Source organism: Psychromonas sp. SA13A (genome assembly GCF_011378715.1).
Classification (GTDB): Bacteria; Pseudomonadota; Gammaproteobacteria; order Enterobacterales; family Psychromonadaceae; genus Psychromonas.
In genome coordinates, this window is sequence record NZ_WTKU01000010.1 from 1 (window position 1) to 57,671 (window position 57,671).

52 protein-coding genes (1 of these 52 running past the window's edge) are annotated in these 57,671 nt (G+C 36.8%); 20 read left to right on the forward strand and 32 right to left on the reverse strand.

Features of this window, described 5'->3' with window-relative positions; genetic code table 11:
- Window positions 1-15: 15 nt before the first annotated feature.
- The 5 genes from rpsM to rplQ are packed head-to-tail and all read left to right on the forward strand — an operon-like array spanning window position 16 to window position 2,855.
- Complete coding sequence (gene rpsM / locus GQR44_RS10585) at window positions 16-372, forward strand: 30S ribosomal protein S13 (protein WP_028868863.1); 357 nt, start codon at window positions 16-18, stop codon at window positions 370-372.
- A gap of 11 nt (window positions 373-383) precedes the next feature.
- The gene (gene rpsK, locus GQR44_RS10590) at window positions 384-773 is read left to right on the forward strand and encodes a 30S ribosomal protein S11 (RefSeq protein WP_019613697.1); all 390 of its coding nucleotides are present in this window, start codon (window positions 384-386) and stop codon (window positions 771-773) included.
- A gap of 33 nt (window positions 774-806) precedes the next feature.
- Window positions 807-1,427: a 30S ribosomal protein S4 gene (rpsD, locus tag GQR44_RS10595; RefSeq protein ID WP_028869289.1), complete on the forward strand. Its 621-nt coding sequence runs from the start codon at window positions 807-809 to the stop codon at window positions 1,425-1,427.
- A gap of 25 nt (window positions 1,428-1,452) precedes the next feature.
- Entirely contained in the window at window positions 1,453-2,439 is a 987-nt protein-coding gene (gene rpoA / locus GQR44_RS10600; protein ID WP_025565960.1) for a DNA-directed RNA polymerase subunit alpha, read from the forward strand.
- A 35-nt stretch (window positions 2,440-2,474) separates the two neighbouring features.
- Entirely contained in the window at window positions 2,475-2,855 is a 381-nt protein-coding gene (gene rplQ, locus GQR44_RS10605; protein ID WP_028869287.1) for a 50S ribosomal protein L17, read from the forward strand.
- A 108-nt stretch (window positions 2,856-2,963) separates the two neighbouring features.
- Here the strand turns inward: rplQ and dcm are convergent, their stop codons facing one another.
- The 10 genes from dcm to GQR44_RS10655 all read right to left on the reverse strand — a co-directional run bounded on the left by dcm (window position 2,964) and on the right by GQR44_RS10655 (window position 19,574).
- Window positions 2,964-4,505, reverse strand: a complete 1,542-nt coding sequence (gene dcm / locus GQR44_RS10610) for a DNA (cytosine-5-)-methyltransferase (protein ID WP_166371787.1) — start codon at window positions 4,503-4,505, stop codon at window positions 2,964-2,966.
- A 473-nt stretch (window positions 4,506-4,978) separates the two neighbouring features.
- The gene (locus tag GQR44_RS20045; RefSeq protein WP_166371788.1) at window positions 4,979-6,853 is read right to left on the reverse strand and encodes an AIPR family protein; all 1,875 of its coding nucleotides are present in this window, start codon (window positions 6,851-6,853) and stop codon (window positions 4,979-4,981) included.
- On the reverse strand, window positions 6,843-7,802 hold the full coding sequence (locus GQR44_RS10620) for a PD-(D/E)XK motif protein (protein ID WP_166371789.1): 960 nt from the start codon (window positions 7,800-7,802) through the stop codon (window positions 6,843-6,845). Before GQR44_RS10620 ends, GQR44_RS20045 begins: the two co-directional genes overlap by 11 nt.
- A 7-nt stretch (window positions 7,803-7,809) precedes the next feature.
- Window positions 7,810-10,944 (reverse strand): Z1 domain-containing protein, encoded by a 3,135-nt coding sequence (locus GQR44_RS10625; protein ID WP_166371790.1) that lies wholly within the window; start codon window positions 10,942-10,944, stop codon window positions 7,810-7,812.
- The gene (locus GQR44_RS10630) at window positions 10,941-12,464 is read right to left on the reverse strand and encodes an ATP-binding protein (protein WP_166371791.1); all 1,524 of its coding nucleotides are present in this window, start codon (window positions 12,462-12,464) and stop codon (window positions 10,941-10,943) included. The genes GQR44_RS10625 and GQR44_RS10630 overlap by 4 nt, the downstream gene beginning before the upstream one ends.
- Before the next feature lie 2 nt (window positions 12,465-12,466).
- On the reverse strand, window positions 12,467-14,221 hold the full coding sequence (locus GQR44_RS10635; RefSeq protein ID WP_166371792.1) for a methyltransferase domain-containing protein: 1,755 nt from the start codon (window positions 14,219-14,221) through the stop codon (window positions 12,467-12,469).
- A 364-nt stretch (window positions 14,222-14,585) separates the two neighbouring features.
- Entirely contained in the window at window positions 14,586-16,622 is a 2,037-nt protein-coding gene (locus GQR44_RS10640) for a DUF3488 and transglutaminase-like domain-containing protein (protein ID WP_166371793.1), read from the reverse strand.
- A complete protein-coding gene (locus tag GQR44_RS10645; protein ID WP_166371794.1) occupies window positions 16,615-17,583 on the reverse strand; it encodes a DUF58 domain-containing protein in 969 nt (322 codons plus the stop codon). The genes GQR44_RS10640 and GQR44_RS10645 overlap by 8 nt, the downstream gene beginning before the upstream one ends.
- Entirely contained in the window at window positions 17,580-18,491 is a 912-nt protein-coding gene (locus GQR44_RS10650) for a MoxR family ATPase (RefSeq protein ID WP_166371795.1), read from the reverse strand. Before GQR44_RS10650 ends, GQR44_RS10645 begins: the two co-directional genes overlap by 4 nt.
- A 189-nt stretch (window positions 18,492-18,680) precedes the next feature.
- On the reverse strand, window positions 18,681-19,574 hold the full coding sequence (locus tag GQR44_RS10655) for a LysR family transcriptional regulator (RefSeq protein WP_205963041.1): 894 nt from the start codon (window positions 19,572-19,574) through the stop codon (window positions 18,681-18,683).
- A 129-nt stretch (window positions 19,575-19,703) separates the two neighbouring features.
- Between GQR44_RS10655 and GQR44_RS10660 the strand changes: the two genes are divergently transcribed.
- Both GQR44_RS10660 and GQR44_RS10665 read left to right on the forward strand, forming a co-directional pair.
- The gene (locus tag GQR44_RS10660) at window positions 19,704-20,534 is read left to right on the forward strand and encodes a CmcJ/NvfI family oxidoreductase (protein WP_166371797.1); all 831 of its coding nucleotides are present in this window, start codon (window positions 19,704-19,706) and stop codon (window positions 20,532-20,534) included.
- Window positions 20,535-20,656: 122 nt separating this feature from the next.
- A complete protein-coding gene (locus tag GQR44_RS10665; protein ID WP_166371798.1) occupies window positions 20,657-21,784 on the forward strand; it encodes an alkene reductase in 1,128 nt (375 codons plus the stop codon).
- 267 nt (window positions 21,785-22,051) lie between these two features.
- Here GQR44_RS10665 and GQR44_RS10670 read toward each other — a convergent pair whose 3' ends face one another.
- The 6 genes from GQR44_RS10670 to GQR44_RS10695 form a co-directional block, all read right to left on the reverse strand.
- Entirely contained in the window at window positions 22,052-22,450 is a 399-nt protein-coding gene (locus tag GQR44_RS10670) for a hypothetical protein (RefSeq protein WP_166371799.1), read from the reverse strand.
- A gap of 1,759 nt (window positions 22,451-24,209) precedes the next feature.
- On the reverse strand, window positions 24,210-25,496 hold the full coding sequence (locus tag GQR44_RS10675) for a hypothetical protein (protein WP_346774342.1): 1,287 nt from the start codon (window positions 25,494-25,496) through the stop codon (window positions 24,210-24,212).
- Window positions 25,493-27,832: an EAL domain-containing protein gene (locus GQR44_RS10680; protein WP_166371800.1), complete on the reverse strand. Its 2,340-nt coding sequence runs from the start codon at window positions 27,830-27,832 to the stop codon at window positions 25,493-25,495. Before GQR44_RS10680 ends, GQR44_RS10675 begins: the two co-directional genes overlap by 4 nt.
- A 26-nt stretch (window positions 27,833-27,858) precedes the next feature.
- Entirely contained in the window at window positions 27,859-28,578 is a 720-nt protein-coding gene (locus tag GQR44_RS10685; RefSeq protein ID WP_166371801.1) for a hypothetical protein, read from the reverse strand.
- A 420-nt stretch (window positions 28,579-28,998) separates the two neighbouring features.
- Complete coding sequence (locus tag GQR44_RS10690) at window positions 28,999-29,736, reverse strand: SDR family oxidoreductase (RefSeq protein WP_166371802.1); 738 nt, start codon at window positions 29,734-29,736, stop codon at window positions 28,999-29,001.
- A gap of 109 nt (window positions 29,737-29,845) precedes the next feature.
- Entirely contained in the window at window positions 29,846-30,433 is a 588-nt protein-coding gene (locus GQR44_RS10695) for a hypothetical protein (RefSeq protein ID WP_166371803.1), read from the reverse strand.
- Window positions 30,434-30,877: 444 nt separating this feature from the next.
- Here GQR44_RS10695 and purU point away from each other — a divergent pair, with 444 nt between their 5' ends.
- On the forward strand, window positions 30,878-31,747 hold the full coding sequence (purU, locus tag GQR44_RS10700; RefSeq protein WP_299659830.1) for a formyltetrahydrofolate deformylase: 870 nt from the start codon (window positions 30,878-30,880) through the stop codon (window positions 31,745-31,747).
- Window positions 31,748-32,103: 356 nt separating this feature from the next.
- Here the strand turns inward: purU and GQR44_RS10705 are convergent, their stop codons facing one another.
- Window positions 32,104-32,346, reverse strand: coding sequence for a hypothetical protein (locus GQR44_RS10705; protein ID WP_166371805.1), 243 nt, complete (start codon window positions 32,344-32,346; stop codon window positions 32,104-32,106).
- Window positions 32,347-32,688: 342 nt separating this feature from the next.
- Window positions 32,689-33,132 (reverse strand): hypothetical protein, encoded by a 444-nt coding sequence (locus tag GQR44_RS10710; RefSeq protein ID WP_166371806.1) that lies wholly within the window; start codon window positions 33,130-33,132, stop codon window positions 32,689-32,691.
- 69 nt (window positions 33,133-33,201) lie between these two features.
- Between GQR44_RS10710 and GQR44_RS10715 the strand changes: the two genes are divergently transcribed.
- Together GQR44_RS10715 and GQR44_RS10720 are read left to right on the forward strand one after the other, a co-directional pair.
- The gene (locus GQR44_RS10715) at window positions 33,202-33,726 is read left to right on the forward strand and encodes a hypothetical protein (protein ID WP_166371807.1); all 525 of its coding nucleotides are present in this window, start codon (window positions 33,202-33,204) and stop codon (window positions 33,724-33,726) included.
- A 152-nt stretch (window positions 33,727-33,878) separates the two neighbouring features.
- Window positions 33,879-34,319 carry a WD40 repeat domain-containing protein gene (locus GQR44_RS10720; protein WP_166371808.1) on the forward strand — a complete coding sequence of 147 codons (441 nt, stop codon included), beginning with the start codon at window positions 33,879-33,881 and terminating at the stop codon, window positions 34,317-34,319.
- Between the two features lie 259 nt (window positions 34,320-34,578).
- On the opposite strand, the gene GQR44_RS10725 is transcribed toward GQR44_RS10720, so the two are convergent.
- The 9 genes from GQR44_RS10725 to GQR44_RS10765 form a co-directional block, all read right to left on the reverse strand.
- Complete coding sequence (locus GQR44_RS10725; protein ID WP_166371809.1) at window positions 34,579-35,706, reverse strand: serine/threonine-protein kinase; 1,128 nt, start codon at window positions 35,704-35,706, stop codon at window positions 34,579-34,581.
- Window positions 35,703-36,290, reverse strand: coding sequence for an ECF-type sigma factor (locus GQR44_RS10730; protein WP_166371810.1), 588 nt, complete (start codon window positions 36,288-36,290; stop codon window positions 35,703-35,705). Before GQR44_RS10730 ends, GQR44_RS10725 begins: the two co-directional genes overlap by 4 nt.
- A gap of 83 nt (window positions 36,291-36,373) precedes the next feature.
- Window positions 36,374-37,066 carry a metallophosphoesterase gene (locus tag GQR44_RS10735; RefSeq protein ID WP_166371811.1) on the reverse strand — a complete coding sequence of 231 codons (693 nt, stop codon included), beginning with the start codon at window positions 37,064-37,066 and terminating at the stop codon, window positions 36,374-36,376.
- A gap of 64 nt (window positions 37,067-37,130) precedes the next feature.
- Entirely contained in the window at window positions 37,131-37,703 is a 573-nt protein-coding gene (locus GQR44_RS10740) for a hypothetical protein (RefSeq protein ID WP_166371812.1), read from the reverse strand.
- A 195-nt stretch (window positions 37,704-37,898) separates the two neighbouring features.
- Window positions 37,899-38,219 carry a hypothetical protein gene (locus GQR44_RS10745; protein WP_166371813.1) on the reverse strand — a complete coding sequence of 107 codons (321 nt, stop codon included), beginning with the start codon at window positions 38,217-38,219 and terminating at the stop codon, window positions 37,899-37,901.
- A 790-nt stretch (window positions 38,220-39,009) separates the two neighbouring features.
- Window positions 39,010-40,128: a hypothetical protein gene (locus GQR44_RS10750; RefSeq protein WP_166371814.1), complete on the reverse strand. Its 1,119-nt coding sequence runs from the start codon at window positions 40,126-40,128 to the stop codon at window positions 39,010-39,012.
- A gap of 4 nt (window positions 40,129-40,132) precedes the next feature.
- Window positions 40,133-40,357, reverse strand: coding sequence for a hypothetical protein (locus GQR44_RS10755; RefSeq protein WP_166371815.1), 225 nt, complete (start codon window positions 40,355-40,357; stop codon window positions 40,133-40,135).
- Between the two features lie 119 nt (window positions 40,358-40,476).
- Entirely contained in the window at window positions 40,477-40,884 is a 408-nt protein-coding gene (locus GQR44_RS10760; RefSeq protein ID WP_166371816.1) for a tetratricopeptide repeat protein, read from the reverse strand.
- A gap of 456 nt (window positions 40,885-41,340) precedes the next feature.
- Window positions 41,341-42,213, reverse strand: coding sequence for a hypothetical protein (locus tag GQR44_RS10765; RefSeq protein WP_166371817.1), 873 nt, complete (start codon window positions 42,211-42,213; stop codon window positions 41,341-41,343).
- A 902-nt stretch (window positions 42,214-43,115) separates the two neighbouring features.
- Between GQR44_RS10765 and vapB the strand changes: the two genes are divergently transcribed.
- The 3 genes from vapB (at window position 43,116) to GQR44_RS10785 (ending at window position 44,800) form a co-directional block, all read left to right on the forward strand.
- Window positions 43,116-43,331 carry a type II toxin-antitoxin system VapB family antitoxin gene (gene vapB / locus GQR44_RS10770; RefSeq protein WP_166371818.1) on the forward strand — a complete coding sequence of 72 codons (216 nt, stop codon included), beginning with the start codon at window positions 43,116-43,118 and terminating at the stop codon, window positions 43,329-43,331.
- A gap of 724 nt (window positions 43,332-44,055) precedes the next feature.
- Entirely contained in the window at window positions 44,056-44,337 is a 282-nt protein-coding gene (locus GQR44_RS10780) for a hypothetical protein (RefSeq protein WP_166371819.1), read from the forward strand.
- Between the two features lies 1 nt (window position 44,338).
- Window positions 44,339-44,800, forward strand: coding sequence for a DUF3596 domain-containing protein (locus GQR44_RS10785; RefSeq protein WP_166371820.1), 462 nt, complete (start codon window positions 44,339-44,341; stop codon window positions 44,798-44,800).
- On the opposite strand, the gene GQR44_RS10790 is transcribed toward GQR44_RS10785, so the two are convergent.
- Window positions 44,784-45,809, reverse strand: coding sequence for an IS630 family transposase (locus GQR44_RS10790; RefSeq protein ID WP_166371821.1), 1,026 nt, complete (start codon window positions 45,807-45,809; stop codon window positions 44,784-44,786). The two genes, GQR44_RS10785 and GQR44_RS10790, sit on opposite strands and share 17 nt — an antisense overlap.
- A 70-nt stretch (window positions 45,810-45,879) precedes the next feature.
- Between GQR44_RS10790 and GQR44_RS10795 the strand changes: the two genes are divergently transcribed.
- A complete protein-coding gene (locus GQR44_RS10795) occupies window positions 45,880-46,185 on the forward strand; it encodes a hypothetical protein (RefSeq protein WP_166371822.1) in 306 nt (101 codons plus the stop codon).
- A gap of 17 nt (window positions 46,186-46,202) precedes the next feature.
- The gene (locus GQR44_RS10800) at window positions 46,203-46,640 is read left to right on the forward strand and encodes a hypothetical protein (RefSeq protein WP_166371823.1); all 438 of its coding nucleotides are present in this window, start codon (window positions 46,203-46,205) and stop codon (window positions 46,638-46,640) included.
- Between the two features lie 150 nt (window positions 46,641-46,790).
- Here the strand turns inward: GQR44_RS10800 and GQR44_RS10805 are convergent, their stop codons facing one another.
- The 3 genes from GQR44_RS10805 to apt are packed head-to-tail and all read right to left on the reverse strand — an operon-like array spanning window position 46,791 to window position 50,330.
- Entirely contained in the window at window positions 46,791-47,120 is a 330-nt protein-coding gene (locus tag GQR44_RS10805) for a YbaB/EbfC family nucleoid-associated protein (RefSeq protein ID WP_028869849.1), read from the reverse strand.
- A 39-nt stretch (window positions 47,121-47,159) separates the two neighbouring features.
- Window positions 47,160-49,781: a DNA polymerase III subunit gamma/tau gene (gene dnaX, locus GQR44_RS20050; protein ID WP_166371824.1), complete on the reverse strand. Its 2,622-nt coding sequence runs from the start codon at window positions 49,779-49,781 to the stop codon at window positions 47,160-47,162.
- Between the two features lie 3 nt (window positions 49,782-49,784).
- Window positions 49,785-50,330: an adenine phosphoribosyltransferase gene (gene apt / locus GQR44_RS10815; RefSeq protein ID WP_166371825.1), complete on the reverse strand. Its 546-nt coding sequence runs from the start codon at window positions 50,328-50,330 to the stop codon at window positions 49,785-49,787.
- A gap of 846 nt (window positions 50,331-51,176) precedes the next feature.
- On the opposite strand from apt, the gene GQR44_RS10820 reads away from it, so the two are divergent.
- The 3 genes from GQR44_RS10820 (at window position 51,177) to GQR44_RS10830 (ending at window position 54,363) form a co-directional block, all read left to right on the forward strand.
- Window positions 51,177-52,130, forward strand: a complete 954-nt coding sequence (locus tag GQR44_RS10820; protein WP_166371826.1) for a tRNA-dihydrouridine synthase — start codon at window positions 51,177-51,179, stop codon at window positions 52,128-52,130.
- A gap of 278 nt (window positions 52,131-52,408) precedes the next feature.
- Window positions 52,409-53,410, forward strand: a complete 1,002-nt coding sequence (locus GQR44_RS10825; protein WP_166371827.1) for a response regulator — start codon at window positions 52,409-52,411, stop codon at window positions 53,408-53,410.
- Window positions 53,407-54,363: a diguanylate cyclase gene (locus GQR44_RS10830; RefSeq protein ID WP_166371828.1), complete on the forward strand. Its 957-nt coding sequence runs from the start codon at window positions 53,407-53,409 to the stop codon at window positions 54,361-54,363. Before GQR44_RS10825 ends, GQR44_RS10830 begins: the two co-directional genes overlap by 4 nt.
- 119 nt (window positions 54,364-54,482) lie before the next feature.
- Here GQR44_RS10830 and GQR44_RS10835 read toward each other — a convergent pair whose 3' ends face one another.
- Entirely contained in the window at window positions 54,483-55,391 is a 909-nt protein-coding gene (locus GQR44_RS10835; protein ID WP_166371829.1) for an AraC family transcriptional regulator, read from the reverse strand.
- Window positions 55,392-55,559: 168 nt separating this feature from the next.
- Here GQR44_RS10835 and GQR44_RS10840 point away from each other — a divergent pair, with 168 nt between their 5' ends.
- Both GQR44_RS10840 and GQR44_RS10845 read left to right on the forward strand, forming a co-directional pair.
- Window positions 55,560-57,341, forward strand: coding sequence for a solute:sodium symporter family transporter (locus GQR44_RS10840; RefSeq protein ID WP_166371830.1), 1,782 nt, complete (start codon window positions 55,560-55,562; stop codon window positions 57,339-57,341).
- Window positions 57,342-57,405: 64 nt separating this feature from the next.
- Window positions 57,406-57,671: the 5' end (the start) of a sulfatase-like hydrolase/transferase gene (locus GQR44_RS10845; protein ID WP_166371831.1), read on the forward strand. It continues 1,261 nt past the right edge of the window; 266 of the gene's 1,527 nt are visible here — the first part of the coding sequence; the start codon lies at window positions 57,406-57,408; its stop codon lies off the right edge, out of view.

Below are 57,671 nucleotides of genomic sequence, written 5' to 3' on the forward strand. Positions count from 1 at the left end.
TTTAAGGAGTGCATAGTGGCCCGTATCGCTGGCATTAACGTTCCTGATCATAAGCATGCAGTTATCGCATTAACTGCTATTTTCGGCATTGGCAAGACTCGTTCACAGATTATCTGTGCAGAGTCAGGCATTGCAGAATCTACTAAGCTTAAAGATCTGGATGAAACACAAATCGAAGCTCTTCGTACAGAAGTAGCTAAATTCGCCGTTGAAGGTGATTTACGTCGTGAAGTATCTATGAGCATCAAGCGTCTAATGGACCTTGGTTGTTACCGTGGACTTCGTCATCGTCGCAGCTTGCCAGTACGTGGTCAGCGTTCTAAAACGAATGCTCGTACCCGTAAAGGTCCGCGTAAAGCAATTAAGAAATAGGGTAAGAGATCATGGCTAAAACACCAACTCGTGCTCGCAAGCGCGTTAAAAAGCAAGTTGCTGATGGTATGGCACATATCCATGCTTCTTTCAACAACACAATCGTAACTATTACAGACCGTCAAGGTAATGCTCTTTCTTGGGCTACTGCAGGTGGTTCTGGTTTCCGTGGTTCTCGTAAATCTACTCCGTTCGCTGCGCAGGTTGCTGCTGAACGTGCTGCTGAAGCAGCAAAAGAGTATGGCCTTAAAAACGTAGAAGTTTTTGTAAATGGACCAGGACCTGGTCGTGAATCTTCGATTCGCGCACTAAACGCGGCGGGTTTCCGTGTAACTAATATTACTGACGTTACACCGATCCCACATAATGGTTGTCGTCCACCAAAGAAACGTCGCGTTTAATCGCAACTTTCTAAGGTAATTGGAGAAAGAACAATGGCAAGATATTTAGGTCCTAAGCTTAAGCTTAGCCGTCGTGAAGGAACTGATTTATTCTTAAAATCAGGTGTCCGCGCGATCGATTCTAAGTGTAAAATCGAAAACGCACCAGGTGTACACGGTGCGCGTAAACCACGTCTATCAGACTACGGTTTACAATTACGTGAAAAGCAAAAAGTACGTCGTATGTACGGTGTATTAGAAAAGCAATTCCGTAACTACTATAAAGAAGCTGCTCGTTTACAGGGCAACACTGGCGAAAACTTACTTCAACTTCTTGAAGGTCGTTTAGACAATGTTGTATACCGTATGGGCTTTGGCGCAACACGTGCTGAATCACGTCAACTAGTTAGCCATAAAGCTATTCTAGTGAACGGTAAAGTTGTAAATATCCCTTCATTTAACGTTAAACCTAGCGATGTTATCGCAATTCGTGAAAAAGCTAAAAAGCAATCACGTATTGGCGCTGCATTAGAAATCGCTGGTCAACGTGAAGCCCTTGCTTGGGTTGAAGTTGATACAACGAAGATGGAAGGCGAGTTTAAACGTCAACCTGAACGTTCAGATTTATCTGCTGAGATTAACGAACAGTTAATCATCGAACTTTACTCTAAGTAAAGTTAACTGTTAAGAGAGGGCACAAATGCAGGGTTCTGTAATTGATTTTCTAAAACCAAGATTAGTTGATATCGAACAAATTTCAACAACTAGAGCAAAAGTGGTTCTTGAGCCGCTTGAACGTGGTTTTGGCCACACTTTAGGTAATGCGCTTCGTCGTATTTTGTTATCGTCTATGCCTGGCACAGCGGTAACAGAAGTCGAGATTGATGGTGTACAACATGAGTACAGCACCAAAGAAGGCGTACAAGAAGATATCCTAGAGATCCTTCTTAACCTTAAAGGTCTAGCTGTTAAACTTGAAGGTAAAAATGAAGTTTTAGTTAGTTTAACTAAATCTGGCGCTGGTCCTGTTACTGCAGGCGACATCATTCATGATGGTGATGTAGAGATAGTCAACCCAGAACATGTGATCTGTAATTTAACGGGCAATGCTGAAATCAGCATGCGTATTAAAATTGAATCAGGTCGCGGTTATGTTCCAGCTTCATCACGTATTCATAGCGAAGAAGATGAGCGTCCAATTGGTCGTCTATTAGTAGATGCGACTTTCAGTCCTGTTGAGCGTATTGCTTACAGTGTTGAATCAGCTCGTGTTGAACAACGTACCGATCTAGACAAACTTGTTATCGATATGGAAACTGATGGTACTTTAGAGCCTGAAGAAGCAATTCGTCGTGCAGCTACAATTTTAGCTGAGCAATTAGACGCATTTGTTGATTTACGCACTACTTACGAAGTACCAGTAGTTGATGCAAAACCTGAGTTTGATCCAATTCTTTTACGCCCAGTAGATGATTTAGAACTAACTGTTCGTTCTGCTAATTGTTTGAAAGCAGAGTCGATTCACTATATCGGTGATCTAGTACAACGTACTGAAGTTGAGCTACTTAAAACACCTAACTTAGGTAAGAAGTCTCTAACTGAAATCAAAGATGTACTTGCTTCACGTGGACTGTCACTAGGTATGCGCCTAGAAAACTGGCCACCAGCAAGTTTAATTGAAGATTAGTCTAAAACCGATTTACGAATAATAAGGATTAGGTTATGCGCCATCGTCAAAGTGGACGTCAACTTAACCGAAACAGCAGCCACCGTCAGGCTATGTTTCGTAATATGGCAATTTCTATTGCTACGCACGAAGTTATTAAAACTACCGTGCCTAAAGCAAAAGAATTGCGTCGTGTAATTGAGCCATTAATTACACTAGCTAAAACGGATAGTGTTGCTAACCGTCGTCTAGCTTTTGCTCGTCTTCGTGATGATGCAGTAGTGGCAAAATTATTTAATGAACTAGGTCCTCGCTACGCGACTCGTCCTGGTGGTTACACTAGTATCATTAAATGTGGTTTCCGTACTGGCGATAAAGCTCCAATGGCTTACATCCAGTTTGTAGACCGTCCAGTTGTAGCGGACGAAGAAGCGTAAGTTTCTTTATAGTTACATGAAAAAAGCCGAACTTATGTTCGGCTTTTTTGTGTCTTTCAAATGACCGCTCCTAAATTTTTAAAAATAGAAAATGTCAGTAAAACCTATCTATAACTTACAAAGTAACTTAAGTACAACACTTCCAATTTGCTGAGCCAAAAAAGGCGGTACTGCATTGCCTACTTGTACATATTGTTGTGTTCTATTTCCTTCAAAAATATAGTTATCAGGAAATGTTTGCAATCTAGCAGCCTCTCGAACAGTTAAGCTCCGGCATTGTTTAGGATCATAATGAACGAAATAATGACCATCTTTTGATATATGGCTCGTGATAGTTGTAGCATATTTATTAGCAGATTGAACACGAAAACGGTCAGCATGGGTACCCGTTTTCCAGTTTTTATGTGCGGGCGCCAAAGCATTTGGGAAATCTTTCGACTTTGGGGATACCCCATTATTTAATTTTGCATATGCAGAACAAAATGCATAACGCAACAAATCGCCTTCCATGTGACCTCGAGTTTCATGGTTTAAAACACAACCTAACTTCTTATCTATCAACCAGCTTTTTAATGGTTCAGGGATTTCAGTCTTCTCTATGTTTGAGTGTTGTGAGCTTTTTCTACTAAGCTCGCTTAAAGGTGCTAAATCTAAATTAGAGACCTGTTCACTAGAATAATTTTTAACTAATATAGTTTTCAATTGCTTAGCTTGCTTAGCAATGACTTTAGTCCAAGCAGCTGTATCGTCAAGTTGTTTAGAGAATCCACTTCTAAGAGGTGGTAAATCACTAAGAATACTCTTTACAGTAACTGAGCCATCGGTTGGTTTGATGGTATCAGGAACAATATTTATATCCTCTCTAACCCCTATCAAAATAACTCGATGACGAGCTTGAGGAATACCATAACGTTCAGCACGAATAAGAAAATCAGCAGAATCTTTATACTGTGGATTGTTTTTATTTTCAGCATCAACGACAAGAGAATATATTTTATAATTGGGTACATTCTTGATGTTTGTAACTCGCCCTGGTTTTCTTAAGTCCTTAAGAATCTGAGGAAACATGATTTTGCCATTCAATTTAGCAGAAAGGATGCCCCTAACATTTTCCATTATAAAAACGTTTGGTTGAGCAATAGAGAGAACTTTTAAATACTCCATGTATAAAAAGTTTCGGTGATCTTTTTCTGCTTTATAGTCTTGAATACCTGCATTTCGAGATCTACCTGCTAAAGAGTATGCTTGGCAAGGAGGACCACCAATAAGCACCTTAGGTCCTTGGTGTTTTTTTATAAGCTGATGAATACGTTTGTGTATAAGTTCGTTATCATCTCCTAAAGCTCTTGGCTCTTGAAGAGTTTCTTCAATAGCTTCTTTAGCTTCTTTAGGATGTTTATCAAAAAGTTCCGCTCTAGAAATATCACCTCTAACATATTGGTAATAGTTAGCTAAGCCACCTTTGCATTCTTTTATTTTACGATAGAGTGCTCTTGTCGTTAGCGTTTTATGAGCAGACGGCTCTTTTTCGACAGAGACGCCAATTTGAAAAGGTTTATTACCATTATCATCTACACATGAGGATATGCCTTCACCCAACCCACCGGGTCCAGCAAACAAATCGATTACAAGAACTTCACCAGTTTCCACTATTAATCTACTATCAATAAAAATGACTGGCAATCATACCAGGCTTATTGTTATGGGCAACAAGTTTATAACTGCTTTAAGTTATTTAATTCAATTGGGGTTAAATTAGAGGATTTTTCATCAATAGTTTTTGGGGGAAATATAGAATAGCCCCGAAATAACATAACTAGTCATATATGAAAAGATTGGCATTACTGCATTCAATCTAATCTAATTCAAATACGAATATACACTTTTCCAGGAAATTTTTTTCAAAAAGCGTTAACAATTCAATATATAAAAATTTGAAAATACTGTCCTCTTTTTCTACTAATTCAAGTTATGCACTTATAATCTGAATCCAAGATACTTATTACAGCTAATAAAGCTCTAAATATATTAGTGTAAACAACAATTATTAACTGAAAATTACTTTTGTAAATACCATTCTAAGTAATTGTTGTTTTACTCTGGTTATTTTAAATTTGAAGAGTTTATTTTTTAGTGTATTTAAATATGATTTCTTGATTATTTACTTTAGAGTAAAACTCACCTATCTCTTTCGAATTAACGACACTCTCCCATAACTCTAATTTTTTTGAGTACTCCCCAAGGTCATCACTTTTTGAGTACTTCTTTATCAAGTCATTAATCAAATTGAGCAAGGTCCCAAAAAAGCTATCTAAATCATCGGGTAATGCTTGAAGATTCCAAATAGAACTAAAGTCAAAATTATTTTCAGAAAATTGACTGTACAAAGTCGCTATTGCGTAAGGAACAGTTGCAGCTCTTATTTGTCCTATAGCATAAGGGCCTTGACCATAAATTTTCTCAAGCCTCCTAAACATAATTATTTTCGCTATCAGCTCCTCATAAAATTCACGATCAATTGTGAGAGAAGAGGTTGACTCATTTCCATTCAACGATTCCATTAGTTGTCTGAATATCTTTTCACCGCCTTTCTTAACTAAGTACGGAGATGCCCCCCAAGAACAATAACATTTAGCAAGTTGCTCTTTAGAGAACCTCATAGCAGGAGGAAAGTCTTTTTTAATTTGAGTAGCCTTTGAGCCAGCTAATTTGACCTTAGTATTAAAATCGCCCTTAACTCGATCAAAGAACCATTTTCTTCTTGTCGGTGTAGTAACACTTTCACTTAATTGCTTTATTGCTACCAACTGTGGGCTTCTCGAACGAATATCTACATTCGACACCCTAGATTGAGTATTAGAAAACCGACTAATTTTTGAAACAAGATCGTCTAAGTCATTAGGCTTATTTTGATTTATGACATTTATTTTTGCCATAACCATAACTTTACTAATATCAATACCTTCTTTGCGCGAGAAATAAATTGAAGCAGTCGTCTGGCCACCATTAACTATTTGCAAATCAGTAAGTGATTCAATCACTATCCTTCCTTTATCTTTTTTATCGGTAGTAAGTTTAATATCAGATGCAGTAATAGTTAAACCATTATTGTAAGCAATAAACTTTTCAGGCTCTTCTCGAATAGTATCTCTTATCCCTTTATTTGCTCCTTTAAACTGAAGAAAAGAACGAACATTCTTTTCTAACATACGAGTACTGTAATGCATATAGAGATCAGCCAATATTTCTGCATCAAAAACACAAAGATATGAAGAAAAGTGATCTTGTTTTGAAGCTGGTATTACCTCAATAGTCCTATTAAATGTTTTCTTAAACTCAATATGTAGAGGCCTTACTCCGCCTCTAGAGTCCTCAGTTTCTTTGATGAAGTTTAAATCTATCAGGTTAAATAAAATTAAAAATTCTTTCTCAATTTTGTCCTCACCATTATTAACTTTTACAGTATATTTATTTTCGGGAAAATACATTCTTTTGGTTTCAACTTTATTTCCTTTCCAAGATACAGTAGCTGTTAGGGATATGAGAAATATTTCAATAACATCAAAATCTTTAATTCCATCAGTACTCGCTATTTTATTCGAGAGTCCTTTAGCTGGATCAGAATCTTGCATATTATCATTTAATTTTTTAGTAATACTGCGCTGAAAAAACCGAAGGCCGCGTTTAAACTGACTTTCATAAATAGATCGATTAGAGTTCAATAACTCATTAGTATCCTTTTCATAGATAGTTCTATCATCAATTATGTATAATTGTAATCGCTCCCCTGATTCATTAACTGTATAACCACTAAGTTTAATGTTTTCTTTTTCATCAACGAAATAACACTCAGTAATGTCATCTGAATCAGTCATTTTTTCTTGAAAAGTGTATCCAGCTATTTCAGACAACAATTTCGAATCACTATGAAAATCATCCTCATCTTTGCAATCATTTAGCAAGTTATCTCTAACTTGAAATAATTCATCAACTAACACAGTAACTCCTTTCTATTTCAAACTCAGATATTTGTTCTAAATTTAAATTATATTTTAATTTGGATATTGCTTTTGGAAGCTCTTTAGAAGTTAGCTTCGGAAAGTTATCTATTTGGGTATTAAATTGTCTATCTGAAATGACTGTAAATTTAAAGTTATTATAAATAGAAACATTTTGTGAGGTTAACTCAAGCTCAGAAAGAGCTTTATAAAACAAAGAATAATCACCATGGAAATCTACAATACTCTGCCGTATTTTTTCAACTTTATTCTTTAATGTTTGTCCTGTTAAATAATCATCATTTAGTGATATTACTGAAATTATCAATCCTTTATCAGGGTGATTTTCAAGCTGCTGTTCGCTTGTAATAGATATCGTATTCTTAGAAGATTGTATTGCTTTAACTTCAATATCTACTGTACTAAATGCAAAATCATGAGGTTCTTTATATGGCCCCCTCCATGATGATAAAAGAGTGTCAATGTTATCGACATTATTTTTAATAAGTTGATGTAGTACATGCAATTCACCAAATAGCCCTTGTACTTCATTTTTCGTCATTTTTGAGTGATTATTATCTTCAAAGAATTCACTCCATTTTAAGAAGGTAGTTATAAATAACTGAACAATTATTTTATCTTCATTTTTATCGTGAATTTCCTTATAAATAGAATGAATTAAATCATCAAATAAATTTGAAAACATTAAGTCTTTTAAAGTTAATACGATCGCATTTTGTGATTTAACAAACTTTAGAGACAGATGTAATTTATCAATTTCTTTTATGTCAGCACTAAATCTTTTCGATAAATATAAAATTAGACATCTTTGTTTTTTGTTAGTAATTCCATAATCTAACTCAGGTAAGCATGAAGTGGAAATTCTCTTTCCTGACACGAATGAATGCCCATCATTGTCAATATTCTCCCAGCTTAGTAAATAATCCATCCTTTGCCTACTCCATTAAGAAATCGATATCATTTTCATCTTCACCACCGCCAATATCTACATTTTCAATATCTTTAAATTGAGCGAATGTATTACCAATATCTTTTGATATTTTTGGTATTCCTATGGCATAACCAATTAAAGGAACTCCTTCAGTTAGAGTACTTTTCAAATCACTCAACTTTGAAATATTTTCTTTACCTTTATCTTTTGCTTTATTCGCGGTAAATATTTTTTGACTATCTATGAGGTAAATAACAAGTAATCCTTCATTTTCACTCATTGCATTGCGATAAACCTTTTCAGAAAAGCCCTTGCGCTTAATGCTTGCCTTTTTTTGTTCTAGAAGTTCTTGAGTCCAGCTAGGGTTTTCACTTTTCCAATGATCTAATTTGTCATTAATAAATTTTGTTTCTGCTTCATCTATTTGAGTTATAGAAAGCCGTAACTTCATGTCATTTTTACTAATTATATTTCTAGTTGCACCACCAGCGACAAATACATGCTCATTTTCAAATGAATCTCTATACTGTGTGGCTTGAGATGAAGGACCGGACCTAACGTTAGTACTAAGGTTTTCATCTAAACCGAAAGCTTTTGTTAAAACATCATGCCCCTCTCCACCAGTCTTTATTGCCACTGTCCACTTATTTAACTGTGCGTTTTTTTGTCCATTACATTTTTTAATAAAGTCTATTTCACTTTTGAAATATTCCTCTTCTGAGGTTTCATCAATATTAAAAGAGTTTTTCATTCTTAAAACGTCAAAGACTATCGTTGGCGAAGCATTGAGTGTTACATATTCAAGTTTATTAGACTTAGGGTTTCTTTTATATTCAAATGAATCTTGATACTTGTTAATAAATTGCGTCAAATCCCCCCAAGCTGAATTAAGTCGTTTATTTTCAATTTTAAATTGAGTAGTTTGAATTAAGTGATCGGAATATGACCATTTCACATCTTTAGAGTTTTTCAACATACTAGGTCGTGTTATTTTTATAACTTTAGGGTTATTCAGCACTCTCAAGCCATAATCATATGGTTTTACATGTGGATCTCTATTCATATCAATGAAACGTTGCTCTAAATCTTCCACAATAAGTGATGTTTGATTAAATTTATCCAAGCATTTTGCCGTAGTAAAAAGCTTACAACAATCAATGTAGCCCGGCCTATAACCAAACCATCGGCCCATTTGTAGTAATGTATCAGCGTAATTAGTTTCTCTTAAAAAGTAATTGATCGTTAATCCTTCTAAAGTAAACCCCCTAGAAAGACGATTTCCACCAACTGCAATGTATTTTTTTTCAATGCCTGACTTCTTACTAGGGTAAACTAATTTATCACCTGTTTCGCTATTGATAGCTTTCACTTCTATATCACTAACGGCTTTAAACAATAAACCTTTAATCTCTTCAAAAGTCCTAACTGATAAGTAGTTATCTATATATTCGGAAGGCAGTTCGGATTTAATATTTTCTATAATATATGCGTAGTATTGGTCCCATTTATTCTCAAAAGTTGAATATATAGTTTCTGCTGAGTGCTTATTTTCAATTTCTAATCTTGCTTTTATATTTTTAATGTATTTATCAAGTAACTCCTTAGTTCTCCCTTGCCAACTAGTAAACAACGACACATGGATTAGCATAGTATTATGTGGTTGATAGAATGGTGAATAAACTAGCTCTTTCCTTCTGGAAGCTCTAATAGCACAAGAGATAATAAAACACATAACTGCATCTTCTAAACTCTGGGGTAGTTTTTGGGGGTAATCATCAGTTTTCTGGGCAGATCTAGTGCCTTTACCTTTTGAAGAGGTAGGTAGTTCAGTTTCTTTATCAAATCTAGTAGGAAAGTCATCAAGGTGATCATTTACTGGCTTAGGTAAAAGAGATATGACCTTATTCTCCTCACTATGCTGAGTTGCAAAAAAGTTCTTTGCTCCAAGGTACTGATTGGATGGAGTCAATAACTCAATAAAATCATCTGGGAATAAATTTCCGACAACAGGAAATTCATATTCAACTTTTCGATTAGTAAATTTAAAGTTATCTTCTGGTTCTTCATTTCTGTCTTGAAGTACATTAGCAAATGGCGTTGCTGTATAGCCTAAATATACCTTTTTATTAAACATGCACAGAATAGCTCTAATACGGGCATTCACTTCAGTTGCAAACTTAGCGCCTTTGGAACCATAATTATTTAAAGAGGCATTATCTGCTTCATCGTCAATAATTAATAAGGGAATATCCAGTTTCCCACTACCTCCTTCGGCTATATTTTTATCAAGGAATATTAATAAATTGGCCAACACAGCAGTATTTTTTTTACATACTAAAACATTAGTTTGTTGATTTAAATTGAACCTAGCATCTCTCATATTTACATCAAAATCGCTATCGACAGAAGTAGGTACGTTTATTTGTTTGACTTCGGGATGATCTTCTTCATCACCAAAGGTTTTCACTTTAGCTACACCAAGCCTCTTTCCATTTTCGTAGAACCCTACTACATCCTCATGAAGTCTACGTTGCGTTTGCACACGTAAATCTTCCATAATCCCAGATAAAACAATTATTAAACGATATCCCATATCAATGGCGCTATTAAGAACTCCATTAAAGTTTTCCGTTTTACCTGATTGCACATTACCTACAACAAGTCCTTTTCTAAAAAAACTCTCTTCTTTCGGATTACCGAATTTTTTTATTATCTTTAAGCTAGAACTAGCTGTACTATTAACTTCTCCTTCGGTTCTTCCTTTATCTTTCAAATAGGTTAAATATCTTGTTCTATAAGTCGTATTATCCTCTTTAAACCACCCAAACTTTTCTTGTACTTCATTTGTCACCCATGAATCGTTCTTATCATCTTCGATCATGTAGCTTTTATTTATATCTCTATAATTTCTATGTTTGAATTGATTTAGTGCGTGTGGATATATTTCATCGAAAGATCCCTGAGATAAAGGCGGGTAATCGTGTAACTCAATAGATAGTTCTGTCCTTTGTTCAATATTCATCTTTAGATCAGATGAATCAAAAAAAGCGCGATCTACAGAGCCTTTTTTGTTCTTGTATTCTTTATAAGGCTTATTAAACAGGTTACATATTAGTTCAACATACTCTCTTTGATTCATTTCAATTCCTTCTGTATAGATTCTGGTAAATTAGTTAATGATATTCCAAGCTTTTTAATTATATGAGCTTCTATATACGCATTATCTAAACCCAAGTCTTTTAACTGATAAATAGAATCTCTGAGGTTTTCCCAAAATTCATCATCATATTCATGTGCCGTAGCATTAAAGTTTTTATCTATAGTAAATTTATTTACATTTAAATATCTTTGCACCATAGCTAACAATATTTTAAATTGTGAATTTAAACCCTTTGGTAATTCTTCAATAATGCTCTTCAATAATGGAAACGTTGTATTGAACTCTATTTTTGCGCCTTTATTTGTTGCTAACTTTGAAAATAAATCGGTATTATTCTTTTGCTTCGAAGAAGAGAAAATTCGAAGTCCTCTATTATGGAACTCTCTTTCGGCTTCTCTTTTTAATTCAACAATATATTTCGAAAATGCGACTTTAAGTTCATGAGGGATAATTACTTGTGATTTAGCAACATTCAAATGTAGTAAGTGATCAGCATTATTTCCTATATCAACTTTTAACCTAGCAAGCTGAAGTTTTGTTGTTCTTCTAATAATATTATTCCAGTCCCCAAAATAAATTAGCCTATTGGCTCTATATACATAAATCCCTTCCATTTCAATTAGTCCCTTGTTTCTTGGAGTCCACAAAGAGTGACTTTTTGATTCATCAATAGCTCTGACGGGTAACACAAATCCTTCTAACTTTATAATATCGTCATTACCAAAAGGTTTTTGTTTAAACTTAATACTTCTAAAGTCAGTCTCTTGGTTTGGGAATGGGTCGAATGGAATTAATCGGCTGTTATTCACCCTTATCCTTAGAGGGTCGATTTTCCTCTGCATAAAACGATGAAAAATAATAGAAAGGTGCTGAATTACATCTTCTGAAATTTCTTTAACTAATAGATTTTTTCTATTTTTTTCTGATAAGTAATCTTCAAATTTATATAAACCTTTCCAGATTATTAAAGTCTTTGCCTGAAAACCTAGTACTGGTTCATTAAAATCTTGTGCTAATTTATTATATTGAGATATATAAGAGTTTATTTCCTCATTATCATTAATTTTTATCTGCCACTTTCCTTGTTTTAAAACTTCCAAATCCCAAGTTCTAGCCTTAAATGGAAGATTATAGTCATCGGTAGATATTACTGTGAAGTTACGAGTTTGAGAGAAGGAAGCTGTCTTCATCCCAAGTCCAAATCTGCCCATGTCAGATTTATTTCTTTCAACATCAATCGATTGACTTGGAAACTTCATAGCATTTGAAAGAGTTGTCTCATTCATTCCATCACCATTATCAGCAATATATACAGAAAACGGTTCTTTATCTGTATCAATGATGACATCAACATGTGATGCTCCTGACGAAATAGAATTATCAATCAAATCGGCCAGAGCTGTAGATAATTTATAGCCTTGCTCTGAAATAGATTTAATTAAAAACTCAGGGTTAGGAGTAGCATTTTCAAAAGTACTTTCATTGAGGGTATCATTCATTTTTAGCTCCATTCTCTTAACTGTTGCATTTCTTTGAGGCGGCCTCGTTGATGCAATAGCGCTTCAAATAATTCATCTACAGAATTATTAGTGGCAGTTAATCCAGGTAAGGCGATATTGGCTTCTGCAAAAAAGCGGTGCTGACTGTTTGAGGGAGCGTTATTGTTTATGGATTGTTGATCAGTTAGCCAAGCATCTTGCCACCAATCAGTAATGCGTTGTTTAGCGTTTTTCATTTTAGTTTCAGTTGGCAAGCGATCACTTTTTTGTCCATTGGCTTTGACATCTGATGGTAATAAATTCCATAGGTCATTATTAGGCCAACGAGAAAATGGCATACAGTGATCGATCGCATATTGTTTATGTAGACTTTTACCTGTCCATACACAGTTATGTTGAGTGCCTTGTTGTTGCTTGAGGCTTTCAAAACGATTGCGCACTTCTGTCGTATTTCGCTTGGCTTCTAACCAATTTAAGGCATTAAATAATGTGTGTTGTTGTTCAGGTGCTTGGTATTGTTGGTTGCCTTGATAACTTGCCATGGTTTTCACCCACTCAGAAATAAGTACAGGTTCAATCCAGCAAGCATAACGACTGAACGCTATCCATAAATGCTCAGGTAGTGAAAACTCGCCCCATTCGTTCAATGTAGTGAGATCTAAAAAGAGATTATCTTTTGCTCGTACCGTTTTACTTCCTACTTCAAATACACTTTTTTTACTATTTGCGTAAGTGATGTATTTGCAGGGCATATTTTTAATATTAGTCACACTGGCTGATAGCATCTTAAACATCGCTTTTGCATTATCACCTGTGAACAAGTTACCAATTCGATAATCAGACGCTTGAAGGTTTGTTAATTGATGCCAACCGTCCGCTTTCATAAAGCCCATATTGATGTTTTTATTAGGGCTTTGAAACAACTGATGTTTGTCTATTAAGTCTTTGTATTGATGCGCCCAATATAAAGCCACCAGCCCAACAGGTAGGATAACGCGACTGTCTTCACGGCGTATCACTGCACCAGGGTGTCCATCTGCAATACGCAATAACACCCGCATCAACGCTAATTTATGTGTTGCTGATTTACCGTCATTTAACGCGACATGACGAATAAAAGGGAATGCACCACTACCATCATCGGGTAATTGCAATACCACCGTTTGCCAACTAACCGCTTCTCTTTCGAGAACATCTTTATGATTTTCAGTGACTAATAACGGAAATAAACCCACCTTTTTACTGCGCTGTAATAATCGGTCGCTACGCACCTCAAACATCTTACGCTCATCACCGCTTGGGCCATGGCGCAATGAGATAACGAGTTTACCGCCGGGTTTTAGTAGGTTAGCGAGTTTGCGTAATGAGCGTGATCGCTGTGAGTCAGGAATATGCATCCATACTGCACTAAGTAGAATTAAGTCAAAGCAGACTTCTTGTTTGGTAACGGCATTTAAATCGGGGAGTGAATCTTGCAACCAACGAACGTTCAAGCCTTGCGTTTGTTGTTTGCCTAAATGGGCGAGGGTTAATGCAGGTTCAATCGCGGTGATTGAGACATTATTGCTTGCCCCCTGCTCTGCCATGTATTTGCTATCGCGGCCTGCACCCGCACCTAAGTCTAAAATACGTGCATCTTTTTTATTTAATACCGGTGTTAAATAATGGAGCCACGACTGGTGTACTTGTTCGAACGTTTTAGATAAATACAACTCAGCTAATTGCTCTGCATTTTTATCGTAAAAGCTTTCAGACATCGATTTACCTAATTTAAATTGATTTTATGTTTGGCATTTAGGTACAACTTATACCTAAGAAGCAAAATAGAATACGTTAATAGAGTGACCTATCTTGTTTAAAAGCTTTAATATCCAAAAAGGAAATAGATTGATGAAACGCACTTTAATTCAAATAGATAAGTCACATACATTTTATTAGTTTTATCACAAAAAAGTAACATTGAAAACGCTAACAAGCTGAATAAATTAACAATAATTCAAAAAAGTAATTCACATCTCTTTTACTTTGAATTTATGCGCTAAAAATAAACAAACTACTTAAACTCGCGTGCTTTTGGCTTTTCTTCTTTTGAACTCAGTTTTTATGAAAATAAGGTAGGTTTTAAAACTGCTTACTTATTTTTTTCTGCAATTCATTCAATTCTACTAACAACCTTTTACGTTGTGTTGCGGATAAGTTCGGTTTGAATTTGATTTGGTTATACAGCTTGGCAAAGTCAATTAACAGCTGTGGTTCTGCTGTTGTTAATTGACTGAGTGCGTGGCAATAGTCGGCAATAGTTTGGCCCTTTTCTCTTATTAGGTGCTGTTGTGCGCTTTTTTGATAGAGTTTGTTAAATAGGCGATCTTCACTGGGTACTTTTTCAGTTTGCCATGGTTTAAATACCCAGAGTATTAATATACTGGCCGCTGATAATAGTAATAATAAAATCAATATCGATAGGTTTAACCAAGGCAATCCTTTGAGTAAGTTTTGTAATAATTTAAATTGCTTTTCATTATCATAATTTATCACCCACACTGCCCACAGGTAATCGGCTTTGGCAAAGGCGCTTCTTAGTTGATTAAGGAACGGATTCGCTTGCCAGCGGTGTATTGATAAATATTGTCCCGATAAAAACTCACTTTGGTCGTCCAACCCTTGCATGATGCCCTGCTCTACTCGCTCAGGTGCGACATAAGCTGTGGGATCAACACGCTGCCATTGTTGATTTTTCCATATCTCAACCCATGCATGGGCGTCGTACTGACGGACACTTAAGAATTCGCTATCGCTGTCCAATTCCCCGCCTAAATATCCGGTAACCATACGTGCAGGCACATTTAATGCTCTGGCAACATACAAATAGGTACTGGCATAATGCACGCAGAACCCTGCCTGTGAAGTAAACAGAAAGTCATCAATTTGCTGTTCGCCTAATAGTGCTGGCTTTAGCGTATAACGAAAGTTTTCTTGGTTAAATTTTGCTAATAATTGCTCTAAGATGCTGTAGCTATCTAACCCTGATGCTTGTTGTGTGGCTATCCAAGCTTTTGTTTTTGGGTTGCCGCCTGTGGGTAATTGCAGAGACTGTTTAAGGGATTGTGGTGACTGTGATATTTGATCAACTTGATTAAATTGATCGATGGTAAAGGCTTGACGTTTGAACACTGGCTTTAGCGTACGCAAGCTATAGTCACTTAATAAAACACGCCCAGCTGTTGCCTTTGCAAAATCTAAGCTTGGCAAATAATGTTTGTAATGTGGCTCGATGATTATCTGATAGCTATTTTCTTTAGTCGCTACTGACTGCGTACTCGAGCGAGTATTTTTACTCTGATATTGTAAACTGCCGCGATTAAATATCGGCCCTTTCCCTATTTTCACCTGTTGTTCTTGGTACTTAAGCTGTGAGCTTTGGGTCCAAGTTTTGCCATCAAACTGATCTAAGGTGAGGACGCGCCAATAACGTGTTGCAGCAGCGGGTATTTTGCCATCAAAACTGGCTCTAAAGGCAAGTTCAGAAGATTGACTTAACTCAGCAATACTACCAGGGCTGACGCTATCGCTTAACCCTGTAGTTGCTTTGTTTTGAAGTGGCATTTTCCACATTGAAGGGAGTCTGGGTAATACGACGAATAATACAACGGCCAAGGGGACACTGAGTAACACCGCTTTGCTCAATAACTTAAATTGTTGATAATTTGCTAAGGCTTTGGCGTGAAGTGATAACAGAATAGTTAATAACAAAAGTGTACTAACCATGGCGATTCCGGCCATCAGTATACTTTGATTAAACACTAGAAACAGCGCGACTAAAACAAACCCAGTATTGACAAAAAAGTGCACATCTCGCACTGATTTAAGCTCAAGAAATTTTAAGCTAAAGCCTAAGACAACAAGGTGTACTAGGATGCTTAGCATGCCCTGTTGGTAGACCAAAGCAATTACCAATGCACTGCAAATAAGAGTGAAAATATTGGTTATTAGTTTGTTTAATAACGCGACACGCCCAGTAAAAACAGCCACTCGCCATAACGCACACAAGAGACCAAAAATGATCATCACACTGTGTAATTGGTCCGTTAATAACACCATGATCAAGGCATAACTTAATAGGATAAGCGATAAGCTTTGGCGGGTTAAGAACTCAAGCATTGTTTAGTCCGTATAGGGCAATGGCGCGTAAGCAAGTGGTTTGATGGCTAGCACCAGTATCAACTTTTATCACTACTTGCCCAAGGTCTAGCCCATAACGAACGCCCTGTTGTTGGTAGTTGATCACTTGGTAAGTGAGCATTGCTAGTTTATCTTCTAGACTGACGCCTTTTAAAGCGGATAACGATAGGTAAACATCGCCACCTATTTCTTGCTCAAACTGTTTAGTAAAAAAGCCTTTACCTTGTGCAACTTGTTTCCAAGCTATCGACTTTAAAGATTCGCCCTGTTGAAATGGTTTTAAGTGATTAAACGTATCAAAGCCAACTTTCTTTTGATGTCCACCTATTGCGGTCTCTTTTCCGCTTAAGGTGATGCTCTGTAATTTATTCTCCAGGGGTGCAGGATAGAGCAAGCAAGAAAATCCAAAGTCTAAATAAGTCCACACTTTAAATAGGCCAAAGGGATAATAAGATTGAACCGTTACTCGTCCCGGTTTAAACCAGCCGCGTTGCGTACTTTTAGCAAAGAGTTGAACACTTTGTTGGTCGACCACGCTGTTAATATTTGAGGTGCTGTTTTTAAAGAAATATTGTATTTGTTGTGCGTCACCTTTTTTAGCATTGACGCGTAAACGAAAGATGGATGCTTGGTCGGTAAATTGATCATCGCTAGCAACAGCAGTTAGGTTTAAGCCAGATAAGTTTTGATAGCTAAATAACAAGCAAGTAACCATAAAACTCAATAGGAAGAAGACGAGCAATAAAATTAAGTTATTTTGATAGTTGGTGCCAATCAGAAACATGACTAAGCAAGTCGCTAATAACATGCCGCCAAAACGTGATGGAAAAATAAATGTATTGCTACGATTGAGGGTAATTTGCTCCACCGCCGGCATACGTTTGCTAAGCCATCGCTCAAAGTATTTTGCTTTTAATGCCTTCAACTTATGAACGATCATGATTGTAGCGGATCAACACTATTGAGTAGGGTTTGACTTAAGGCTTGGCTACCTTGCTTGACGCCGTGTACTCCGTTTAATCGATGATCGGTCACCGATGCAAAAACGGCTTGTATATCTTCAGGCACTACGTAATCTCGTTGCTCGATAAAGGCCATGGCTTTCGCGGCATTTAATAAGGATTTTGAACAACGCGGTGACAGTGCATTAGCATACTCGGCGGCATATCGGCTTTCATTTACTAAGCGAATGAGATAGTTGAGTAAAGCATCACTCGCTTGTACTTTTTTTACCGCCGCTTGCATGGTTTGTAATTGCTGACTATCGATGATCGCGTTAATTGATGTTGCTGCAGTTTGCTCTTTAAGCATCGCTAATTCGGCATCTTTATTTGGGAAACCTAGCTCGATGCGCATCATAAAGCGGTCTAATTGTGACTCTGGTAGCGGAAACGTTCCAGCTTGATCTTGTGGGTTTTGTGTGGCGATTACAAAAAATGGCTGACCTAATGAATAGCTGTGTTTATCAATGGATACTTTGCGCTCTTCCATCGCCTCTAACAATGCACTTTGCGTTTTAGGGCTGGCTCGGTTTATTTCATCGGCTAATAATACTTGTGTAAAAACAGGTCCTTGATGAAAACTAAACTGTTGACGTTGTTTGTCAAAAATCGACACACCTAAAATATCAGCGGGCAGCATGTCACTGGTAAATTGTACGCGTTGATAGTCTAACCCTAATGTTTTAGCTAACGCGCCAGCCAGTGTTGTTTTGCCCATGCCGGGTAAATCTTCAATGAGCAAGTGGCCATCGGCAAGTAAACAGACTAAAGCTAATTTAGTTTGCTGCTCTTTACCTAATAAAACGGCATTTAATTGTTCTAATATTTTGGCGATTTTATTATGCATTGTCAGTTATTTCCTCACTGATTAAACTACCTCTTTAATGATAGTTTAAATTAACTCACAACACACGTTTGTTATCGTCTTGCGTTACATAATACTGAGACTGCACTTTGTTTATGCCCCTTAAAAAGTGAAAGTACGCTTCGGCATACTCATTAAACGAGCTGATAAAGTGGTTTTAATGCTAGTCACTCATTGGCAAAAATTCTCTTTTAATAGACTTAATAACCATTTATGCAGTGGGTTATTCTCCGAGCGAGCATGCCAAGCGGCAATAACATTAAAACTAGGTGGCTGCTCCGTAATATTCAGTGCGACGACTTTAGGGTGTGGTAATAACCGAGAAGGTAAAAAACCAATGGCATTTGCGGCTTCAATAATATCCGGTGCGGACGAAAAACTGGGGACAGACATGATCACATTACGCTTAAGCCCTTTACTTTCAAACCACGCATCATGAGAACCTTTTAGGTTAGCTCTCGACGGTGAAACAATCACTTGTGGCATGGAGGCGATCTCTTTCAATGTGTATTGTTTATTTTTGTGGGCAGAATTGGCCCCTGCTACGCACACATGGTGCTCTTTAAATAGCAACATATTGGGATAATCAGCTGGAATAAATTCAGGGAAGGTAATGACGAGATCAAGTTCACCAGTGACCATTAATTGATGCAAGTTATCTGACTCGAAGTCTCTGATCACGACTTTTAATTGTGGCGCTTGGTTGGTTATTATTTTTATTATCCTTGGGAACACTGTCACTAATGCATAATCTGAGGTACTGATTTTTAACGTCCCCGTTAAGCTCGATGGGTTAAAATTTTCAGGCGCAATCAGGTTGTCGATATCAGATAATATTTGATTTAATTTGTGTTCCATATTTTCAGCGACTTGTGTCGGGATAACGCCGTTACTGGTTCTAATAAACATTTCATCATTAAAAGTGTTTCTGAGTTTTTTTAATTGTTCACTAATAGCCTGTTGCGTTAACCCCATTAATTGAGCCACTTTTGAAACATTTCGGTGTTGTAATAACAGCTGCAAAATGCGTAATTGTTTAATGTCCAGTCGATTGATACCACTCAAATTTGTATCCCTAACAAGCACTACTTGTTTTAAATTGTAATTGTTACAGCTTAGCATACCCTCATTGAAGTTTTGAAGCGCCAAATGCGCTGTGGTTAAAGCAATATGAGTATTAAACAGGAGTGCACAATGTCAGTACATACACCATCTAACAACGCCGTTTCTGTGCAGGGAAAGATTAATTACGTGTATGCCGATAGCGACCATACTTTTAATGTCACTGCATCGGATAAAAGCCCTGAAACATTAGCGAACAAGATTGATACACATAGTTTAGCAATTGTAGATGCGCGTCGCTTAGTACCTGCACCAAGCATACAAGAGCACGGTTTTACACTACATAGCAATGCTTATACGATTGATGACTATTTTGACCAAGCGTGTCTCGTTACTCAATTATACCCGCAGGTAACTGACCATTTGCTGAGCATCACTGGAGCTGTAAAAGGCATTGTTTTTGACCATACTATTCGTTCAGTTGAAGATAATGTCCAGCAAACAGAAAAACGCTCTCCAGTTAAAACCGTTCATAATGATTACACTGCGCAATCCGCCCAACAACGGCTACACCTTGAACTTGAAAAGCAAGGACTTGCAGAGCATGACTTTAGCCGTTATCAATTTATAAACACTTGGATACCTTTAGTTGAACAAGTAGTTGATAGCCCATTAGCTTTTGCCGATGTGCGTACTTTTTCAACAAAAGATGTCCATACCATGAAGGTCACTTATCCCGATAGAGTCGGCGAAATAGAAGCATTTAGCTTCAATAATCACCACCAATGGTATTTTTATCCCAATATGACCGCGCAAGAGCAACTTAATTTTAAGGTGTTCGATAGCGATCAACAGGTAATCGTTAAGGGTGTTCCTCACTCTGCTTTTACCCTGTCAAATTATGACCAAACCGCGCCTAAGCGGATCAGTATCGAAGTAAGAAGTATTGTGCTATTTGAATAGCCCGCTTCTTTTTGCTTTATTTTTTTGAATAAAAATCAGTAATGGCCGTCAGAAATTAGCTTAACCGACGCGATTATTTTTCACTTTTATTCGTTTTTATCTCTCTCTTTTCGGAGTTCTTTATGACAGTTTCACCTCTTTTTAGCGAAGTATCTTTAGGTGCCTACACCTTAAAAAACCGTATTGCTTTGCCTCCTTTAACACGCTCAAGAAGCTCACAACCAGGTAATATTCCAAATGATTTAATGGTTGAGTATTATTCACAACGCAGTGGTGCTGGTTTTATGGTGACCGAAGGAACGCAAATTGAGCCAAGAGGCCAAGGGTATGCGTGGACACCGGGCATTCACAGCGAACAACAAATAGCAGGGTGGAAAAAAGTCACTCAAGCGGTACATCAAAACAACGGTATTATCTTTTGTCAGCTTTGGCATGTAGGTAGAGTGTCGCATTCCACTTTACAACCTAATCAATCGGCACCCGTTGCTCCTTCAGATATGAAATCGGATACCGTTAAAGTCTTCATTGAAACGGCACCAGGTGTTGGCGCTTTGGCAGATCCAAGCCAACCTCGTGCTTTATCCACCACTGAAGTTGAAGCCTTAGTGGGTATGTACAAGCAAGCTGCCATTAATGCAAAAGAAGCAGGATTTGATGGGGTTGAGCTACATTGCGCCAATGGTTATTTAGTAAATCAATTCATCTCTGAGCATACCAATAATAGAACCGATAAATACGGTGGCAGTTTAGAGAATCGTTTGCGTTTTTTAAAAGAGATCACAAATGCCGTCACAGAGGTCATGGGCGCAGATAAAGTAGGCGTTCGCTTTGCTCCGCTATTTGAAAGTACTGCAGAAGAACGTGTTTATCTTGGCTTAGTAGAGAGCGATCCGCATACCACTTATATTGAAGCGATTAAGATACTCAATGACATCGGCATTGCTTATTTATCGCTCGCAGAAGCAGATTGGGATAATGCGCCAGATTTACCTGAAACATTTTATCAAGATGCGAGAAAGCATTTTACGGGCGCTATTATGTACGCTGGTAAATACACAATTGAGAAAGCGTTAAACATGCTGAGTGAAAATAAAGGGGATATATTTGGTTTTGGTCGCCCATTTATAGCGAATCCAGACCTTCCTGAGCGTATTAAAAACAACTGGTCTTATAACCCTGTTGATGCCGCGTCGTTGTATGGTGGAACAGATAAAGGCTATACTGACTACCCTTTTTATAAGGCATCATAGATGATTGTTCGCGCTATTTTCTATTGTTAAATGAGGTGGTTAGCTCTCGTTATTGACTGGTTAGCTATTGTGTATTTGCCGTCATTTATCGCTATTAAAATGCTAACCATTTAGCCTATGAACCTGTCTTTACGTTAAAGGTTCATGGGCGTTCAGTCTTAACTGTTATTAAGTGTTAGTGGTAGTTATTGCGTGTTAATAGTAGTTTATGGGTGTTATTAGATTTTAATTGCAGTCTTGTATATTGATAGAAGTCATGAGTACCTGTTATTTTTTATTGCTATTGACCAAGCGTTGGTAAGCGACAATCATCAATAATTCTAACAATGAGTAATGGATCAGCTTATGCTCATACCAGTATTGAAGATCTCTTTGTAAGCTACCATAGGTGGCTTTACCTCCGTTAAATTCTCCAGGAAAAGCGCAATGTTGTTGGGCGTATTGTGCTTTTTCATTTAGGCTCTCTAGAAATTTTTCAGCACTGTTTGCTTTAATGTTTAACGCGATACTTTGGTAGTCAGCAATGGCAATACAGGAGGCTTGAACATCGTATCCATTGAGGTCGTTTTGTTCTTTGTGATATTTTTGTTTACACATGGTTTTTACTTTGTTGCGCACAATGTTCAGTTTTAATTTTTCAGTTAGTGTGTCTGGTTTAGTTTTCATTCTGATTATCCTTAGCGGTCATCGAATTGAGACTTAACATACATAGATGGGAAAATTTAATATTTAATTGTGCTGACTTTTTTGGTTTAGTCAATTTAGTATTTTAGCTGGCGTGGCTGTTGGATATTTAGCTTGAGTTTGGTTTAGGTTTGGCTCGTCTGCCCTCGACATGACGGATTGGTATTTAGGTTGAGTTTGGTTTAGGTTTGGCTCGTCTGCGCTCGTCGGGTCAGTTTGATATTTATTAACTGTGGTTTCGCCCTATCGGCGACACGCCTTTCTTTTATCAGAAAAGAAAGGCGGCAAAGAAACTGACACCGAGGCGTTTTCTTATCCAATCTAAACTGTCATTTTAAACGCACCATGTCAGGATGGCCGTCCATGGCCATTCTGACATTATCGCAAACGTCCTGTTTGCGATTGCTAAAATGTCAGTTTAGCTTGGGAAAACTTTACGCTGGGGTTGTTCGTCCACAATGGGTGATGGCTTTGTTGTAGCTATATTAAACTAAATATTGATGACCATTTCTGATTTAAAATGAAAGACTATCAATGAATGCTTGAGTTATAGCTCGTCTACGCTCGTCAGATCAGTTTTATCATTATTAGCATTGGTTTCGCCCTATCGGCGACACGTCTTTCTTTTATCAGAAAAGAAAGGCGGCAAAGAAACTGACAGCGAGGCGTTTTCTGATCCAATCTAAACTGTCATTTTAAACGCACCATGTCAGGATGGCCGTCCATGGCCATTCTGACATTATCGCAAACGTCCTGTTTGCGATTGCTAAAATGTCAGTTTAGCTTGGGAAAACTTTACGCTGAGATTGTTCGTCCACAATGGGTGATGGTTTTGTTGTTGCTGTATTGGACTAAAGGTTGGTGATCCTTTTTTATTAAAAATCAAAGGCGAGCAATAAATGCTTTGAGTTATGTGGCTCGTCTATGCTCGTCGGGGCAACTTGATTGTTAATAGCAGTGGTTTCGCCCTGTCGGCGACATTACTTTCTTTTATCAGAAAAGAAAGTATGCAAAGAAACTGACACCGAGGCGTTTTCTGATCCAATCTAAACCAGCATTTTAAACGCATCATATCAGGATGGCCGTCCGTGGTCATTCTGACATTATCGCAAACGTCCTGTTTGCGATTGCTAAAATGTCAGTTTAGCTTGGGAAAACTTTACGCTGGGGTTGTTCGTCCACAATGGGTGATGGCTTTGTTGTAGCTATATTAAACTAAATATTGGTGATCATTTCTGATTTAAAATGAAAGGCTATCAATGAATGCTTGAGTTATAGCTCGTCTACGCTCGTCGGGGCAACTTGATTGTTAATAGCAGTGGTTTCGCCCTGTCGGCGACACGTCTTTCTTTTATCAGAAAAGAAAGGCGGCAAAGAAACTGACACCGAGGCGTTTTCTGATCCAATCTAAAGCGTCATTTTAAACGCACCATGTCAGGATGGCCGTCCGTGGCCATTCTGACATTATCGCAAACGTCCTGTTTGCGATTGCTAAAATGTCGATTTAGCTTAGGAAAACTTTACGGTGGTGATTTTGCAGCCACGGTGTTCAATGTGGTTTGCCGCTTGAAATTGATCATTCAACTGATTGCTCATACGGATAAAACACTTTGTCTTAAGGTCGCTTTGTCATCATGTTAGCCTGGGAAAACTTTACGGTGGTGATATTGCAGCCACGTTGATCGATGTAGTTTGTAAGTTGAAATGAATTAACTCGCCGCTATGTTTCTGCAAATCAAGCTTATAAAAAATAACGGGTTGCAAACTGCCATTGTGTTTCTACTAAATCGACAGGTTGTACACTATAAGAGCGCGCTGGCCGGTGGCTGTCAATCACAGTGAATTCTGCAGATAAAAACCACTGCTTACTCAATCGGTAACTATGATTAAATGTTAATGCTTGGCCATCTTCGTTGTTATCGTCACCCTCTGTTTTATCATTATCAGTCACAGAGAAGTCCTCAACTCTGAGTGTACTTTTATGCTTTTTATTGGCGACTAAAGCCTGCCAATTATAATGTAAAGCAACAAAACCACTGGCATAGTCATTATTAACCACATCTTCTTTTTCTTTACTTTGCATCAAGGTATCGCCAGACAAGTACTGCGCGGTTAAGGATAAATTATCACTCAAACGCCAGCGTGCTTCTAAGTGATAAAAACGTGTTCGCCACCCATACTGACCATCGACTACTTTATAGGGGATGGCCCTATTATCATAATAACCTGCTGATATTGATCCTTTTCCTCTTAGTTTCCACTCGCCTCGCGTATGGTATCCAACACGGTTATCAAGCTCTAAAAAAGGATCTGATTTATGCGCTTGCCCTGCTAAATTTTTTCCATCTTCACGAGCAGGAAACCACGGAAAAGTACGTTGTTCATTCCAAAGAGTTTGCCTGTTACTTATTGCCCAACCATGCCAAGCTAATAAAGCCCCTGCTGGATCGTTATTGATAAAGGCTGTTGCTGAAAAGGACAGATCATATTTATCGTTATTTATTCTACCTAACCGCGTTACTTTTATTTCAGTGCCGACTACTCGAATTTCTTCACCAATCCAGGTATTTAATGTTGAGGAGTCTAAGGTATCTTTACTTGCCCACGCATAGGCATTATTTTCAAGTGAGATTTCAGGGTAGAAAAGACCAACTTTAGTTTGTAGGCGATAACCGGCACTATTGGGTATAGAGCGGTATTTTAAGTAGATCTCAGTCAACCCTAAGGCTGACTTTTCTCCATCACCTGTTGCTTCTGGATAAGCATTAAAGACGCCATGAGCACTTAGGCCATTATCCCATGATACAGATAAATCTGCTCCTATTTGTGCAGCTGAAAAATGTACTCCATCACCTAGCCCTAATTTACCTTGCCCACCCGTTAGATAGCCTTGACCGGAGGAGTTAATGTGGTTAACTCTAAAGTCTAAGATGCCATGAGCATTATATTCCGCAGCAATAACTACCTGCATAGGAAGGCAAGCAACAAGCAATAATAGATGTAAAGACTTAATACCCGTATTAATCACGTACTTCCCTTAATTTCTTTAATGTTTAAGTGAGTTAATAACCAGGGTGTTAAGTCGATTGCTGGTTTAGGCCTGCTGATGTAATAACCCTGTGCTAATTCACAGCCATTATCTGATAACCAATTTAATGCAAACTCATCTTCTATGCCTTCAGCTACTACATGCAACCCCATATTGTGGGCAAGTTCGATAGTCGAGCGTACTATGATTTGATCGTCTTCATCATTTTCAATATTTTGGATAAATGATTTATCTATTTTTAATTCATGTACGGGTAATTGCTTTAATTGTGCTAATGAGGAATAGCCAGTTCCGTAATCATCAATAGATATTTTCATTCCGTAGTCTTTAAACTCAGCTAAGACTTTAATCGCTGCTTCAGGATCTTCTACCACTGAGCTTTCCGTCACCTCAAGCGTAATTTTTTTAGCTGGGACATTGGCCGCTATCATGCTTTGATAAATAAACTTATGGAAGTCACTTTCTTTTAAATTTTCAGCTGAAATATTGATGGCTATATTTAAATCTATGCCTTGTATTTTCCAAGCATTGTATTGCGCTAATGCAGTAACAAACACCCAACGGGTTAGGGCTTTAATTTGACCTGTTTGCTCTGCAATATAGATGAAATTATCGGGTGGGATCATGCCTAAAGTAGGGTGTTCCCAGCGAACTAAGGCTTCGGCATGGGTTACCTTTCTGGTTTTTAAACACATTTTAGGTTGAAAATGTAACGCTAACTCCCCTGCTGGAATCGCTTGCTTTAAATCATTAATTAAATTTAAACGTTCAACAGTATTTATATCAAGATCTGGGTGATATATTTGTACTAATTTACTTTGTTTTTTTGCACTGTGAAGTGCCATAACAGCCATTTGTAATAATGACTTCGCGTCAGTCGCATGCGCTGGATAAACTGCAATACCAACTCGAACTTGAAAGTGTAAACTAATACCCTGATAGTTAAATGTAGGCTCCAGCTCAACATTGAGTTGCGTAATAATTTCATCTACATTCATGTTTTCTGCCAACAAAACAAATTCGTCCGCCCCTATATGAGCTAACGCTTTTAAATTAGTTTTTTGGTATAAGCGCTGTAAACGACCAGCAAGTTCTTTGATCACTTTATCACCAACATCACGGCCTAATGTATCGTTTACGTCATTTAAACGGCTCAGGTTTAAATGAAAAACTTGAAAGCTTTGTTGTTGTGCAATCAGTTGGTTAATTGTCTTATTAAGCAAGTTACGGTTCGGTAAATCGGTGAGAGGATCATGATTTGCACTATGGGTGATCGTTTCTTCTCGTAATAATACTGCCGCTTGCATTTGATTGAATTCTTCAGCAAGTTGGCCTATTTCATTTTTATCTTTTAACGACACTTTTTGCTGATAATCACCACTGGCAATCACTTTTGCTTGAGTAACTAAGCGTTTAATAGGTTTGCTGATAGACGCTGCGATAAAATAAGCACTAGTAAGCGATAACAATAGTGTTAATGCAGCTAGAAATAAGAACTTCCACCATTGTTCTTGTAATAACGCGACAAAGTTAGCGCGTAAGCCATGCATTGCTACACCTAATTCTTTATCATCAAATTCGTTAATCAGTGAGTGCGTTGCTATGTATTTATCGGGTGTTTTATTGTCAATAACCTGCACTGCTAATTCAAGCGCGTGATTATAATTTTTGTTATTTTCTTTAATTGAAATTAATCGCCACTTACCTTCATCTTTTATAATAAAGTCAGTAGTTAAGTCGGTTATTTTTTTAAATTCATTCGCTAACCGGTGATCAATTTCAAAGCCAAAAGCAATCCATCCTAGTGTTTTAGCACCAACAGTTACGGGTGATAAACTCAGTTGATAAAGTGCATTGTCAATCATATAAAGATGGGCGGCTTGACCAGCACCAAGCCACTCATTAAAACGAAAAATAGTGTCTCGCTCCGCGCCTTGTCGAATTTTATCTTTTCCATTGATGAAGTATCGTTGTAGTTGGCCATTGATAACGCCTTCTGCTGTGATTGTCATCGCTAAATCAGCATCAATACGCTTTCTATGATTATTTAAAGCAAACAATAAACTGCGCGTATCCTCGTTAAACACTTCCTTTAAGCCATAATCTTTAGCGACAGTTTCGGCAAACGTTGATAGGTAAGTCAATCTGCGATCAAATAACTCAGTAAAAATTGTTTTTGCAGTGGTTAAACGATTATTGATTTCTGCTGCTTCTTGATTTTTTTTACCGCTGTAAAGGGTCCAAAAAGCGATCGATTGAACCATTAATAGCAGGATGACAAAAAATAAAAATATTTTATTCTGTAAACTTTTCATGCATTAACTTCTTCTATTTTCTGCGGCTAGTAATCGGAAATAAAATCAAAATCATCACTTGTTTGCACGGGGATATCATCCATCGCTTTCTGTAGCGTAAATGTTGTGATCTCTGCACTTAATAGTTCTTTTTCTACTATCATGCGATTATTTTCAGCGCGCATTTGTGGGTGCCAAACCACCACTCTGTACTTTCCTAACTCAGTTAATGTAAAACTCGCCACTCCTTGCTCATCAGTTTTAGCAAAATATGGTGTATCAACAACTAAAAGGTAACCGCTCATCCAATCATGAATATTACATCCCATAGCAATTTCAGCAGCGTGATCAAAATGTGTTGATGAATCAGTCTCACCGGAGCGAATTTTAAAAGAAAATTTGTTTTCACTATCGGCTGAATAAATATGATGGGTAATATCATCTTTATTCACAAAGTTAACCTTATCGGATTTTTGGCTAACACTGATATAGGGAATAAAAGATTTGCTATGTTGGCTAATTTCAACCGTCTTATTCTGCTGTGGAACAACCTGATTTGCTAACGGTTCAAGATATACCACCATATTAGCCAAAGGTTGATTCTTTACATTATTTACTTGGACTTGAACACACGTTGGATCTTCTTTTGTGCAAGCTTGTACTGAGGTCGATGCAAACGTGAAGATAAGCGCTGAAAAAATAGGTAAACCAAAACGTAAAAGTGAAAAACGAATAACGAAAAAGCGAAAGAATAAAGAATGTTTCAACATCAGCTCCTGAAGGTAAAATACAAATAAGTGTTGAGTGTAGTCCAGTTTTATCTGTCTTGAATATTTTGAATCTAAAATATTTTTATCAAGCTGATTACTTAAAATTAGGTACTAAAGTTAATTTATCTGAATCTAGCTCAATACAAAAGCTTTTCGTCCTATTTAACTTGCCATACTTTGCTGTATTTCATGCTTTGCAGCTAATGCAATATTTACAAACGCATTAACCGTCGCTCTGCTATTATTTTTTTTATATTGAATTTGCACCGGAATTTTAGTGTTTAAATTGTCGAGCGCAGTAAAATACTCCCTCAACAAGAATGATGATGAATAACCTGCCACTTAATTAGCGCATGTGAATGCATCAGTTACCAATAAGACAGCAGGTTTTTAGATCGTTTGAATGAAATGCACTTATTATGCTAAACCACCGTTGACACGAATGACTTGTGAGTTTATCCAATTACCATCTGGACCAACGATGCTTGCAACTACGTTGGCGACTTCTTCTGGTGTACCGATGCGACCTAAAGGAGACATTTTTGCCATGCCATTGATTTGTTCTTCTGATTTACCCGTGAAGAATAGCTCTGTACCGATTGGACCCGGTGCTATCGCGTTTACAGTAATATTGCGGCCAGTTAGCTCGTTTGCGAGTACGTGTACCAACCCTTCTACTCCGGATTTTGACGCGATATAAGGGCCATAAGCTGGAAATGATTTGGCAATCACACTGGTAGAAATTGCAATAATTCGTCCACCATCTGTTAAATGCTGCGCGGCATAAGCAAGTACTAAGAAGGCACCACGTAAATTGGTTTGAATGGTTTTATCAAAATCAGCCAAGCCCTCTGGCGTTATTTTTGTCATGGTCATCATGCCTGCATTATGGATCACAACATCCAATTGCCCGTTAATCGCCATGCTCTCGTTAAATAAGCGTTTAACATCTTCGTCACTGGCGATATCAGCTTGGATAGCAACAGCTTGACCGCCCTTCGCTTGAATAATGCTGACCGTTTCCTGTGCACTTTCTTTGTTACCAGCATAGTTTACAATCACGCTATAACCGTCATTAGCTAAACGTTCTGCTATTGCGCGGCCAATGCCTCGCGATGCACCGGTTACTAAGGCAGTTTTGGTCGTATTAGTCATTGCAGTTGTTCCTTATAGTTTATTGTTATTCAAGCAGAATGGGATGTTAATGCTTAAAGTTATTTAATATCGAATAAAGTAAATAGGTGCTCATATTCAGAAATATGCCCTAACATCCAATGGGAATGTTAAGGTTTACTATTGTCACCACCACCCATTTACCTTCAATCATTTGTTCTATTTTAATCCTAGCGGCACTGATTCCGATTAAGAGATTCATCTCTTTATTAAATGAATCTCTATCAAATAGTGGTATCCACTCCTGCCCATCGTGTTGTAAAACAGCTTGCTTAATTTCAGCAAGGGTTACTTCAGGAAAGCAATCTAACGGGATGTTCTCAAAGTCAGGCAATTTAAATTGGTGTGTAGCGGAATTGTCGATCGTTAGCCAATCGCTAGTGCAATGTTTCCAATCCAATAAGTCTAAGTGTGGGCCTTCATCTTGAATCGACATGCTTGTTTCGAGCTGTAAACTCGCTCTTATTTTATCGTTTTTATTAGCTACAAGAATTAGGTTCGCGTTAGAAATTTGATCCTGCATGTCTAAGGGAATGGTAATACGATCTTTAAAAGGTTCGGCTAGATTAATCGTTTTGCTAATTGAAGTTGTTGCATTGGGAATGATATTAATTTCATTGATTGCCGCATTTAGCATGCTACTGAACAAGCATATTAAACAGATAACTATATGTTTCATTTGCTTTACTCCCAACATCGATTAAAAGTTACCAAGCCACTATAAACCTATCTACACGATTTTAAAATACGCTAACTATAGATCGCACGTTGATTAAATTTCTTCTTCAAAAAGCGCTTACTGATCATATTACTGACACACTTTTAGAAGACTAGCGCACAGATTTTATTATTCATTAACGACAAGTTGCAATGAGTTGTATAGGTTAACGTTTTGTTAATATTTAGCTATTAATTCAACAAACTAGCAGCAACATTTAGTAATCAATGCTCTCTTTTAAACTGTACTTTATTTAACACCTTAATTATTTAAATATTACTTTATGTAACAGAATGTTAACTCCGTTTTTAAGCAGCGCCTACCCGAGAAACGAACAGAAGCGTATCTGGTTTAATCAGGCTAGGTGGCGTTTTATATTTTAATCAAGGATCAACAATGTCTGATATCAAATCAATACCACAAACTCACATCATCACTGCAGACTGCATTAGCAAACCAGGCACTGTTGATGTGGTTACTCGCTTTTTATTTAAACAAGGTTTTTATATTAATGAGATCCATTCATTTGTTGATACAACTGAAAATCGCTTTTTTATACGCGTAGAGTTTAGAGCAGAGACAGATAAGGTGTTTGACCGCGAAGACTTTTGTGAGCAGTTTCAACAACGAGCCAATGAATTTGATATGCAATGGCAATTAGCTTCTAGACCTTATAAATCAAAGGTAGTGATCATGGTTTCTAAGCATGACCACTGTTTAAATGACCTTTTATATCGTTACCGTACTGGTGACCTTAATATTGAAATTCCGGCGATTATATCAAACCACCCTGACTTAGAAGAACTCGCTAAATGGCATGGTATTCCTTATTACCATTTACCGATCTCTAAAGAGACAAAACCACAGCAAGAAGCAAAAGTACTTAAAATCATTGAAGATAGTGACGCTGATTTAGTGGTATTAGCCCGTTATATGCAGGTGCTTTCCAGCGAAATGTCTAAAAAACTGTCCGGCAAAGCGATTAATATTCATCATTCATTATTACCCGGATTTAAAGGCGCAAAGCCTTATTACCAAGCCTATGACCGTGGTATTAAGTTGGTGGGAGCAACCGCCCATTACGTCAGTGATGACCTTGATGAGGGGCCGATTATTAGTCAATGTGTAGAAACCGTTGACCATAGTTATTACCCACAAGATTTGGCCGCCAAAGGCCGCGATATCGAGTGTTTAACTTTGTCACGCGCGGTACGTTGGCATATTGAGCATCGTATTTTCTTGAATGGTAGTAAAACGGTGGTTTTTTCTAAGTAGCGATTTAAGGTTTATTAAAATTCGAATAATTTATATGCTGCATGGAAATGCAGCTTTTTTTTAATTTGATTCACCGCTTTAGCTCGTCTCCGCTCGTGAGGTCAGTTTTATCATTATTAGCTCTGGTTTAGCCCTGTCGGCGACACGTCTTTCTTTTATCAGAAAAGAAAGGCGGCAAAGAAACTGACACCGGATCGTTTTGTGATGGCTGTGCTGAATTCAACATTGCAGTTTCTTTTTGATTTAAAACGAAAGGCTAGCAATGGATGCTTTGAGTTTGGTTTAATTTTTTTACTCGTCTGCGCTCGGCTTGGCTGCTTGATATTTATTAACAGTGGTTTCGCCCTCCCAGCTACTTAATTCAAAATAGAACTCGAAACACAGCATTTTATCTTCTTCGTTAGGAGTAAATCTGATATCACTAATACTTCCTTCATTTTCAAGCTTCTTAATACCACTTTCCCTTCAACAATATGAGCGTCATCATCAGCAATATTCAGCGCTGTCTCGATTAATTGTGCATGACGAACTGCTGATACTGATTCTAATTCAGTCATTAAATTGATTTTTATCGCATTGCGATCTTCTGCTTTTGACACAAAGAAATGTATCTTTCCATTTAACTTTCGATGACATGCGGCATTATGTATTAGTACATATAATGCATCACAAATAACTTAATACGTACCACCGTTTACAGAGAAACTACGCTATCCTAAACACCGTAAATCTACCTAAGGTTCAAAATGGCTAACATTGCCAATAACTTCAGATATAACAGCGTTGAACAGTAAATAAATATCTGTGCTTGGAGACGCATAGTTTGGTTTATTAAACCAAGAGGCCATTAAGTCAATTTTTGTCCTCTTAGCGATTTTACCTAATACTTTTTTATCATCCATATTCAGTAACTGGTACCGGCTTGTAATAAATGAAAGCATTCAAATTAGAAATACAGAAGTACCTTTAAGCTCAGCCATATGATCACAGGAATACAAAGCTTTATCTAAGTTGTTTTCCTTTAGATAACTAAAAATGTTAGTGGCATAGTCAGTAATAGCTATTAAATCACTGTCATAATTATTGATTTGGGTAGTGATTTCTGAAATAGAAAAATTAACTATGTCAGAAATCCCTTTGGAGCAGCGTTTATTAAACAACAGTCCAACATCATTATTTTCAAAAATCAGGTTGGTTCTTACGTGAAGCAAAGCTTTTTTGTAATCTGATGAATTACAGTAAAATTTTATTTTATCCAAAGCTATTTTTGTTCTGTTGTATTTTGAAGGGTCAACACCTCGAAGTAAATTTCTAGCTTTTTTAGAATGAATATCCAGTATTTGAATTATAGTTACTATGATCCTGAAATTATAAAATTGGCACATGAATGTACTTGATCGTTGAATCTGCATTTCATAACGTATAAGTAAATTAACCATTTATTGAGAGAATTTATGCAAAAGAATATAACTAAGAATGATGATGTAAACTCAAAAATTAATACAACTTCATTTAGAACAATATTAGTTCCTACTTTCAATAAAATAGTAGTAGAAAGGGGAGAAGCATTTCATATTCGCCCTGACTTTAACAGTGAAGATTTTGATGCCCTATTCAATAATATCTATCACGGTATTATTTATAATTTTTTCCTACAACTTGAGGAAAAAGAAATATTATCATATGAAGAATACACTTATTTATATGAACATTATTTACGAATCTTAATCTTTGATGGTGTAAAAACGGTTATTTACGGTGAAAGTACTATATTAACGGCTTCTACTTTCTCCCAAAAATCAGGGAGCTACATAACTCCCCTTTATAAGCGCGATACACTGCGCATACATAATAAAATTACTAAAGAACTTATGGCAGAAGAACGTGAGCTGAAAAAGATACGCCAGAGGGAACAGTTAAAGAGGGATAAGGAAGAGGAGAAAAAGTTTAAAGAATGTCTCGATCGTTACTCAAAATAATAAATCCCGAATATAAATATTCGAGGTTTTCATCTACAGATTATCTTATAATTAAAAAAGGTTTCGTGAAATTAAATGCGTCACTCTATATAGGCAAAGCAACGGTGATAACATCATCATTCATAAAAATGTTCAACGAATAAGAGATAGTGATGGACAACTTCAATTTAAATTTACTACACCCAGATAACAAGCGAGCATTACGTAGTAAAAGACATCAATATCTTATTGAGATATTCAACCTAGAAACACAACAAGTGTTATTCCAAAGAGAAGATTTGGGTGGCTACCACCGATGCGGTACTTTTACAGAAGATGAAAACGTAGTTATTTATGTTACTTTCGATAAACACTGGTACCTTTCTCCGATTATCAACATATGGGACTTAGAAAAGGACCATGTTGAATCTATCTTCACATCCCATAATAGCCAATTGGAATCGATGCTAATCGCTTATAACAGGCACAAACAGCGCCTTGTACTCGGTTCTTGTTTTGATGGCGAGATCAGCACTTATGATATTAAAAAGCGTAAAGTCATAAAGCACATCCCCTCCTGTCCAGAGAAAAAAACACCCAAATTCTTTACTTAGATTTATCTGGTTGTGGAGAAAAAATAGCAGTATTACGAGAAGATATACTCACTGTTTATAATTTTAAAACAGGTGAAAAACTATTTAGTACACCACTATTAACAACCTATACAAGATGTCAGTTTCACGAAACAGAACCAAATATCAGTATAACTCATTCTGAAAAATCACCCATCCACATCAACTATTAATCAATTGAAGTTTAATATCAGACTTGCTCATTCGAGAAAATGGAGTTCCATGCATCGTTTACTCGTTATTACAGCTTAACAAATAGCAATACACTACTAATAACTGAATACAGTGCTAGCAAACAAGCAAGAGAAGTAAATGGTTTCCTAAATATAAGTTTTTTGAACTGATAAACGGGGGCCATGGAATATTCATCGATGGGAAAGCCAGTCTGATATTGTTGCAATACACGTCGGAATTGGAGAGCATCTTGATATCGATTTTCAGGCTCAACATAAAGCGCTTTACTTAACACTGCCTGTAACTCTTTATTGCTAATTTTTTTCAAATCTCTTTGCTCAAGCTGATTGCTGGTTAAAAGGTAAAACAGGATCGCTCCCAATGAATAAACATCCGACATCGCTTCACAGTGTTCTCCTGCTATTTGCTCAGGTGCACTCCAATTCTTTGAGAATGCTTTAATAGTTTCCCTATTATCAGCTTTAGCACTCGTTTTAAACTTCTTAGCCAGGCCAAGATCTATCAACACCAAATGACCTTGGTTGTTGATAATAATATTCTGTGGCTTTAAATCACCATGATAAATATCTCGATGGTGCAAATAACACACAGCCTCGAGGAGTTGCATAAAAACATCTATTTTTTGTTTCTGATTGCACTCACTATTAGAGAGCCATAAATCTAAGGATTCACCATCGATATAATCCATAACAATACAAGCATGATCTAATACTTCAGATACACCATAAATACTGCAAATATTGGGATGATCTAATGCCATCAAACTAGATGCTTCACTAAAAAACATCGCAGTTTGTTGGTGACTATTTAACTTGTCACGTCGCAGGATTTTAACTGCCGCTTTATGAATTTCATTTTCTGTCTTAGACGGGTTAGAAATAGTTTGTTCTGCATGGAAGACCAATCCCATTCCACCAGCGTCCGAAAGTAAACGTTTAATGCTAAATCCCATTACCTCCTGAGCGATAAATGATTGCCATGACGTGCGCGTTGAACTTGTTAACTGCTGTGATATTAATTCGCTACTAGAAAGAGGTATATCATCAACCTGTAACATCCTTTCTAACTCATCAGCTTTAGCTGAGTCGATGTTTTTAAGCTTAGATAATTGTAACTGCTGCTCAGCGGGGCTTAAACTAGAAAGCTCTGTATACAAAGTGACGATATCTATCATTCGATTAACTTTGCTCTTAACCAAGTAACAGCAAACTTTAAATCGTTATCCGCCGTTCGCGTCGATATCGACAGCATATCTGCAATCTGTTGATGTGAGATCATGGCAAAGTTTTTTAGTTCAAAAACCTCCGACTGCCTAGGGTGGTTTTCGCGAAGAAGATCTAATGCATTGACAAGATCAATACTCTCATCCCAATTAGGCTGATGTTCCGGGACCTGTGTTATTTCAGAGGCTAAATATTCACGTTTTGACTGTTGTTTATTAACGAATGATTGGTGAGGCTTGCCAAATAGAAGGTGCCAAACAGACACGCGAATATAATCAAAAAAATCGTGACGACTTTCAAAGGGTAACTCATCATTTCGCCAGCGATGTAATTTGATGATCGACTCACTAGCAAGCTCAGTAATAGAGGAATCATGTAAAATAGTTTCGTTAGGTTGTTTTTTTTGCAGATATTTAGCCACAATTGCACGAATATCTTGATACGCGTACTCAAGAAACTCCTTACTTTTGCTTTCATCCCTATTCTGCCAACCAATCAATAATTCAGTTGCATTATCTAACTCTTTTATCGACACCTAACACTCCTTGATATTCATCGTTAATAAAATGAATCATCATCTATTTCTCTGATTATTTCTAGTTATTCCAACTATTAATGTTAACTTATCTCGTTAATGCTCAATTCATTAAGATTAAGTATGCAAAGTTCATTAACTGATGAGTAAGTATCTATCCAAAAGCGGTTATTCACGTTAACAACAGATTGTACAGGTGTATGCCCATGTACAACATAATCAACAGAATCAATGGTTAAACAACCCCCTTTTTCTGCCAACGGCCGACTCCATAAGGTTTGCCAAATATCATCGTCCGATAAAGTTCCGCTTTGTAATGTCGACCAATCACGCGGTGCAGATGCATGTGACACACCGACTGTTAAACCATTCACCGCAATGGTACGCGTTAATGGCATCGCTATTTCAATCAGCGTTTTCCAACGCATCAGCAGATCAAAGCGATCTAAGTTGTCGGTTAACCATTGCCCATGGTCTGATTTTAAATGATCCCAAAATTTAGATGATTTAAATCCCAGTATAAAAAGTTGCTCATGATTTCCCATTACCGAATAAAACCACTTCTCAGTTAATAAATTTAAACAACCAATGCTGTCGCTTCCTCTACCAATTAAATCACCAGTGCAAAATAACCTGTCTAATTTAAAATCAAATTTAAGCGAAGCCAGTTGCTTAAAAAGTTGCTTCAACTGCCCGTGAATATCCCCGACAATATAATCGTTACCGACACGGTTAAGGGCACTATAAACATGTTGCTTGCGCGGTTTAAATTGCATGACAGTCTCCATGAATAAAGGTGAATCACCATCCATTGATGACAACTCACATCAGAATCTCAATTTATTTTTGTATGAGCTTTCCCCAAAAAAGAGTATTAGCTTGGTAACCAGGTTTCAGCATAGTAATAATAACCATCAGTACGCTCCCCATAAATAGATAAAAGCCAAAACCAACCTCATCGATAGGTAAACTGTAATTGTCGCTGCTACGACTTGAAGTATGAATAACCGATTCAGAAATCACTTCATAAAAACGCCAGCCAATGACCACCAGCAACACGAAGATCAAACAGCGTGAGACAGCTTGCTTTGCACCAAGCAAGTAACTGCAAAGTGTCACAATTGCAATAATATAGAGCCATGCGGGTGTTGATTCACTCAATGAAAATGAATGTCCCCAATATTCACCGAACGTAAATAGACTACTAAACATCAAACTACATAAGCTACACACCGCAAAGAAGTTCATTAACTTAATACTTGATGTATCTGCTTTTAATACCCTTTCAGCTGTTTCATCGAAAGCTGCTTTTGCCTTATCCAACGACTGTGACTGCTTCAAAACTGTTGATAGATTCTCTGCTCGTTTTTGTGCTTCATTCGCCATTTCAACCGTTCTGCTTTTAATGGTCATAATAGGGTTTCCTTTTAATATTACATCGTCATTAATATAATTTTGAATCGCTAGCCTAATGACTTATTAATGTTAGCTTGCAATTTAATGTGAATATACTCAGGTGGCGTACACAAATTAGATTTACGCAACCTACTTATAAATTTGTATTCAAGAAAACCATGACAGGATGGTCTTGGTTCTTGATAATTTCATTTAGAACTGCATCACGTTATTTTTTAAGGTTTCCAACTCCAGTGAAACTCCATCGTTATCAGCTTGCTCAGTGATATAGGCAAACTCACACTTATTAATCACCTCTTGTTGGCTTTTAGAGATACGTTTCGTGCCTTTATGTACACCCGCTTCTTTATAACAAACATTCACCATTTCTATTTTTGCTTCATATTGGCTATCCCATCCACTTAGCCAAGTAAGTTGCTCCTCTTGAGTTGATGAACCACAGCCTGTTAACATCAATGCAACGAAGCCAGTAGATAGGATTAATTTACACTTGTTATTTAAAAAAATTTTCATCATTGTCCCTTAATAATTTGAGGTTTTAAATTACTTAGCAAGCTTGCTAATGGGATAATAATGTAGGAAATGGGCATTTAAGCGCAGTGACATAACTATGAATTGTTTACGCAATTTTTTATCTAAGAAATGAGATTTAAGAGGATGGGCTGATTTACTATAAATACTAACATCAGTAACTTGCTGAAAATATAAAGCTAAAATGAAATATTTAAATGATGATTTTGGGAATATTATTTAAACAAAAATTCTAACCAGGTAATCAATGAACACTCTTTATAAAGTAATCACCTAACTACCCCTCTCATATCAATAATGTGCAGGGTTTGTCATGCCTTCCTTTTTAAATGAGATAATATTATGACAACTAAACGACTGAATTATTGGCAAGGCATAATCGAAAAACAAGCAAACAGAGGCTTAACTAATATTGAATTTTTAAAGTGAATAATATCAATCCAGTCACCTACTATTATTGGTTTAATAAAATAAAGTAACAGCAAAGTAGTCATAAATTTCTACCAGTTATTGTCACCCTGTCACTTTCTCAATCTGTGAGTTATTGTTGGCAAATGATTAGTGCTCGTTTGACTATGAGAGCTACAATTTAAGCGCTTTCTGGCACTATAGAATTGTAAGCAATATAGAAAAATCAAAAGAAAATTATGCTAAAGAAGTAGGAAAATTAAAGCTATAGAGAAGATATCAAAACAGACTGGGGATGCTGCGTAGAAAGAAAAACCGTTCAGCTTAAGTGAACGGTATTGAATTTTCATAAAAGGTTACTTTTTTATCCTTTGATCTTACTTGCTAAAGCATCAAACATGGCTGAAGGGTCACTAAACTGATCTTTAGAACGAGGTTGGTAACATTTTCCATCAGTGAGGTTAAAGAAACTTTGGTGCTTTTCAATAGAACTAGAGTTATTAGGGTTAACCCAGTTATCAAACTCATGTTTATCATTAGTGATAACAAATCCACAGCTATTTAGCGGTATCTCCACATTTTTTTGAAGGACAAGTGTTTTAACTCCAGAATGAGCCACAATTTTAAATTTACCATTTACAATCATATTGTAGATTGCACCAGCACTTTGTAGCACGGCATTCGCCGCTAAATTCGATGCTATATTGGTAGTCTCTAATAAAACATTGGACTTTTTATATTTGGCTCCATAGCTATCTTCCAAATAAATGGAGCTAACAGGTTCGAGTTCTAACCAAGGTGTTGCTGAATAACCTTCTGCTTCTAAGTTATGGATAATTATTGGCAAGCCATAATATATAATACCATTACTCTCTACTTCTATGTTTTTAAACTGCCATGGCCAATACGATTCAGGGAGAAATGATTTAACCAAATAAGGGACAAGAAAGAATAAAAACTCTTTATGAGAATAACTTTGCAGGAATTGTATAAGCAGGACGATTTGAGTCTGTGCTATTTTATAGTCTCCACTATTTGCTGCCACGATAAATGTTACAATCCCTGCCCAGAAATCATTTTGTAATAAAAAATCATCGGAGAATGCATCTAGTGCAACCAGTGCTGCATCCATATCTTTTTGAGCAAGTGCTTTAAATAAATATATAACGTCTGTCGGTCGGATTTTATGGTGCGGGAACATGTAATTTTCATATATGCTATTAAAGCTGTCCTCACTCCTTGCCTTAGCAATTAATTGCCTAACATCTTCAACTTTAACAACCGGTCCGATGCTTTTGTTATTTTTATCTAATTCCTTTTTTTGATATTTTTTTACTTTTTCAGATTTACTTATAGAGGGTGTATCTACAGCGTTCTCACTAAATAAGTACAGAGCTAGACCATAACTTTCGAACCACTCTTGGGATTCCATTATTTGCTTATTTTTATAAGCCTCTTCAATAAAAGAAGAATAATAATTCATATTTCTACCCTCTAAATTTTAATACAACAAAAGTAATAAATATTGCAATTGATGCCCATTTAATTAAAGTTAATTTCATATCTCTTGACCGTAATCTTGGTAAATCTTCTGTAATCGCATTTTCCCATAATGTTTCGAATTCATTTTTTCTCGTTTGATAAGATTCTGCTTGTTTATCATAGATAGATTGTAACTCCTTTAGGGATTCAGACTTGGTATCTTCATTCATAAATATATCCTTATTTAAAACCGTTTTAATTATTTGTATCAGGTGAAATTTTCTTTTTCGTACTTAAATATCATTATTTAAAAAATTTAAGGGATGAAAGTTCCACTTAAAATATCTACTTAATCTCCCCACATTTCCTTAGCTAATGCTTTGTCGAACCAATATGTAGATTTTTCTTTATTCTTTTTGACCCCAATCCCATCTAAGTAGAACTTTGATATTAAATATTGAGCCTCTATATCACCTTGCTGAGCAGATTTATTAATATACTTGAATGCTTGACTATTCTGAGAGCCATAAAAAGTGTAACCATACATTTTTTGTCCTTGAGGGTGATTATCTAACGCTGATTTTTTAAACCAATACAGTGTTTTATCAACGTTTTGCTCTATACCGACACCGTACATATACATCAAAGCAACTTGGATTTTGGCTTCAGCATCCCCGCTTCTTGCTGCTGCTATTAACTGTTGGTATGAATGTTTAATCTTTAAGTTTCCAAAAGAAAACTTTTCACCGGGTAACATGTAAACCTTGTTCCAGTTAATTAATGAAAAAATCAACAACATTTCTAATATGGCACTATTATCGGATGGGTTTCATTAGCTGACAAATACTCTTTACTATACAGAACCTTAGCAACGATAGACTATGGCTAGGTATTGTCAATTTATCGACTAGAACGGAGTAAATTAGTTCAAATACAGCTCAAATACTGTTCGAATACTCTTCAATCTAAATTTTATACACAACGACCTCTATCCCATTCTACGAAGGAACGATCACGGAAAGTGCGAGAATGGTTAACTTTTAATAAATGGAGACTAAGTCGAAATAGATTATTCATTACTCAATGACAACTCAAAAAACTCCGAGCTTGATCATAGAATTTTAATTTTTCATTAGAAGATTATCGTGCAAAAAACGCCAACAAAAAGACTTTTAACTTAGTAAGCCTTTTTGTTATCTACGTGTAAATGATATTAATAATGCGTTACTTGACCATGATAAGTAACATTGTAATTATGTAATGGAGCAAGGATAGAAATATCCGTATATTGTTCACTAAATGAAATATCAATAGTACCCGCCTTTCCTTCTTCACCTACGTCACAGTTTGAGTTTTCTTGGAGAATGGCAAAATCAAAAATATGCCCAGAGCCACTTAAGTAAAAATTCTCTTTTGACATCGTAAGGTACGAAGTCTCACGTGCAACACCTGTGATTGAACATCCTGAAGAGTCATCAACAAATACAAATTCACCATTGCCATTATAAACAAAGTCACCACCATTACTTATTGGATGAATGTCAAGCGCATCTAGCGTTACAGGCAACCCTTCGTTCAATAAACCGGCCCAAGAACTAGCAGATTTTTTCTTTATTTCTACGCCATCTTTTTCACTAACAAGATCGAATGAAACAGATGGTATTTCTCCAGACAGGTCGAAAGTGACCGTACCATCAAGTGCGTTGCGATCTGCTAGTAACCCGATATTGTCAAAGCCATCTAGGAATCGCTTAAAGCGTACAGTGCGAACAATTTGTTGATTATCATCCACATTAGAACCTTCAAGAATTGCAATGTAGTCCTCTGATTCGTACATAATACTCATACTCACCACATTCTCAGAAATGGTTGCTAACATAATAGATAAATCACCCGCAAAAGGGTTATCAGTCGGAAAGAATTGCCACTGTAACATTGACCTATTTACGCCTGTAGAGGGTTCATCCGCTATTTCAATATTAGGCAATTCAGGATCGATTATTCCTTGCGATGTATCGTTACTAGCACTGCCACATCCAACTAAAGGGATTAACCCCATGACAACCAACAATGTTTTAAATTTCATATTACGTCCTTTATTTATGTTTACTCATTAATATTAAATCGACAATAATTAAAAAACGAGGTCAACAATAGGGACGTAATAAAGAATTATTTACGCAATTTATATTTATTTTCCAAAAAATATTTATGGGTGTGATCTTGTCGTAATTTACAAATTAGAGCCTGTAGTGCTCAAATAAAAATTGAAAGCTTTTGATGGTATTGTGAAGAGGATAAAAAGTACAAGACCATAGCCTGGTGCAAGTAATTCTTCGAACTCTCGAAAGTGAAGTGTAAAACGAAAATAAAGCCAGACTGCATGATTGATTCTTTGTGCAAGATAACAATAACCTACGTACATTTTATAATTTTTCGTCGGGTGATTATCGCATAACTCATACGGAGGTTGTTGTGTTGACAATACCTATCTTAGATATGTTTGATATCAAAATGAGAGGTGATAAGAACATTCTAGAAATAAAAAAACATAATAAATCATTAGACATCTACCCTACAGAGAGTCTCCATAATGTCTATGGAAAACCAAAAGAACCATCAACTAGCTGATTAATATAAATATTAATCACAACATCGTCCAATCGAGCATCGGATAGTTTGGTTTTTTTAATTAATATTGATTCTTTCATCCTGAAGCGATTGTCCGAAAATAATCAAAATTGATCAGAAATGGGCACTTCTTGTTTGTTTATTGAACAATTCATCTTTAAGGTTTGATCGGTTTTGAGGTCTTTATTTTTAAAGAAGTAAACTAAAAACAATAAAGTTTGTTCCTTTCGAGGAAATACAAGATTTCCCATGACTCTCGTATAAACAGTATTTCAACAATACATATGCTTGACGTATGCAGTGCGTTATTCATACTAGACTATGCTAGGCACATACAGATAGATAAGTGAGGATGCAATGAGAACGGTATCAATTTTCAAAAATGGGAAGAATCAAGCGATTCGTCTACCAAAAGATTTAGAGTTTGAAGGAATCAACGAGCTTGAAATTCATAAAAAGGGAGATGTGATCACCTTAAGACCTGCCCGTTCAAATTGGTTATCATTCGGTGAACACGATAAAGTTGATTCAGATTTCATGAATGATCGTGAAGATGTAATAGCTGACAAATGACGATTCAGTTTTGAGTAAGAAAATAAATTACATGCTCGATACGTGTATTTGTTCTTTCATTATGAGAGAACAACCAATCATAGTATTACAGAAGCTATAAACTGTGGTTGGCAAACAGCATCAAATTGTTATTGATCAAACTATAGATGGACCAACAGCATTACTTCTATTTATCCCATGCTACGCATGAATTGCCCTATTAATATGATTCTCATTATTGAAGAAAAAAAAGATCGTCACTAAAAATACAATTTTTAGAATTATTAAAATGAGAATTAAATAGCAGTGATACTTTATTAATCCTATTAATATATGCTTTTCAATAGATTAGAAAAATCTAATATTATTCCCCCCTTCGCGCCATATCCAACAAACCTAAGTATCTTAAGTTCGCAAAGCAAATTCCACACTAAAACAGAGCTTTTACTACGCCAATAAAGTCTAAAAAAACACCATTAAAAAATAAATAAAAATAATTTTATTAAGATTTTTAACGCTTTTTTTATTCAACTAGTTTTCTAGCCCCTGCTTAAAATCATATAAAACCCAGTGACTTACCCAAAGTATCTAGCCATCAAAAACTGAAATTAGTATATTTAAATCAACATGTTATGTCAACACAGCACAGTTACCCTATTTGACTAGCTAAATTTATCTGTTTATTGTTCATACAAACAAGAGCACGCAACGTGCCAAACCGGCATGAAATGCCACGGAATTAATTATGAACAGGACACTACAAACTCTAGATACAAAAAACATCAACATTAACGACCTGATGAAAACCTTATCTTTTCTCACTGAAAAAATAACCCTTCTTGAAAATAGCCATGGATATAATGGTTGGATGACAATCAAGCGAGCAGCTTTCCTTGTGGGTATCTCTCGTGATGCACTTGCACAACGTATTATCAATCATGATTATCCTGAAGGTGTAGTTTGGCAACAACATGCCAAAGGATGCTCAATCATGATCAATTTAAAAGCATTGAATGAGATAATTTGATATGGCTGAAACTAATGAAGAAAAAAGATTAAAAAAACTAACTAAGACGAAAGGAGTTGCTGTTCATAAAGGATCATTACGCATCCAGTTTCGTCTTCCCAATAACAATACAGCAACAAGAAAAAGTATTGGATTAGCTCCTACTATGCATAATATTCAAGTTGCTAGTAATAAACTTGGTGCAATCAAAACCGATATTCAAAATGGTTTTTATGATAACAACCCAAAAGTATTTTGGCGTAAGCATTTCCCAGCGGATGTTCAGCATATTAAAGAAAATAAAACTATTTCAGATTACTATGAACATTATATTGTTCTAAGAGAGGGAGAACTAGGAACAAGTATGAAAAATAAACTTAAATCTGCAAAAACTTGGCTGATTACGCATAAACTTTTTAAATTAAATGTTGCAGAATTGCTTCCGACTCACATATACCCATCATACTTCAAGATGAAAATTTGAAGGACTGAAAGTTGTCATTAATCCTACTCGTTAATGTATGTCCAATTCGGGGCAATGTATCATCAAAAAATTTATTAATACTCTGTCGGAATTCTTTAGTCGTTGCGAAATATTTGTTATTTCTGGCATGCTCATTAATCACCTTCCATAACCGCTCTATTGGGTTTAAATTGGGACTGTAAGGTGGTAAATAATGTAGAGTAATACCGAGCTCTTTCGCTTGGTTTTTGACTACATCACTACGATGATATCCAGCACCATCAAGTATTAAATGAATTGGTTTATCTGTTACATACTGCTCTTTTATTAACGTGAAAAAATCGATAATAGATTCACCGTTTACTGTGGTGTATTGTTTCGTGATCACATCTTGTAAATGACCCAACCTAATCGCACCTACAATGTTTAAGCGGGTTCGTGTACCCGTTGTTTCTATCGGTTTATCAACGCCAGTTCTTATCCAGCCACAACTCACTTTAGTTGCTTGCGTTGGGTGTGTAGCATCCATAAAAAGGATTGGTTCATCCTTTGCGACCGAGGCTTTTAGCTCATTATATTCTTCAACAAAAGCATCTTGTTTTTCTTGGTCATATTTATGTGGAACGCCTTTTAATTGCTTGTAGCTAAATCCATTGCGATGAAGCCATTTTTGCAAACCAGGAATAGAATACTCTACATCTAAAGTGTCTTTGATATATTCTCGAATTTCATACATGTGAAAGTAAGTAATCTTACTCAAATGTTCAATCACTAATTCAGTTTGTATCTCATTGAGGTAACTATCTGAGCCACCATTTTCTGAAGTAGTTTTTTGTTGAGCAGCATAATCATTGAGATGGCGAATAATACTTGTTTGGTGTTTTCGCAAAGCTTGAGAGATCATCGTTGTAGACCAACCTTCATCTGATAATAAAATAGCTTTAATGCGGTCGCACTCTCGTTTATCACTGCATTTTTTATGGCGTGATTCTAAAGCTAATTTTTCTTGGTAGGTCAGAGATATTTGCATTTATTCAGTCTGATCCTTTTAAATTAAATATCAACATTTTTTCTTCAATTGAAAAGCATTTTCAAAGATCATGGGTATAGAAAAAGCTGTTAAAACTAGTTATAAAACTCTTAAACAATCTACTGTTGATGAATATTTAATGCATTTCAGTAAAATTGTGCAAGAAGCTGTAAATGACGAAACAATCATAGTTAGCCCTTTTACTAAAACACGAAGAATTAAAGCTGACAAAATGTTTGATGATGATAAAAATCCTGAGCCATTCAGCCAAAGTGAATTAGACCAATTATTAGCTGTTGTTCATGTAGAAACAACTAGAGACATGATCGAATTGTTAGCTTGGTGTGGCATGAGGCCTGGGAAGATATTGATCTAGATAATGGACTTATACATGTGAAATATAATATTGATCGTAAAGGTAAATTGAAACCTCCCAAAACATTTGCATCAATTCGAACAATTGAATTAATGCCAAAGGCAATGGAAGTAATAATGCGCCAAATAGATATCACTTTTAATAAACCTACGCTTTTAGAAACTGTGTATTATAAATATGAAAAAACTAAAATAGCTGAAAGACATAGAGTATTTTTAAGTCGAGCAGACAAACCATATATAAGACCCGAACTAACTTCGGTTCCCAAGCAATGGAAGAATTGGTTAATAGCAGCTGATTTAACACATAGGCCTCCATATCATTTACGTCACACATTTGCGAGTCAAATGTTAATGGTTGGAGCAGATATTACTTGGTTAGCAGGCCAGCTAGGCGATTGGGGTATGATCCAAAAAATATACGGGAAGTGGATTCCAAATGAAAAATCAAATTAAAGTCCATTGTAATACATCGCAATATATCTTTTTAAAACAGCCATCATTTTTGATCGGCTGTTTTTTAAAGAAATTTATAATAATAATGTCTTGACCTCCATATGACCACAACAGAGATAAGCCACCCAATACATTGATTTTATTTAAATACTAGAAAGGCATTTTAAAGCCTGGCGGTAAATCCATACCACCTGTTAAACCACTCATTTTACTTTTGTTCACTTCTTCAACACGACGTACGGCATCGTTCATTGCTGCTGCAACTAAATCTTCAAGCATATCTTTATCGTCTTCTAGTAAGCTTGGGTCGATCTCAACCTTACGTACATTATGGTTACCTAATAATGTAATTTTTACTAAGCCAGCACCTGACTCACCAACAACTTCAGTATTGGCAATTTCAGCTTGTGCTTTTTTCATATTTTCTTGCATTTCTTGGGCTTTTTTCATTAAGTCGCCCATTCCGCCTTTACTAAACATAATTTCTCTCTTTTATAAGTTAAGGTTAATGTGTCCCGATTATAACGGCACTACACTATTTTCATAGACCTTTGCGGCATAATCTCGCACAAAGGTTTGTACAATTGGATCATTTTTAATCGATAGTTTGGCATTATCTAAATATTGCTGATATACAATTTGCTCTAATTCCATCGGTGTATTGCTGCCCGCTACATTACCTGCTTCAATGGTAATACTAAATTGTTGGCCGTAATAATCACGCAGTTTTGCTTTTAAATCTTCACATAAGCTTTGGTTATTTAATAGGTGCTGTTGTGATTCATGCAATGATAGCTGAATATGTTGTTCGGTTTTTTGCATCACCGTACTCTTAGCCAATAGCTTTTCAAAGCCCACCAACTGCATTGCTTTAATCGTTAAGAACCATTCATCGGTCATCTTGTCTTCGACATAATTCGCGATATCAATCTCAAGTGTTTGTAAGTTACTGTTACCAATCAGTTCAACATCAGTGGCATTATTTTGCCCAATACTGAGTGCTGAAATATCATTATTGGCAATGGCTTGAGGTGTGCTCTTTTGGGGTTGCACTGATTGAATAGGTGCTTGAACCGATTGCTTGACAGGCTTGTGTTGAAAAGGCTTAGGTTGAGCAAGGTTAGTCTGAACAGGTTGTAAAGAATTAGCATTCACAGGAGCTGCTATATTCTGAACTTCTGCAGCATGAGCCGCCTGATTTTCTGCTGATGCAGGGTTACCTGAATAATTGCTTTGTGGCGCATACTCTTCAGGCATATTCGGTGTTTGTTGATCAAAATAACCACCAGCATCATATTCGTTATAATCACCTTGAGGAGGTTGTTCTTGATAACTACTCAGCGGTGGTAATTCTTGCTCATTACTCACTTTCACTTGCGGCTGCGATTTCGGTACTGCTTCTATTTTCGCCGCACTGTCAGGTACTCTAGCTTTTGGCAATTCTACACTTTGTTGAGGGACAGTTGGTGTTACTGGTGCGACAGACCGATCATGAATGTTCGATGACTGTTGTTCAGTTGCCGCTTCAGTCTTTTTTAATGCCTCTCTTTTCAAACGATGACTACGTAACATATTGCGTGATTGACTTGTGTCAGCCACTGTCGAAGTAACTGGTGCTGCTGCATGTTGCACTGCATTATTATCAGGGTTATTGTCTTGTTCTATAGGCTGATAATTTGGTGCTTGCTGAGGTTGTTCAGGGTTTACATTGTACTGCTCAGCGGCTGCATTCGAGTATTGTTGATAGTCTGCAGGCGAAGCTTGTTCTATAGGTTGCTCAGCAGATTGTTCAGTAACGATTTCTGAGTTTACTGCAGAAGCAGTTTTAGCTGGTATTGCTTGAACAGGCGTTTCTTGCACTGGCGTAGTTGTGCTGTTGTCGGCAACATTAGGTTCATTATTGTTAATTTCAACAGAACTAGATTTACCGATTTGAGGTTCGCTAGTATTAAGTTCAACAGGGTTGGGCTCTGAAGTAGCGGCCGCTGTTGTATTTGAGGCAGCAGGTAATTCAGGCTGATTTTGATTTACCTGTTCCAACATTGATTCATCAATATCAACATAATTGGCGGGTTTAAACGCCAATAAACGCATCACGGTCATCTCTAATGCGATTTTTCCATTTGGCGCATAGGCATAATCTTTAAAACCTTGCACTGCGATTTGATAGAAAAGTTGTACTTCTTCAGGGGTTAAACGTTCAGCTAGCAGTTGTACTGCACTTTTTTTGCTGACATTAGCATTAAGCTGTAATTGAATTAATGCTATTTGATGGCACAGACTCGCCAACTCTTGATGTAAGGCAGAGAAATCAGCCCCTAAATGTACAAACTCTTGAATTTTTTCAAATACTTTTTGGCTATTGCCCGAAGCAATGAAATGCAGTAAATAATGTAAGTGAGATTGGTCTATCGTCCCTAACATTTTGAGTACGGCGGCATATTCAATATGTCCTGCACCAAATGCCAAAGCTTGATCCGTTAAACTCAATGCATCACGCATACTGCCATCAGCAGCTTTTGCAATAACACCTAATGCGGCTTGCTCAAAGGTTGCTTTTTCATGCTTTAATATTTCGGCTAATTGATGTTCTATCTGCTCAGGTAAAATCGCTTTTAAATGAAACTGTAGGCATCGTGATAATACCGTGATCGGTAATTTTTGCGGATCCGTCGTTGCGAGTAAAAATTTTACATACTCAGGTGGCTCTTCTAAGGTTTTTAATAATGCATTAAAACTGTGCTTAGATAACATGTGCACTTCATCGATTAAATAAACCTTATAACGCCCTTGCGCCGGTTTATATTGCACGTTATCTAATAATTCACGGGTATCATCCACTTTAGTACGAGAAGCAGCATCGATTTCTAATAAATCAACAAATCGCCCTTGATCAATCGCTTGGCAATTCGCACACTTTCCACAGGGAGTTGCAGTAACCCCTACTTCACAGTTTAAGCTTTTTGCTAAAATACGAGCGATAGTTGTTTTACCAACACCACGCGTGCCACTGAATAAATAGGCATGATGGACGCGATCTTGTACTAACCCATTTTCCAATGCGGTTAATACATGGGGTTGGCCAATAACTTCTTTAAAAGTCTGTGGTCGCCACTTTCGTGCTAAAACTTGATAGCTCACTAATTATTCACCCGCGTATTCAATCAAAGAGAAAACAGGAATCGACATTGCTGATAATTTATCTTCACCATGTAAATCTGGTAAGGAAATAACAAAAGCAGCTTCAATCACTTCACCACCTAAACGTTGAATTAATTTAACCGATGCTTCAGCAGTTCCGCCAGTGGCTAATAGATCATCTATCAATAATACTTTTTCGCCTTGTTTAATAGCATCTTTATGGATCTGCAAAGTATCGTTACCATATTCTAACTCATAGTGTTCTTCGATAGTTTCACGAGGTAGTTTGTTAGGTTTACGAACCGGTACAAACCCTGCCCCTAAAGCTGCGGCTAATGGTGCACCAAAAATAAAACCACGCGCTTCCGTTCCAACTATTTTGTCGATTTTTTGGTGATTGTAACGTACTTTGAATAATTCAATCGTAGCAGCAAAAGCAGCACCATTTTCAATCAAGCTGGTAATGTCTCTGAAAGTAATACCTGGCAACGGATAATCGTTGATGCTTTTGATACTGTTTTTGATTAGTGCTAGTGATTCCGTGCTCATCTTTTATGTCCTGTCATTATCTAATGCCATAAGGGTAAATAGTTGCTTGCGGTTGTGCAAGTTGTGTTGGTCAAAAGTGCGTAACTATTTCCATTTATCGCCTGAAAAATAATCTGATTGGCTTGGTAATATGAATTGAATGCAAAAGTAATGCGGGGAATTTAAATATCTAACCACCGAGCCATACTGTGAACATAGAAGAATGCGTGAAATATGGGGATTATTTATAACAGCTTTAACCCGATCTTCTTCATGGTTCATTGCTTTTCGCTTTTTATCTTAAAAACATAAAGCAACCACGAAGCCGCTGCGCTGCACCGAGAGCACGAAGAAAAGCTAAACAATAAAAGTAAAACAATAACCAAGTGAATAAATATAAGTTTCAAATCCTTTTACATAATGATTTTGACCTAACCTTCTTCACCCTTCGTGCCTTCGTGGTTCATTGCTTTTTGCTTGTAATCTTAAAAAATAAAGCAACCACGAAGCCGCTGCGCTCCACAGAGAACACGAAGAAAAGCTAAACAAACCCAAGTGAATGAATAGAAATTTTAAATGCTTTTACATAATGATTTTGACCTAACCTTCTTCACCCTTCGTGGTTCATTGCTTTTTGCTTGTAATCTTAAAAAATAAAGCAACCACGAAGCCGCTGCGCTTCACAGAGAGCACGAAGAAAAGCTAAATCATAAAAAAGAACCAAGTGAATAAATATAAGTTTCAAATCCTTTTACATAATGATTTTGACCTAACCCTCTTCACCCCGCATACCTTCATCGCTAATTGCTTTTGCTTAAATAAACAGAGCGGGTATAATCCTGCCTCCCTAATAAACTGAGATAAATAATGCATATAACGCTTGCCCCAATGGAAGGTGTGATGGACTTTCACATGCGCCAATTTTTAACCCAGATTGGAGGTATTGACCGTTGCGTGACTGAGTTTGTACGAGTTGTCGAACTGCCCTTACCTTCTCGTGTATTTTATCGTTTATGCCCTGAATTACACAATGCGAGTCGTACCGAATCTGGTACACCTGTGCGCGTACAATTGCTTGGACAAGACCCTGCATGTTTAGCTGAAAATGCTTTTCGAGCGATTAAGTTAGGCTCAGAGGGAATTGATTTAAACTTTGGTTGTCCGGCTAAAACGGTTAATAAAAGTCGCGGTGGTGCAGTGTTATTAAAAGACCCTGAAGCGTTACATCAAATCGTTAAAGCGGTGCGTGATGCCGTACCTAGTGAACATGTTGTTAGTGCTAAAATTCGTTTGGGTTATGCAGATAAAAGCTTGGCGATTGAAAATGCGCAAGCGATTGCAGAAGCTGGAGCTAGCGAATTAGCGGTTCATGCCCGCACCAAAGAGGAAGGTTATAAACCACCTGCACATTGGCATTGGATAAAAAAAATTAAACAATCAATCGATATTCCAGTGGTGGCCAATGGCGATATCTTTAGTTTTGAGGATGCTCAGCGTTGTATTGAAATCAGTGGTTGTGACCATTTAATGATTGGCCGTGGCTCCCTAGCAGTCCCCAACCTTGCGAATGCGTTAAAAGGTACTGAAGCGCCCTATTCTTGGTTACAAAATCTACAGGTAATGGAGCAATATTTTCAATGGCTACGCGAAATTGAAGATAAAGAAAAGTTTATGCCAAGCCGTATTAAACAGTGGTTGATGTTTATGAAGTTACAGCATCCACAAGCGGATCCTTTTTTACAATCAGTGCGTGCGCTCCGTCAGCCGAATGAAATGCTACTCGCCTTACAACAAGCTCAACAGATTGAATTAGCAATCTAAGTAGGCGTTTAACAGTGCACCCATTGATTGATTAAAATAAATCACTACATCCAGTAAATTAGCCGTATTAATAACTATATCGATACCTATCTTCACATAAATTAATGATGTTTTAATCTAACTCGCAATAAATTTAAAAAAAGCATTTAAAATCAGTTCTATTTTGTCATTATTAGCCTACCCTTGTTGCAGTAAGAATAATTGTAGGCATTTTTAGCTTAGTCACATTTGCTTTACACTTCGCTAGCCTTGTACCAAAGACATATAATAGGAATAATATGCCCTTACCCATTTTAATCTGTGATGATTCTGCATTAGCCAGGAAACAAATTGCTCGTTCATTACCCAAAGATTGGGATATTACTGTCAATTTTGCTGAGAACGGTAAAATTGGCCTAGAAACTATTCGTCAAAAAAAGGGAGATATTGTATTTCTCGATTTGAATATGCCGATCATGGATGGTTACCAAGTATTAGAAGAGATTCAGCGCGATGATCTACCCGCGATAGTGATTGTTATCTCCGGCGATATTCAGCCAGAAGCACATCGCCGAGTAAAAGAGTTGGGCGCGATTGATTTCATAGAAAAACCCATCAACAATACTAAATTAATGACCATTCTGGAACAATATGGCATTTATAAACCAGGTAGTCATCATTCACTTACAAGCCCTGAAAGCCTAGAAAAAGTCAGTATTCGAGATGTATTACAAGAAGTCTCTAATATTGCAATGGGCCGAGCCGGTGACTTGTTAGGCCGACTATTAGATGTTTTTATCTTATTACCTATTCCCAATGTAAACACCTTTGAAAGTAGCGAATTGCACATGGCGCTCACTAATATTGCAAAAGATAATACGGTGTCAGCAGTAACACAGGGATTTATTAGTTCTGGTATCAGCGGTGAAGCGATTGTTATTTTCCATGATTCAAATTTTGATGATATGACAAAACTGCTCAAATATGAAAATATGATCAGTGATCATTTAGAATTGGAAGTAATGAACGATATTTCTAATATTCTGGTCGGTGCATTTTTGAATGGCTTAGCTGAGCAGTTAGATATTCACTTTAGCCAAGGTCAACCTAGCGTGTTAGGGCAACATGGAAAAGTTGAAGATTTGATTAAAAGCCGCCAAAAGGATTGGCAAAAAACATTAACTATCGAGGTCAGCTACAGTATTCAAGATCACGACATTAAGTGTGACCTGTTACTTTTATTTACTGAAGAGTCGATTAAAGTCATTCAACATAAAATAGGATACCTCTTAGACCAATGAGTACAAATATAGAATTAAAAGATATCCATTGGCTTATTGATATGGTGCATAACATAGATGTAGGGCTGGTGATCATCGATAAAGACTTCAATGTCAAAGTATGGAATGGTTTCATGGAAAACCATTCTGGTTTATTAACTGCACACATGGTTGATAAAAAAATCACTGATGTGTTTACCAGTATTCCTGAAGACTGGTTACAACAAAAAGTGAACAGCGTTTGTTTATTAAAAAATAAAGCGTTTACTACTTGGGAACAACGCCCTTATTTATTTAAATTCAAAAGTTACCGACCGATCACCAGTAATGCTGAATTTATGTATCAAAATGTGACCTTTTTACCCTTAACCGACATAGTGGGTGCAGTTACACAAATATGCATGATTATTTACGATGTAACCGACGTAGCATTAAATCGACAAGCGCTACAGGAAGCCAACCACAAGCTTGAACATTTGAGCCATACCGATGGATTAACACAACTGATTAATCAAAGTTATTGGCAAGAAAGGTGTCAAGTTGAGTTTAAACGCCATCAGCGTGCTCACCACAAAACATCAATGGTGACTTTAGATATCGATCATTTCAAAAAAATTAATGATACCTACGGGCATCCTTTTGGTGATCAAGTAATCAAAGGCGTGGCAGAAAGTCTACGCCAAAATCAACGCGAACCGGATATTGTGGGCCGTGTCGGCGGTGAAGAGTTTTCACTTTTATTGGTTGATACTGACCTAGCGGGTGCAAAAGTTGTCGCTGAACGCATACGTGCGGCTATTGAAGCACTGCGCTTTGAATGTGATGGAAAAGAAGTCAAAGTCACCGTGAGTTTAGGTATTGCACAAATAACGGATAGTATTGAAGACTTCAAGGCTTGGGTTAAAATGGCCGATTTAGGCTTGTATTTGGCAAAAAATAATGGCCGAAATCAAGTAGGATTTAGCGTCCATTAATCCTATCGGGTAGATAATCTAACTACAGTGATTAAATGACAGTATTTTAAAATTAATATTGAATGCCGTCATTTTTTATCTTGTTCAGAAGCATTATCGACATAGCTGAATCGGTACAACTAGTTGTTATTGATCGGTAGATAGTCCGTTCTATTAACCTGCAACCTTTCACTTCCTTGTATTACTTCTGAAGGTGATATACCAAATTTTTTCTTGAAGCTTTTACTAAAGTGAAATTGATCATAAAAGTTAAGCTCTATAGAAACCTGATTAACGTTATAGTTTTTCTTGTCCATTAAGAAAAAAGCGGTTTCCAACTTAGTGTTTAAAAAATATTCTTTTGGTGATTGCTTGGTAAATTTTAGGAATAAGCGTCGTAAATGCTGTTCACTACACCCTGAAAATTCGGCCATTTCTTTGACTGTCCAATGGTCTGCGATTTTTAAATGAATATGAGAAATCACTTTTTGGACTAATAAAAATTGATGATCTTCAATTGGCTTAGTTTCAATTAAACATAACCATTCATATATAATTTTAGTTAAGGAAGCAACAGCAAGTTCTTTTAACTTTTGCCGTTTACTCAATAAATTAATGCTTATTTCACTAAACTCATTTTCTGATTTTTTTAATGTATCGAGTTGAATAATTTCTCCATAGGAGATCTCCATCACACCATTTGGAATGAACTCTATCCAAAAAAGATCCCATATCAATCCTTTGCAAAAATAATGCTTAATGGTCATTGGGTCTAAAAAAACAATAGATGCGCCTTTAAGCTCTAATATTTCGCCGTTATGCAGCTCAAGCTCGCCATAGCCTTGTTTAGTAAATACGGCAATGGTTGAACTTGCAATCAAAGGCAACCTTTTATCTTCAGGCCAACGCACCATGTATCCCTTATCCGCATAGGTATTCCATAATGCCAGTAGCGAAATACCACTCGATGTCACATTATCACCAATAATAATCGGCGTATCGTGAATAAGTTCGTTTTTTACATGCACCTTATTATTTAATCCATTCATTAATTTGTAATACCTGTGGAATATAGCCGTTATCTTAAAGACAGAATAAAAAATGTGATAACAAAACAAGTTATTAATGTGAGCTAAGGAGCAAACTATGCAAATCGTATATTTTATTTTACATGACGAATTTCAGCCCGCAGTAGCACCAAATTATGGAGAATTATTATGCTAACTATTTTATCGTTTATATTTTTTACTGGGTTGGTTGCGATCATCTCCTATTACAAAACAAAGGGTGAAAACTTATCCAGCTTAAAAGGTTATTTTCTCGCGGGAAGGAGCCTACCTTGGTATGTGATTGCAGGGTCACTTTTTTTAACCAATATCTCTGCAGAACAATTAGCAGGCCTTAACGCTAATGCATTTCGTAATGGCGCGAATGTAATGGCCTGGGAAGCCACCTCTGCACTGACCTTAATTGTGTTGGCGTTTATCTTTTTACCGCGCTTTTTAAAATCAGGCATTTCTACGATCCCACAGTTTCTTGAAATCCGTTATGGAAAGAAAATGCGTACCGTTGCATCTGCCATTTTTATCTATGCGATCGTGATTGGATTTTTACCTTTTGTTTTGTACGCAGGTGCTATCACCTTAGGTAAATTATTTGATATTAGTGGTGTATTAGGTATCTCTGATTACGCAACAACCTGGGTGATGGTAATCGCGATTGGTGTTGTAGGTGGTATTTATGCGGTATTTGGTGGGTTAAAAGCCGTGGCCATTTCCGACACTATTAATGGCATCGGATTATTAATTGCTGCTTTATTCGTGCCTATTATTGCTTTGTACCAATTAGGCTCAGGCGACTTTTCAAATGGTTTTAATATCTTACTAGTAGAAGCGCCAGAGCGTATGCAGGCGTTAGGTTTAACCGAGGATGCAAACATTCCATGGCACGGACTTATTTCAGGTGTGCTCATCATTAACCTTTTTTATTGGTGTACAAACCAAGCCATCGTACAACGTGCGCTAGCAGCAAAAACATTAGCTGAAGGTCAGAAAGGTGTACTCGCAGCGGCGGCTTTAAAAATATTAGGTGTTGTCATGTTGGTATTACCGGGCATCATTGCTTGGCATATGTATCAACGCGGTATGATCTCCATTCCAATGAAAGAAGTCGGTGGAATGGTAGTTAACTCTGATATGTCTTACCCGGTATTAGTAAGAGCAGTATTACCTACTTGGTTAACTGGATTCTTTGGCGCCGTTTTATTTGGTGCAGTATTAAGCTCATTTAATAGTGGCGTTAATAGTTTATCAACCCTGATCAGCCTTGATATTTACAAACAACTTATTAAACCAGCCGCAACAGAAATTGAAACGGTACGTATCGGTAAATTATTCGGTATTGCAACGATTGTAATTTGTATTGGTATTGCGCCGTTTATCTCTACAGCAGAAAGTTTATATACTCTGATGCGAACCATTATGGCGGTCATCAATGTGCCTATCTTTGCCGTATTATTAATGGGAGTCATTTCTAAAAGAGCACCTGCTCTTGCCGGTTATGTAGGTTTGGTAACTGGTATGGTCTTCTTCTTTGTCAGTAAGTTTATCCTTAATGGTGACTTTGGTTTATTCCAAGTTCACTGGTTAAATTTAGTAGGCATGAACTTAGTATTAATGTTAGCGGTTATGACTGCAATCCGCTACTGGAAACCAATGGATAAACCTTATATTCAGGTTGCAACCAATGAAGTTGAAGTAAATGAATGGAAGCATGCAAAACTTGCTAGTTGGATATTGATTTTTGCTTTCATTACACTTTACACGGTTTTCTCTCCACTAGGTTTAACCTCTGAAACAGGTTCATGGTTGAAAGTAGCCCTCACTATTTCAGGTAGTATGTTGCTGCTCTATTTTGTTTATAACAGCATCAAAAAAGTATTAGCCAATAAATCCACAGCGGATCCCATTAAGACTAAAAGCATCAATGCAGCATCATAGATAGAACAATAAAGGGGGCCATATTATCAGGCTCCCTTTTATCAATATAGAAGTAGGATTTCCCATGAAAAAACCAAATATAATTTTAATCATGACTGATACACAAGCCACTAACATGGTCGGTTGTTACAGTGGTAAAGCGCTGAATACAAATAATATAGACCAGCTTGCAAGTGAAGGTATTCAGTTTAACTCAGCTTATACGTGCTCACCGGTTTGTACGCCTGCTCGAGGCGGATTATTTACTGGTATATATTCCAATCAATCCGGCCCTTGGACAAATAATATTGCACCGGGGTTAAATATTAGAAACATGGGCCATCATTTTAA

Bases quoted from the DNA above. Each gene is read 5' to 3' on its own strand.
- GQR44_RS10735 (WP_166371811.1), bottom strand. From the start codon at position 37,066: ATGCAATTTAAACCGCGCAAGCAACATGTTTATAGTGCCCTTAACCGT.
- rpsD (WP_028869289.1), top strand. From the start codon at position 807: ATGGCAAGATATTTAGGTCCTAAGCTTAAGCTTAGCCGTCGTGAAGGA.
- GQR44_RS10745 (WP_166371813.1), bottom strand. From the start codon at position 38,219: ATGAAAATTTTTTTAAATAACAAGTGTAAATTAATCCTATCTACTGGC.
- GQR44_RS10805 (WP_028869849.1), bottom strand. From the start codon at position 47,120: ATGTTTAGTAAAGGCGGAATGGGCGACTTAATGAAAAAAGCCCAAGAA.
- GQR44_RS10720 (WP_166371808.1), top strand. From the start codon at position 33,879: ATGGACAACTTCAATTTAAATTTACTACACCCAGATAACAAGCGAGCA.
- GQR44_RS10760 (WP_166371816.1), bottom strand. From the start codon at position 40,884: ATGTTACCCGGTGAAAAGTTTTCTTTTGGAAACTTAAAGATTAAACAT.
- GQR44_RS10835 (WP_166371829.1), bottom strand. From the start codon at position 55,391: ATGAATGGATTAAATAATAAGGTGCATGTAAAAAACGAACTTATTCAC.
- GQR44_RS10785 (WP_166371820.1), top strand. From the start codon at position 44,339: ATGGCTGAAACTAATGAAGAAAAAAGATTAAAAAAACTAACTAAGACG.
- GQR44_RS10690 (WP_166371802.1), bottom strand. From the start codon at position 29,736: ATGACTAATACGACCAAAACTGCCTTAGTAACCGGTGCATCGCGAGGC.
- GQR44_RS10715 (WP_166371807.1), top strand. From the start codon at position 33,202: ATGCAAAAGAATATAACTAAGAATGATGATGTAAACTCAAAAATTAAT.
- GQR44_RS10630 (WP_166371791.1), bottom strand. From the start codon at position 12,464: ATGAATGATACCCTCAATGAAAGTACTTTTGAAAATGCTACTCCTAAC.
- GQR44_RS10710 (WP_166371806.1), bottom strand. From the start codon at position 33,132: ATGTGCCAATTTTATAATTTCAGGATCATAGTAACTATAATTCAAATA.
- GQR44_RS10740 (WP_166371812.1), bottom strand. From the start codon at position 37,703: ATGACCATTAAAAGCAGAACGGTTGAAATGGCGAATGAAGCACAAAAA.
- GQR44_RS10755 (WP_166371815.1), bottom strand. From the start codon at position 40,357: ATGAATGAAGATACCAAGTCTGAATCCCTAAAGGAGTTACAATCTATC.
- GQR44_RS10650 (WP_166371795.1), bottom strand. From the start codon at position 18,491: ATGCATAATAAAATCGCCAAAATATTAGAACAATTAAATGCCGTTTTA.
- GQR44_RS10830 (WP_166371828.1), top strand. From the start codon at position 53,407: ATGAGTACAAATATAGAATTAAAAGATATCCATTGGCTTATTGATATG.
- GQR44_RS10625 (WP_166371790.1), bottom strand. From the start codon at position 10,944: ATGAATCAAAGAGAGTATGTTGAACTAATATGTAACCTGTTTAATAAG.
- GQR44_RS10635 (WP_166371792.1), bottom strand. From the start codon at position 14,221: ATGTCTGAAAGCTTTTACGATAAAAATGCAGAGCAATTAGCTGAGTTG.
- GQR44_RS10680 (WP_166371800.1), bottom strand. From the start codon at position 27,832: ATGAAAAGTTTACAGAATAAAATATTTTTATTTTTTGTCATCCTGCTA.
- apt (WP_166371825.1), bottom strand. From the start codon at position 50,330: ATGAGCACGGAATCACTAGCACTAATCAAAAACAGTATCAAAAGCATC.
- GQR44_RS10665 (WP_166371798.1), top strand. From the start codon at position 20,657: ATGACAGTTTCACCTCTTTTTAGCGAAGTATCTTTAGGTGCCTACACC.
- GQR44_RS10660 (WP_166371797.1), top strand. From the start codon at position 19,704: ATGTCAGTACATACACCATCTAACAACGCCGTTTCTGTGCAGGGAAAG.
- GQR44_RS10670 (WP_166371799.1), bottom strand. From the start codon at position 22,450: ATGAAAACTAAACCAGACACACTAACTGAAAAATTAAAACTGAACATT.
- GQR44_RS10795 (WP_166371822.1), top strand. From the start codon at position 45,880: ATGGGTATAGAAAAAGCTGTTAAAACTAGTTATAAAACTCTTAAACAA.
- GQR44_RS10820 (WP_166371826.1), top strand. From the start codon at position 51,177: ATGCATATAACGCTTGCCCCAATGGAAGGTGTGATGGACTTTCACATG.
- rplQ (WP_028869287.1), top strand. From the start codon at position 2,475: ATGCGCCATCGTCAAAGTGGACGTCAACTTAACCGAAACAGCAGCCAC.
- GQR44_RS10765 (WP_166371817.1), bottom strand. From the start codon at position 42,213: ATGAAATTTAAAACATTGTTGGTTGTCATGGGGTTAATCCCTTTAGTT.
- GQR44_RS10620 (WP_166371789.1), bottom strand. From the start codon at position 7,802: ATGGATTATTTACTAAGCTGGGAGAATATTGACAATGATGGGCATTCA.
- rpoA (WP_025565960.1), top strand. From the start codon at position 1,453: ATGCAGGGTTCTGTAATTGATTTTCTAAAACCAAGATTAGTTGATATC.
- GQR44_RS10640 (WP_166371793.1), bottom strand. From the start codon at position 16,622: ATGCTTGAGTTCTTAACCCGCCAAAGCTTATCGCTTATCCTATTAAGT.
- vapB (WP_166371818.1), top strand. From the start codon at position 43,116: ATGAGAACGGTATCAATTTTCAAAAATGGGAAGAATCAAGCGATTCGT.
- GQR44_RS10695 (WP_166371803.1), bottom strand. From the start codon at position 30,433: ATGAAACATATAGTTATCTGTTTAATATGCTTGTTCAGTAGCATGCTA.
- GQR44_RS10725 (WP_166371809.1), bottom strand. From the start codon at position 35,706: ATGATAGATATCGTCACTTTGTATACAGAGCTTTCTAGTTTAAGCCCC.
- GQR44_RS10790 (WP_166371821.1), bottom strand. From the start codon at position 45,809: ATGCAAATATCTCTGACCTACCAAGAAAAATTAGCTTTAGAATCACGC.
- GQR44_RS10825 (WP_166371827.1), top strand. From the start codon at position 52,409: ATGCCCTTACCCATTTTAATCTGTGATGATTCTGCATTAGCCAGGAAA.
- rpsK (WP_019613697.1), top strand. From the start codon at position 384: ATGGCTAAAACACCAACTCGTGCTCGCAAGCGCGTTAAAAAGCAAGTT.
- GQR44_RS10780 (WP_166371819.1), top strand. From the start codon at position 44,056: ATGAACAGGACACTACAAACTCTAGATACAAAAAACATCAACATTAAC.
- GQR44_RS10840 (WP_166371830.1), top strand. From the start codon at position 55,560: ATGCTAACTATTTTATCGTTTATATTTTTTACTGGGTTGGTTGCGATC.
- GQR44_RS10645 (WP_166371794.1), bottom strand. From the start codon at position 17,583: ATGATCGTTCATAAGTTGAAGGCATTAAAAGCAAAATACTTTGAGCGA.
- GQR44_RS10750 (WP_166371814.1), bottom strand. From the start codon at position 40,128: ATGAATTATTATTCTTCTTTTATTGAAGAGGCTTATAAAAATAAGCAA.